At 54.5% G+C, this 57,671-nt stretch carries 57 protein-coding genes, 4 tRNA genes and 1 pseudogene (2 of these 62 cut by a window edge); 9 read left to right on the top strand and 53 right to left on the bottom strand.

What is annotated here, in order from left to right:
- Both CVU69_01330 and CVU69_01325 read right to left on the bottom strand, forming a co-directional pair.
- Nucleotides 1-1,099 carry the start of a phosphohydrolase gene (locus CVU69_01330; GenBank protein PKN13837.1) on the bottom strand. It extends 1,250 nt beyond the left edge of the window, so 1,099 of the gene's 2,349 nt are visible here — the first part of the coding sequence; its start codon is at nt 1,097-1,099; its stop codon lies off the left edge, out of view.
- Complete coding sequence (locus tag CVU69_01325) at nt 1,096-2,118, bottom strand: phosphate starvation-inducible protein PhoH (GenBank protein ID PKN13836.1); 1,023 nt, start codon at nt 2,116-2,118, stop codon at nt 1,096-1,098. The genes CVU69_01330 and CVU69_01325 overlap by 4 nt, the downstream gene beginning before the upstream one ends.
- A gap of 111 nt (nt 2,119-2,229) precedes the next feature.
- Between CVU69_01325 and CVU69_01320 the strand changes: the two genes are divergently transcribed.
- Complete coding sequence (locus CVU69_01320; protein PKN13835.1) at nt 2,230-3,420, top strand: aminopeptidase P family protein; 1,191 nt, start codon at nt 2,230-2,232, stop codon at nt 3,418-3,420.
- Between the two features lie 20 nt (nt 3,421-3,440).
- On the top strand, nt 3,441-4,118 hold the full coding sequence (locus CVU69_01315; protein PKN13834.1) for an amidotransferase: 678 nt from the start codon (nt 3,441-3,443) through the stop codon (nt 4,116-4,118).
- A 63-nt stretch (nt 4,119-4,181) separates the two neighbouring features.
- On the opposite strand, the gene CVU69_01310 is transcribed toward CVU69_01315, so the two are convergent.
- From CVU69_01310 to CVU69_01275, 8 genes are all read right to left on the bottom strand, one after another.
- A tRNA-Gly gene (locus tag CVU69_01310) sits at nt 4,182-4,256 on the bottom strand.
- Nucleotides 4,257-4,315: 59 nt separating this feature from the next.
- Nucleotides 4,316-5,629, bottom strand: coding sequence for a hypothetical protein (locus tag CVU69_01305; protein ID PKN13833.1), 1,314 nt, complete (start codon nt 5,627-5,629; stop codon nt 4,316-4,318).
- Between the two features lie 115 nt (nt 5,630-5,744).
- Nucleotides 5,745-6,833, bottom strand: a complete 1,089-nt coding sequence (locus CVU69_01300) for an MCE family protein (GenBank protein ID PKN13832.1) — start codon at nt 6,831-6,833, stop codon at nt 5,745-5,747.
- A 4-nt stretch (nt 6,834-6,837) separates the two neighbouring features.
- Nucleotides 6,838-7,710, bottom strand: a complete 873-nt coding sequence (locus tag CVU69_01295; GenBank protein PKN13831.1) for an ABC transporter ATP-binding protein — start codon at nt 7,708-7,710, stop codon at nt 6,838-6,840.
- A gap of 41 nt (nt 7,711-7,751) precedes the next feature.
- Complete coding sequence (locus CVU69_01290) at nt 7,752-8,519, bottom strand: hypothetical protein (protein PKN13830.1); 768 nt, start codon at nt 8,517-8,519, stop codon at nt 7,752-7,754.
- A complete protein-coding gene (locus CVU69_01285) occupies nt 8,519-10,003 on the bottom strand; it encodes a hypothetical protein (protein PKN13829.1) in 1,485 nt (494 codons plus the stop codon). The genes CVU69_01290 and CVU69_01285 overlap by 1 nt, the downstream gene beginning before the upstream one ends.
- 97 nt (nt 10,004-10,100) lie before the next feature.
- Entirely contained in the window at nt 10,101-11,051 is a 951-nt protein-coding gene (locus CVU69_01280; GenBank protein PKN13828.1) for a hypothetical protein, read from the bottom strand.
- 210 nt (nt 11,052-11,261) lie between these two features.
- Nucleotides 11,262-12,548, bottom strand: a complete 1,287-nt coding sequence (locus tag CVU69_01275) for an O-acetylhomoserine aminocarboxypropyltransferase (protein PKN13827.1) — start codon at nt 12,546-12,548, stop codon at nt 11,262-11,264.
- A gap of 203 nt (nt 12,549-12,751) precedes the next feature.
- Between CVU69_01275 and CVU69_01270 the strand changes: the two genes are divergently transcribed.
- From CVU69_01270 to CVU69_01255, 4 genes are all read left to right on the top strand, one after another.
- Nucleotides 12,752-12,838: transfer RNA gene (locus CVU69_01270), tRNA-Leu, on the top strand.
- Between the two features lie 18 nt (nt 12,839-12,856).
- A tRNA-Cys gene (locus tag CVU69_01265) sits at nt 12,857-12,930 on the top strand.
- A 90-nt stretch (nt 12,931-13,020) separates the two neighbouring features.
- A complete protein-coding gene (locus tag CVU69_01260) occupies nt 13,021-13,836 on the top strand; it encodes a hypothetical protein (GenBank protein ID PKN13826.1) in 816 nt (271 codons plus the stop codon).
- 26 nt (nt 13,837-13,862) lie between these two features.
- Complete coding sequence (locus CVU69_01255; GenBank protein PKN13825.1) at nt 13,863-15,260, top strand: glutamate--tRNA ligase; 1,398 nt, start codon at nt 13,863-13,865, stop codon at nt 15,258-15,260.
- A gap of 13 nt (nt 15,261-15,273) precedes the next feature.
- On the opposite strand, the gene CVU69_01250 is transcribed toward CVU69_01255, so the two are convergent.
- The 29 genes and pseudogenes from CVU69_01250 to rpsB all read right to left on the bottom strand — a co-directional run bounded on the left by CVU69_01250 (nt 15,274) and on the right by rpsB (nt 42,726).
- Entirely contained in the window at nt 15,274-15,957 is a 684-nt protein-coding gene (locus CVU69_01250) for a spermidine synthase (GenBank protein ID PKN13824.1), read from the bottom strand.
- A 124-nt stretch (nt 15,958-16,081) separates the two neighbouring features.
- Nucleotides 16,082-17,008, bottom strand: coding sequence for a ribosome small subunit-dependent GTPase A (gene rsgA, locus CVU69_01245; GenBank protein PKN13823.1), 927 nt, complete (start codon nt 17,006-17,008; stop codon nt 16,082-16,084).
- 78 nt (nt 17,009-17,086) lie between these two features.
- Nucleotides 17,087-17,617 (bottom strand): 3-isopropylmalate dehydratase small subunit, encoded by a 531-nt coding sequence (leuD, locus tag CVU69_01240; protein ID PKN13822.1) that lies wholly within the window; start codon nt 17,615-17,617, stop codon nt 17,087-17,089.
- Nucleotides 17,618-17,645: 28 nt separating this feature from the next.
- A complete protein-coding gene (locus CVU69_01235) occupies nt 17,646-18,926 on the bottom strand; it encodes a 3-isopropylmalate dehydratase (GenBank protein PKN13821.1) in 1,281 nt (426 codons plus the stop codon).
- 104 nt (nt 18,927-19,030) lie between these two features.
- The gene (locus CVU69_01230; protein PKN13820.1) at nt 19,031-20,269 is read right to left on the bottom strand and encodes a hydrogenase; all 1,239 of its coding nucleotides are present in this window, start codon (nt 20,267-20,269) and stop codon (nt 19,031-19,033) included.
- Nucleotides 20,253-20,999 (bottom strand): NADH:ubiquinone oxidoreductase, encoded by a 747-nt coding sequence (locus tag CVU69_01225; protein PKN13819.1) that lies wholly within the window; start codon nt 20,997-20,999, stop codon nt 20,253-20,255. Before CVU69_01225 ends, CVU69_01230 begins: the two co-directional genes overlap by 17 nt.
- Before the next feature lies 1 nt (nt 21,000).
- A complete protein-coding gene (locus CVU69_01220) occupies nt 21,001-21,114 on the bottom strand; it encodes a hypothetical protein (GenBank protein PKN13862.1) in 114 nt (37 codons plus the stop codon).
- Nucleotides 21,115-21,177: 63 nt separating this feature from the next.
- A pseudogene (locus CVU69_01215) lies at nt 21,178-21,951 on the bottom strand (hypothetical protein).
- The gene (locus CVU69_01210; protein ID PKN13818.1) at nt 21,822-22,772 is read right to left on the bottom strand and encodes a 4Fe-4S ferredoxin; all 951 of its coding nucleotides are present in this window, start codon (nt 22,770-22,772) and stop codon (nt 21,822-21,824) included. Before CVU69_01210 ends, CVU69_01215 begins: the two are co-directional and overlap by 130 nt.
- Nucleotides 22,773-22,840: 68 nt before the next feature.
- Entirely contained in the window at nt 22,841-23,491 is a 651-nt protein-coding gene (locus CVU69_01205) for a hypothetical protein (GenBank protein ID PKN13817.1), read from the bottom strand.
- Nucleotides 23,492-23,524: 33 nt separating this feature from the next.
- The gene (locus CVU69_01200; protein ID PKN13816.1) at nt 23,525-25,285 is read right to left on the bottom strand and encodes a hypothetical protein; all 1,761 of its coding nucleotides are present in this window, start codon (nt 25,283-25,285) and stop codon (nt 23,525-23,527) included.
- A 110-nt stretch (nt 25,286-25,395) separates the two neighbouring features.
- Nucleotides 25,396-26,934, bottom strand: a complete 1,539-nt coding sequence (locus tag CVU69_01195; GenBank protein PKN13815.1) for a 2-isopropylmalate synthase — start codon at nt 26,932-26,934, stop codon at nt 25,396-25,398.
- A gap of 429 nt (nt 26,935-27,363) precedes the next feature.
- Nucleotides 27,364-28,116, bottom strand: a complete 753-nt coding sequence (gene pssA / locus CVU69_01190; protein ID PKN13814.1) for a CDP-diacylglycerol--serine O-phosphatidyltransferase — start codon at nt 28,114-28,116, stop codon at nt 27,364-27,366.
- Entirely contained in the window at nt 28,113-28,757 is a 645-nt protein-coding gene (locus tag CVU69_01185; protein PKN13813.1) for a phosphatidylserine decarboxylase family protein, read from the bottom strand. Before CVU69_01185 ends, pssA begins: the two co-directional genes overlap by 4 nt.
- Nucleotides 28,758-28,823: 66 nt before the next feature.
- Nucleotides 28,824-29,840, bottom strand: coding sequence for a ketol-acid reductoisomerase (locus CVU69_01180; GenBank protein PKN13812.1), 1,017 nt, complete (start codon nt 29,838-29,840; stop codon nt 28,824-28,826).
- A gap of 148 nt (nt 29,841-29,988) precedes the next feature.
- A complete protein-coding gene (locus CVU69_01175; protein PKN13811.1) occupies nt 29,989-30,486 on the bottom strand; it encodes an acetolactate synthase small subunit in 498 nt (165 codons plus the stop codon).
- A 37-nt stretch (nt 30,487-30,523) separates the two neighbouring features.
- Nucleotides 30,524-32,221, bottom strand: coding sequence for an acetolactate synthase, large subunit, biosynthetic type (ilvB, locus tag CVU69_01170; protein ID PKN13810.1), 1,698 nt, complete (start codon nt 32,219-32,221; stop codon nt 30,524-30,526).
- A 45-nt stretch (nt 32,222-32,266) separates the two neighbouring features.
- Complete coding sequence (ilvD, locus tag CVU69_01165) at nt 32,267-33,934, bottom strand: dihydroxy-acid dehydratase (GenBank protein ID PKN13809.1); 1,668 nt, start codon at nt 33,932-33,934, stop codon at nt 32,267-32,269.
- 143 nt (nt 33,935-34,077) lie between these two features.
- Entirely contained in the window at nt 34,078-34,299 is a 222-nt protein-coding gene (locus tag CVU69_01160) for a DUF465 domain-containing protein (protein PKN13808.1), read from the bottom strand.
- A 105-nt stretch (nt 34,300-34,404) separates the two neighbouring features.
- Nucleotides 34,405-35,133: a tRNA (adenosine(37)-N6)-threonylcarbamoyltransferase complex dimerization subunit type 1 TsaB gene (gene tsaB, locus CVU69_01155; GenBank protein PKN13807.1), complete on the bottom strand. Its 729-nt coding sequence runs from the start codon at nt 35,131-35,133 to the stop codon at nt 34,405-34,407.
- Nucleotides 35,099-36,415, bottom strand: coding sequence for an RIP metalloprotease RseP (gene rseP / locus CVU69_01150; GenBank protein ID PKN13806.1), 1,317 nt, complete (start codon nt 36,413-36,415; stop codon nt 35,099-35,101). The genes tsaB and rseP overlap by 35 nt, the downstream gene beginning before the upstream one ends.
- On the bottom strand, nt 36,409-37,584 hold the full coding sequence (locus CVU69_01145; GenBank protein ID PKN13805.1) for a 1-deoxy-D-xylulose-5-phosphate reductoisomerase: 1,176 nt from the start codon (nt 37,582-37,584) through the stop codon (nt 36,409-36,411). Before CVU69_01145 ends, rseP begins: the two co-directional genes overlap by 7 nt.
- Nucleotides 37,581-38,372 (bottom strand): phosphatidate cytidylyltransferase, encoded by a 792-nt coding sequence (locus CVU69_01140; protein ID PKN13804.1) that lies wholly within the window; start codon nt 38,370-38,372, stop codon nt 37,581-37,583. Before CVU69_01140 ends, CVU69_01145 begins: the two co-directional genes overlap by 4 nt.
- Before the next feature lie 11 nt (nt 38,373-38,383).
- The gene (locus CVU69_01135; GenBank protein ID PKN13803.1) at nt 38,384-39,118 is read right to left on the bottom strand and encodes a hypothetical protein; all 735 of its coding nucleotides are present in this window, start codon (nt 39,116-39,118) and stop codon (nt 38,384-38,386) included.
- A 134-nt stretch (nt 39,119-39,252) separates the two neighbouring features.
- Entirely contained in the window at nt 39,253-39,417 is a 165-nt protein-coding gene (locus CVU69_01130) for a 4Fe-4S ferredoxin (protein ID PKN13802.1), read from the bottom strand.
- 39 nt (nt 39,418-39,456) lie between these two features.
- Nucleotides 39,457-40,014 (bottom strand): ribosome recycling factor, encoded by a 558-nt coding sequence (locus CVU69_01125; protein ID PKN13801.1) that lies wholly within the window; start codon nt 40,012-40,014, stop codon nt 39,457-39,459.
- A gap of 3 nt (nt 40,015-40,017) precedes the next feature.
- Nucleotides 40,018-40,743 carry a UMP kinase gene (locus CVU69_01120; GenBank protein ID PKN13800.1) on the bottom strand — a complete coding sequence of 242 codons (726 nt, stop codon included), beginning with the start codon at nt 40,741-40,743 and terminating at the stop codon, nt 40,018-40,020.
- 104 nt (nt 40,744-40,847) lie between these two features.
- A complete protein-coding gene (locus CVU69_01115) occupies nt 40,848-41,762 on the bottom strand; it encodes an elongation factor Ts (GenBank protein PKN13799.1) in 915 nt (304 codons plus the stop codon).
- A gap of 142 nt (nt 41,763-41,904) precedes the next feature.
- Nucleotides 41,905-42,726, bottom strand: a complete 822-nt coding sequence (rpsB, locus tag CVU69_01110; GenBank protein ID PKN13798.1) for a 30S ribosomal protein S2 — start codon at nt 42,724-42,726, stop codon at nt 41,905-41,907.
- 212 nt (nt 42,727-42,938) lie between these two features.
- Between rpsB and lptF the strand changes: the two genes are divergently transcribed.
- The 3 genes from lptF to CVU69_01095 all read left to right on the top strand — a co-directional run bounded on the left by lptF (nt 42,939) and on the right by CVU69_01095 (nt 45,693).
- On the top strand, nt 42,939-44,084 hold the full coding sequence (gene lptF, locus CVU69_01105) for an LPS export ABC transporter permease LptF (protein PKN13797.1): 1,146 nt from the start codon (nt 42,939-42,941) through the stop codon (nt 44,082-44,084).
- Nucleotides 44,085-44,095: 11 nt separating this feature from the next.
- The gene (gene lptG, locus CVU69_01100) at nt 44,096-45,172 is read left to right on the top strand and encodes an LPS export ABC transporter permease LptG (protein ID PKN13796.1); all 1,077 of its coding nucleotides are present in this window, start codon (nt 44,096-44,098) and stop codon (nt 45,170-45,172) included.
- A 290-nt stretch (nt 45,173-45,462) separates the two neighbouring features.
- Complete coding sequence (locus CVU69_01095; protein PKN13795.1) at nt 45,463-45,693, top strand: hypothetical protein; 231 nt, start codon at nt 45,463-45,465, stop codon at nt 45,691-45,693.
- A gap of 89 nt (nt 45,694-45,782) precedes the next feature.
- On the opposite strand, the gene CVU69_01090 is transcribed toward CVU69_01095, so the two are convergent.
- The 14 genes from CVU69_01090 to lpxD form a co-directional block, all read right to left on the bottom strand.
- A tRNA-Leu gene (locus CVU69_01090) sits at nt 45,783-45,869 on the bottom strand.
- 98 nt (nt 45,870-45,967) lie between these two features.
- Complete coding sequence (locus tag CVU69_01085) at nt 45,968-47,416, bottom strand: adenosylhomocysteinase (GenBank protein PKN13794.1); 1,449 nt, start codon at nt 47,414-47,416, stop codon at nt 45,968-45,970.
- A 55-nt stretch (nt 47,417-47,471) separates the two neighbouring features.
- Entirely contained in the window at nt 47,472-48,020 is a 549-nt protein-coding gene (locus CVU69_01080; GenBank protein ID PKN13861.1) for a D-glycero-beta-D-manno-heptose-1,7-bisphosphate 7-phosphatase, read from the bottom strand.
- A gap of 26 nt (nt 48,021-48,046) precedes the next feature.
- Nucleotides 48,047-49,528 carry a bifunctional heptose 7-phosphate kinase/heptose 1-phosphate adenyltransferase gene (locus tag CVU69_01075; GenBank protein ID PKN13793.1) on the bottom strand — a complete coding sequence of 494 codons (1,482 nt, stop codon included), beginning with the start codon at nt 49,526-49,528 and terminating at the stop codon, nt 48,047-48,049.
- The gene (gmhA, locus tag CVU69_01070) at nt 49,525-50,118 is read right to left on the bottom strand and encodes a phosphoheptose isomerase (GenBank protein ID PKN13792.1); all 594 of its coding nucleotides are present in this window, start codon (nt 50,116-50,118) and stop codon (nt 49,525-49,527) included. Before gmhA ends, CVU69_01075 begins: the two co-directional genes overlap by 4 nt.
- A 10-nt stretch (nt 50,119-50,128) precedes the next feature.
- Complete coding sequence (locus CVU69_01065) at nt 50,129-50,308, bottom strand: hypothetical protein (GenBank protein ID PKN13791.1); 180 nt, start codon at nt 50,306-50,308, stop codon at nt 50,129-50,131.
- Nucleotides 50,305-51,378 (bottom strand): tetraacyldisaccharide 4'-kinase, encoded by a 1,074-nt coding sequence (gene lpxK, locus CVU69_01060; protein ID PKN13790.1) that lies wholly within the window; start codon nt 51,376-51,378, stop codon nt 50,305-50,307. Before lpxK ends, CVU69_01065 begins: the two co-directional genes overlap by 4 nt.
- Before the next feature lie 3 nt (nt 51,379-51,381).
- Nucleotides 51,382-52,707, bottom strand: coding sequence for a 3-deoxy-D-manno-octulosonic acid transferase (locus tag CVU69_01055; protein ID PKN13789.1), 1,326 nt, complete (start codon nt 52,705-52,707; stop codon nt 51,382-51,384).
- Nucleotides 52,649-53,323, bottom strand: coding sequence for a hypothetical protein (locus CVU69_01050; protein ID PKN13788.1), 675 nt, complete (start codon nt 53,321-53,323; stop codon nt 52,649-52,651). Before CVU69_01050 ends, CVU69_01055 begins: the two co-directional genes overlap by 59 nt.
- Complete coding sequence (locus tag CVU69_01045; GenBank protein ID PKN13787.1) at nt 53,323-55,062, bottom strand: ABC transporter permease; 1,740 nt, start codon at nt 55,060-55,062, stop codon at nt 53,323-53,325. The genes CVU69_01050 and CVU69_01045 overlap by 1 nt, the downstream gene beginning before the upstream one ends.
- Nucleotides 55,056-56,216: a lipid-A-disaccharide synthase gene (locus CVU69_01040; GenBank protein PKN13860.1), complete on the bottom strand. Its 1,161-nt coding sequence runs from the start codon at nt 56,214-56,216 to the stop codon at nt 55,056-55,058. Before CVU69_01040 ends, CVU69_01045 begins: the two co-directional genes overlap by 7 nt.
- 139 nt (nt 56,217-56,355) lie before the next feature.
- Nucleotides 56,356-57,126, bottom strand: coding sequence for an acyl-[acyl-carrier-protein]--UDP-N-acetylglucosamine O-acyltransferase (locus CVU69_01035; GenBank protein PKN13786.1), 771 nt, complete (start codon nt 57,124-57,126; stop codon nt 56,356-56,358).
- Between the two features lie 12 nt (nt 57,127-57,138).
- Nucleotides 57,139-57,579 carry a 3-hydroxyacyl-[acyl-carrier-protein] dehydratase FabZ gene (gene fabZ, locus CVU69_01030; protein PKN13859.1) on the bottom strand — a complete coding sequence of 147 codons (441 nt, stop codon included), beginning with the start codon at nt 57,577-57,579 and terminating at the stop codon, nt 57,139-57,141.
- A gap of 11 nt (nt 57,580-57,590) precedes the next feature.
- On the bottom strand, nt 57,591-57,671 hold the final stretch of the coding sequence (gene lpxD, locus CVU69_01025) for a UDP-3-O-(3-hydroxymyristoyl)glucosamine N-acyltransferase (GenBank protein ID PKN13785.1). Its footprint extends 957 nt past the window's final position; 81 of the gene's 1,038 nt are visible here — the last part of the coding sequence; its start codon lies beyond the right edge, outside the window; its stop codon occupies nt 57,591-57,593.

The raw sequence follows: 57,671 nt of genomic DNA, 5'->3' as shown, positions 1-57,671 counted from the left end.
CGGCATCCAGGGTGGAGGAGACGACCAGAGCAATCTTGACCAGCAGAAAGAAGACCACAAAAAAGATCGAAAGGAAGAGAAGATCGCGATTGTTCGGGCGATACTTGCGAATATTAAGCTTGCCAAAGCGATGCACGGCAAAGAGGAGGAGGATGGTCAAGAGCATCAAACCGATGGTCGTGCGCACGGATGCGGCATAATCGCCGGAGTGCGAGGCAATCGCCTTGAGTTTGCGAAGTTGCTCCTCGGAGATACGCTCTCCGACCCGCACGATCATCTCGCCGCGTTTGATCTGAAAGAGGGCGGGATTGACGGCATCGACCGCTGCCTTGCGGCGCAGTTCGGTCTCACCACGATTAAAGGTGAGATTGGGGCGAAGCATCTTTTCGACCATCGCGCTGAGCAACCGCCGCTGTTTCAGGGGAATCGTCCGCAGCTCTGCCAGCCGCCCCTTGATCTCGCCGCGCAACTCCTGCAGATCAATTACCAGGCGATTGCCGAGTTTCGATTCCGGGATATTGCCCTGAAGATCGCGCAGCACCACCCCCTTGGCACGGTCGCTTTGAAAAGCCGGGAGATTTTCAACGACCAGGGCATTGTAAGGGACGACAACCGCCCGATGCACTGCCGCCCGCCAGGCTTCATTGTCGGCAAACTGCTGCAACAGCGCCAGCTCCTCTTTACTCGCGACAAAACCGAGAATATTCTCGTGCTCTGTGGCGGGCGCCTTCTCTTTGTCTTGAAGCTCCAGACTTAAGCCGACCTGAACCAATCGCCCCACCAGGTCTTCACCGAAATGACTGTCAAAGTCGTAATAAAATTCGACCTGATCATAAGCTTCGCTGCGCTTCTGTTCGGTCAGAAAGCGATCTTCCAAAAGCAGGTCGCGTGAAGCCTTGTAGTTGTGGGTGGCGATATCCCCCGGGTAAAAATCCGAAGGGATGCGGGCCGGGTGCGGAAGGATGATCAGCGTTAAGAGGAGGGCTAAAAGGACGAGCATCCCGTAGCGGACAGCGCTTGCACGACTCAGAACGGGAATCGGGGTCGTCCAGCTGATTACCGGACGGTGGGTTTCGGGAACTTCCGGAGGATTTTTCATGGCTCTGAAGTCATCGCGGCACGATCATAAGCCTGAACGATCGCCTGCACGATCGGATGGCGGACGACATCGCGATCCGTAAAGGTATTAAAACTGATCCCCTTCACCCCGGCAAGAACTTTTTGCGCCTGAATCAACCCCGAGAGACGACTGGTCGGCAAATCGATCTGGGTGACGTCGCCGGTAATGACGGCACGGCTGCCAAAACCGAGACGGGTGAGAAACATCTTCATCTGCTCGGCCGTGGTGTTCTGCGCTTCATCGAGGATGACAAAAGCGTCGTTCAACGTCCGACCGCGCATAAAGGCCAGGGGCGCGACTTCGATAGTGCCACGCTCAATCAGGGCCTGGCCCTTTTCAAAGTCGAGCATGTCGTAAAGGGCATCAAAGAGCGGCCGCAGATAAGGATTGACCTTTTCGGCGAGATCGCCGGGTAGGAAGCCGAGCTTCTCGCCCGCTTCAACCGCCGGACGGACCAGCACGATGCGACTGACCTCTTTCTTGAGCAGATAAGAGACGGCCATGGCCATGGCAAGATAGGTCTTGCCGGTTCCGGCAGGGCCGACGCCAAAGACGACAGGATGCTGCCGAATCGCGTCGATATACTCTTTTTGCGCCAGGCTCTTCGGGGAGATAATTTTTTTACGGGAGGAGACAAAGACAGTGTCGAGAAAGATGGTACGCAGCGCGGCATTGAAATCGGCGCTGAGGATGCGGATGGCGTAATCGATATCGCTGGGATAGATCTGATATCCCCCTTCCATGACCGACTGCAACTCTTCGAGAGTGCGACGGGTCAAAGCGGCGGCCAGGGGTTCGCCTTCAATCAAAACCTCACTGCCGCGCGAGGTAAGCCGCACAGCCAGCGCCTGCTCGATCTGTTTCAGATGGGCATTCTGCTGACCGAACAATCGACTCGCCAGGTGTTGATCATGGGCGGCGAATCTTTCAAGTTCTTGTACTTCGCTCAATCGTTTCTCTTTTGTCGTCAAGGATAAATTACTTTGAGAAAATAACATCCTCCACAAATGAAATCAACGGTCTTCGCAGAAGGGGCTGGACGACCAATAAAAAGTTGCGTAAACTCCCGAAAAAATCCGAACCGTTATCACCTCTTCTAGGAGATCGACATGCGTATTACTCCTGCTCAGGAACTCCGTTCCCGCTGCACCCGCTTACAGGATCTCATGCAAAAAGAGGGCTTCGACGCTATCATCATGGTGCAGAATGCCGATCTCTTTTACTTTACCGGCACAATTCAACAAGGGATTCTTTATGTCCCGGCCACGAGTGATCCCCTCTACTTTGTCCGTAAGGATTTCGGCCGGGCGAGAATGGAATCGGGACTCAAGGAGATCCTGCCGCTCAAAAGCCCCAAGGACCTCCCCGGCCTCATTCAAGGGTACGGGCTGACAGCGCCGCAAAAGCTCGGTATGGAGTTTGACGTCCTCTCTGTCGACCTTTTCCAGCGCATCAGCAAAGTCTTCCCGCAAGCGACGACGAGCAATGCCACCGATCTGATCCGCCGCGTGCGCGCCATCAAATCCCCTTACGAAATTGCCATCATTAAAGATTGCGCCCTGCAGATCGACCGTGTGCATCAACGCGCCAAAGAGGTCATCAAGGTCGGCATGACCGAACTCGAACTCGCCGCTGAACTCGAATACTGCGCACGCCGTGAAGGCCATCCCGGCGTCATTCGCATGCGCTCTTATAATGGTGAACTCTTTTACGGGCAGATCACCTCCGGCACCGACAGTGCCGCCCCGGCCTACTGCGACACCCCGCTGGGGGGGATGGGACTGACCCCCGCGGTCGGCCAGGGGGCGAGCTATCGGAGTCTCCGCGCCAATGAACCGATCATCGTCGATTTTTGCGGTGCCTTTGACGGCTATCTCGCTGACCAGACCCGGGTCTTCTGCATCGGCGGGTTGCCAGAGAAGCTGCATCGCGCTTATGACGACATGATCCGCATCGAAAACCGTCTGAAAGAGATCGCTAAACCCGGCGTCAGCTGGGGGACGATTTACGACAACTGCCACCAATACGCCTGTGAACTCGGTTATCAGGAAAGCTTCATGGGGAATCCCGGTGCTCAGGTCTCCTTTATCGGCCACGGCGTCGGCATCGAGATTGACGAGTATCCCTTTATCGCTCGCGGCTTCCATGATCGTGTCCTTGAAACCGGCATGGTCTTCGCCTTCGAACCGAAAGCGGTCTTTGCCGGACTCGGTGCCGTCGGCATCGAAAACACCTTCCGCGTCACCGACGACGGCATCAAGCACATTACCTTTTCCAGCGAAGAGCTCGTTATCCTTTAAGTCAACTGAAGGAGCAGCAGATGCACGCCGTTATCCTCCAACATCATCCGATCGAAGGGCCGGGAAGCCTTGCTCCCTGGCTCGACCGTCACGCCAAGACGAATCAGATCGTCCGACTCTACGACGGAGAAGAGTGCCCGGCCCCGGACGCTGTCGATCTCCTGATCATCCTCGGCGGACCGATGAGCGTCAACGACGAAGGGGAATTCCCCTGGCTGGTCGCCGAAAAAGTTTTCATCCGCCAGGTCATCGACCGCCAGCGCCCGGTCCTCGGTATCTGCCTCGGCTCGCAGCTCATCGCCAGCGCGCTTGGCGCCGGGGTCAGAACCAATCGGCACAAGGAGATCGGCTGGCTGCCGATTGAAGGGCTGACAACAAACACAGCAATTACCCTCCCCTCAACCACCGTTTTTCAGTGGCATGGCGACACCTTCGACCTCCCTGCCGGTGCCACCCTTCTTGCCCGCTCCGCAGCTTGCGCCCATCAAGCCTTTTTGTACAAAAACAAGGTACTTGCACTGCAATTTCACCTTGAGGCCACTCCGGAACTCGTTCAATGCTTTATCGAGACCGGCAGTGACGAGCTCGTCGATGCCCCGTACGTTCAGAGCCCGCAAGCAATCCTTGCTACCCCTGCGGATTTTTATCACGCCGGCAACCAATTGCTCGAAGAGCTGCTCAGCCGAATCATCCAATAATACAGATGCAAAAAGCTCAAAAAAAGGACTTAACCGAATCGGCTAAGTCCTTTGATTTTTCTATGGAGCGGGAAACGAGATTCGAACTCGCGACCTCAACCTTGGGAAGGTTGCACTCTACCACTGAGTTATTCCCGCAATGTGTTCGCGGATAATAGAGAAGAAGAACGATGTTGTCAATCCTCTTTTAATCCGTTTTATCCTTTGGCAGCCAGTTCCCGCGTCGCTTTGGCGATGATGTCAAAGAGTTCGGGAATGTCTTGCGCCGCAATGCAAGAGAAGGCGATGCGCAGATCGGTCTTGTTGGTGGAAATCGTCCCGACCCCGTATTTATCAAGGAGGTAAAGGCGCAGCGGTTCGGCTTCGACCCCTTTGAGCTTGAGACACATGAAGTAACCGGAATTGAAGGGGTAGTACGTCCAAACATCGTCAAATTTACCACTGTTCAGAACTTCTTTGACCGCTAAAGAACGCCCTTTCATAATCTCGAACTTTTCCTGTTTCTGGGCGATGAAGTTCGGCGAGCGGAGAGCTTCAATGACAAAGGTCTGGGAAGGATGCGGACAGTTGGAGATCTTGGCGCGGATGATCCCCATCGCCTTCTTTTCCAAGGCATTCAGAACCATGGTCTTTTCGCCGCTGTGTCCTTCAGCAAAGGTGATGAAGCCGGTACGGAAGCCCCAGACAAACTCTTCTTTAGTGGCACCGTCGAGTTTAATGGCAAGGATTCGCGGATGCAGGTTGGCGAGTTTACCAAAGAGCGACTCCTGCATGGAATCTTCGTAAAAGAGACCGAAATAAGCATCGTCGGTGACCACGACAACATTGCAGCCGCTGTTCGCGACATCAAGAATGGCCGCAACAATCGCGTCTCCTTCCGGGGCCGTCGGGGTGTAGCCGCTCGGGTTATTGGGGAAGTTAAGAATTACAACCGCCTTCCCCTTTTCGACCGCCGTTGCCATGAGAGTTGTACGGAAGGCGTCAACATCGTAACCCCCGGCCGGGGTGAAGGTGTTGTGTTTTTTGATAATGCCGCCGTTACAGGTCCCAAAAGTGAGATTGTAGTTCCCCCAGAACATGTCAGGGAGGACAATATGATCGCCAACACCGACAAACATATCACCGACAATCGACAGGCCATGGGTTAATGCATTGGTGACGATCGGTGTGCTGAAGTGCTTCCCCTGCTGACTGGGATTTTCCCGCAGCATCTTTTCGCGCCACAAGGCCCGCAGCTCCGGCTTGCCGGCCGGGGGAGCGTAAGGATAAATATCCTTCGGGTCGAAATTGCCAAGTTTGTCCTGAATACATTGCAAATACATCGGGCCGCCATTCTCGGTGGCTATCCCGATGGTCGCATTAAACTTATGCGCCTTTTCTTTGGCTTCGGCCGATTGCGTCAGAATCCCTTTGGGAAAAAAGAGATTCTTTCCCAAATCCGAAAGCATCGCCAAAACATGGGGGTTTTGTTCAAGGATGTGATCATTCAGTTCTTTTGCGAGGGGATTCATGAGATGGTTTCCTTTGAGAGTTGGAAAGTGATGTTAATTCCCTGAGAGCGCGCTTATTTAAGCAAAAGCGGCAAGAATAGTCAACGACTCAGAATATTAAGTAAACCGCAAAAAACTAAAAAAATGTCCCGATCACCGTACCAAGAGCCGACATAGGACCGGTATCGCTCATACCACTAACGGCCCGATCGACTTTATTCAGCGTCGCTTCCGACTGACGGTAAAGACCATCCTCATTCACCAAACGGCCCAGCGTCCCCTGCCCTTCATCCACTTTGGTCAAAATATTGTTGGCTCGCCGCGCTGTCCCGGCAACTTGATCATACAACGCCGGATCATTCACCAGTTTCCCAAGACTCCCCTCGCCTTGATTGACTTTGGCAACAATTTGACGGATATCGGCAAGGGCGTCGGAGAGTTCATTATAAACTGTATCATTATTGACGAGTTTGCCAATCGTCCCTTCACCGGCATTGATCTTTTCCGCAATTTTTTTCAACTGATCGGCAGTCGCGTTGGCATTGTCATAAAGACCGGGGTCAACAACCAACTTGCCGAGGGTCCCGTTCCCTTCTTTGACGCTCGTGACGATTTGCCGCAATTGGCTCATGGTCTGATTAAGCTCGACATAGATCTCATCTTCGTTGACCAATCGGCCGATCGTCCCCTGACCGCTATCGACCTTGCTGACGACCGATTCAAGCCGCTGCAGAAGAGTCACAAAGGGCTCACGGCTGTCACGCAGAATATCCTGAACCATGGCAAAGGTTTCATCCTGATTGCGATTGAAGCTGTCGAGGAGGTCAGCGATCGAGACTCCGTCACGACTGACAACGACACTGCCAGGGGGAATCACTTTGGCGTTTTTAGTCCCGAAATCGACACCGAGGAAGGTCCCGCCGAGCAAACTGGTCTGACCGATCGCCGCGACAGAATCTTCTTTGATCACTGTATCGAGCAACACTTCGAAGTCAGTGCGGACCCGTCCGTCATCGATGCGGATGGCGGTCACCTTGCCGACATTGACGCCGGCGACCATCACCGGATCGCCGACTTTGAGACCGACCACCGCTTTAAAATAAGTGGTGTAACCAACTCTGCGCTCGAAGGGATTCCAGTCCTGCACCAGCTCAATCATCACTCCCAGAGTAATCAGGGAAAGGAGAAAGAAGATACCGACCTTCTTTTCTATTGTCATTGTCATATCGCTATTCTCCCTTAAGCCCTTTGGTGGTGGTGTAAATAAAATTACGCACCAAAGGATTCTGGCTTGCTTTAATTTGTTCCGGGGTCCCGACTTCAACAATCCCTTCAGGATTAATCATGGCGACCCGATCAGAAAGATAAAGGGCAAAGTTCAAATCATGCGTGACGATCACTGTGGTCAACTTTAACTTCGACTTGAGATCGGTAATCACCCGCGCCAGTTCGTCGGATGTCACCGGGTCGAGCTCCGCCGTCGGCTCATCGTAAAGGATCAGATCAGGATTCATCGCCAGCGAACGGGCAATCGCGACGCGTTTTTTCATCCCGCCGGAGAGCTCGGAAGTCAACATTTCCTCCTTGCCGGCAAGGTTGACGAGGGCGAGCTTTTCCCTGATGATCTGGCGTATCCGGGCCTCAGGACAGATCCGGTTCTCGCGCAGCCACAGACCGACATTTTCGCCAACGGTCAGAGAATTAAAGAGAGCTGAGGACTGAAAGACCATGCTATAGCGGTAATCACGACTCTCCCCCTCGGCAAGAGGGGCGTTGATATCCTGACCATCAACAAAAATCTGACCGGAATCAGGCTGGAGCAGGCGGACAATATGCTTGAGCAAAACACTTTTACCAGTCCCTGACGGACCGATAATCGAGAAGGTTTCCCCCGGGGAAATTTCGAGATTGATTCCACGCAGAACCGGCTGACCAGCGAAAGATTTATGAAGATCAACGATCTTGATCCCCACCCCGCGGGACTCGTTATAGTTTACAGCCGTATGGGAATTCCCTTCCTGAAAGATCGGTGCACTGAAGCCGTGGACAAGACGGCTGAAGAATCCTTCGGAGACTGCCTCATCTTTCTTCTCATCTGCCATGAATCGACTCACACTTCCCGGTTAACTGTACCGTATCCATTCTACATCATCATCCGCGTCAAAAAGTAGTTGGCAACAAAGATCAGGAGAAAAGACATAACCACCGAGCGGGTCGTCGAGCGACCGATGCCGCGAGCGCCGCCGGAAGTCTTGAAGCCGACATAACAACTGACCAGACCGATGATGCCACCGAAGACCAGTGCCTTGGTCAATCCCTTGACAATATCCATCGCCTCCATCGAAGTGACGATGCCATCATAGTAGGTGTTGATCGGCACTGAAATCTGGGGATTAATCGCACAGATGACTCCTCCCCCTAAAATGCCGATAAAGACGACAAAGACGACTAATGCCGGGACGGCGGCCAGGCAGGCGATCAGGCGCGGCATAGCCAGATAGCGGACCGGATTGATCTCCAGGGTCTTGAGCGCGTCGATCTCTTCATAAATCTCCATGGCACCGATCTCCGCGGCCATCGCCGAACCGACACGCCCGGCAACGAGGAGGCTGGTCATCACCGGGCCGAGCTCTTTGACCATGGAGAGACCGACGATCGAGCCAATAACATTCTGGGAGCCATAAAGAACAAGAGCCGAACCGGTTTGCAGAGCGAGGACCATGCCGATAAAGAGGGCGGCGAGGGCAACAATCGGCAAGGTGTTTACGCCAATCTCCGCAAGTTGGCGAAAGATTGCCGGGAGATTACGGGGGGCTTCCTTAAAAAAATAGACCGTAGCAAAGAAGAGCTTAAGCATCTCTCCGGTCGTCTGACTAATATTCAGGAGTGTGCGGCCGACGTATTGAAACATTAAGGCAACTCCTTCGGTGGCGCTTTATCGGCTAACGGATGGCACCAACCCCACGGCAGATAAAAAAGAAAAGTACACGACTGTTCAGATCCTTTCGTGTAGCGATAAAGCCCTTTGAGCAGCGACAGTTCAAAGCGTTGCAGACTCTCCTCATCACGATAGTAAAGCAAGGGGAAGAGTTCGAAAAGAAGGTCGTCCCCGCGCCGCTCTTTCCAGTACAGATTCCACAGGAAGGTCGAAGCGTTATTCCCGGCGCTGTCCCAGCGGCGCTGGTAAATGCGCCACAGCGGTGACCAGTTCCGTTCAATCTGCTCGTTGTCGGGGAAAAAAGGTTCGAGCAGCGCCAGTGTGCTGAAGTGCGACAGACCGTCCTTCTCTTCAAAAGTTAAGAGCGGCCAGAGATCGATTCTATGCCGGTATGCTCTTTCTTCCCCGGCAAAGTGCTCCGTTGTATTGGAATAAAGCCAGTACAAAACCCGCTGTCTTTGCGACGAGTAGTTCGGGGTTGCTTGCTCTTCTTCCTTGTAAACAGGCCATAACAGCCAGCGGCTGTGCAATTTTTCAGTGCGGTCATCGCTGTAAAAGGGGAGGAGACGAAGCATCTGCCGATCTTTGCCGTCAATGATGCGAAAGATCGGCCAGGGGAAGTTCCACTCCTCGAGATCTTTACGGTCATCTTCAATATGGCGAAAGAAGGGCCAGAGATAAGTATGATCCAAACGGGTCGTTGAATCGGCAAAGTAAAAGAACGGAAAGAAGGCCCGTGTCCGCAAGGGCTCTGAAGTATCGAGTCGTTCATCGCTACGAAAGAAGAAGGGCCAGAGCATGAACTGGCGATGATATACCCCTTTTTTTTCGGCGGTTCCGTACAAAGGCCAAAAAGCCCAGCCGCGCTCATCCTCCCCGCGGGTCAGCGAAAAGAAGGGCCACAGGAGGTTGGTCGTCTCCGTCCCCTTGCGCTCGGTCTTGCTATAAAGAGGAAAGAGGGCAAACTGGATTCGATCGCGGCCGAAACGGTTCAAAATCTTGCCGCCAACAGGAAAGAAGGCGAAATAGCCTTCTCCCTGCGGAGGATTGCGATAAAAGAGGAAGGGAAAGAGCATGAAATCGCTCCCGTCCTCGGTACTGACATCAGAGGTCAAGAGATGAAAAAATTGAAAAGAACGCTCATCCTGATTCGAACGATAGGTCATCAAAGGATACAGGAGATCACTCTCAATCCCCCCTTTTTCATCTGTTTCGCGATAATAGAGGGGACGCAGACCGAAACGCGTCCTCGTATCATGCCGTTCATAACGCAGCAGCGGACCGGCAAGACCGAGGCTGGCGAAGTTATGCTGCGGGGAAGAACGATAATCGATAATCGGCCAGAGCGTAAAGATTGATCCAGCGCTCGTAGCAAAACTTGTTGCCGGCAAAAGAAGACAGACAGCAAGCAGAAGGGAAGCGGCCCAGACCTTCGACCATGCGGCAAGGGAATTCACCCTTTTCTCCCCCGATTGGCAAAATAGACGATCAAGGCCGTGCCGATTGTTACCACAGCGGTAAAGATGAAATCTCCGAGGGTGAAGTTGTCAAACATCAGGATTCTCCCTGGCTGAGCCGGTCGAAACCGGCTTGGGCGAGTGAAAACTCCGGATCGATTTCAAGGGCCTGGATGTAAGCCACCAGCGCCTGGCCAGAATCGGTGCACTTTTCACGACAATGACCGAGGAGATAGTAAAACTCCGGAGTCGGCAATTCCGCCATAATCCGCCCCTGTTCCTGCAAGCGCTCAAGAATTTCTAACGCCTGAGCAAACTCCCCGGCCCCGATCAACAGCAGCGTCGCACCGAGAGCTTCAAGCTCATCGATCAAGGGACTTTCTGAAGATGTGGCCTGCGTCTCTGCCGCCCGTTGCAGCAAAGCCGAACGCGTCGGCTCGCCAACCAGCGTTGCTGCCTGCTGCCAGAGACGACATGCTGCTGCATTCATCCCGAACCAGGCTTCGATCTGGGCCAGGAGATTGAGGGTTGCCGGATCATCGGCTTCAAGTTGCAGCGCCCGTTGCAGATATTCCCGCGCCGCCAGCAGATGAATTCGACAGTGTGGTAATTCTGTAAACATGGTGGCAAATTCAAAGTAACTGCGGCCGAGTTGATAGTAGAGCTGCGACCGCGCTTCAAGGAGGGCGAGAATCTTCAAACCGGTAATTTTCCGCCGCAGAAAAGGGGCATCGACCTCCTTCTCTTCGATCATAATCACCTGCGCCGCAATATCCATCAGGTAATGGGAATAAGCATTTCGCAACAGATCGGCAAGGTCATAGCCCCCATCGCAGTCCGGATAACGGCGCAGATATTCGTAGATACCAGCACCAAGGGCATCGTCGTCAGGACGTCTGCCATCCTGAATCGCATGAGCAAAGACAGGGAGGGGTCGCTGCGGCAAAGGAACAGCGCGCTGCTCCGGTCCGACCAGAACTACGTCGTCAGCTTCGGGAGTCCAAAATAAAAAGTCGCCATCATTGCCGTTAAAAATTTTTGCCTGCACAGCTTTGACCCCTGTCGTTTCTGGAATCAGGAACTAAATAAACACTGCCGCCGCAGCCATTACTAATAGTCTCCGAGATTGAGAGTTTTACACCGGCACGGGAATAAAGGTCAACTACTTAGCTTTACAGCTACCTTGCCCATTTACACAAACGGCCCGCCGTAAAAGAACCGACGAGCCGTATTTACGCGAAGATGTCAACGCTTATCCCTACTGACTGGCCTGCAGTGCCTGTTCAAAGTCAGCAACGATATCGAGAATATCCTCAATACCGACCGAGACACGAATATAATCGGCAGAGACGCCGGCCGCCGTCTGTTCCGCGGCCGACAACTGTTGATGAGTCGTCGTCGCCGGATGAATGACCAGGGTCTTGGCATCACCGACATTAGCAAGATGACTGGCAAGTTTGACGTTGTCGATGAAGCGGACTCCGGCGCTTGCGCCCCCCTTGATCCCAAAACCGAGGATGGCTCCCTGACCGGCGGGGAGATAGTGTTGCGCCCGGAGATGATCGGGATGCGAAGCAAGGCCGGGATAGTTTACCCAGGAGACGAGGGGATGGCTTTCCAGATACTGCGCCAGCTTCAGGGCATTTTCACAGTGGCGGGGCATGCGCACATGCAGCGTCTCCAGTCCCTGCAGCAGTTGAAAACTGTTAAAGGGTGAGAGACATGGTCCGAGGTCGCGCAGGAGGGTAATGCGCATCTTGAGGATATAAGCAAGGTTGCCGAGGGCGGCATGATAAACCAGACCGTGGTAGCTCGGATCCGGGGTGGTGAATTCCGGGAAGCGCCCGCTCGACCAGTCAAAGCGCCCGGCATCGACGACGGCGCCGCCGATGCTGGTGCCGTGCCCGCCGATGAATTTGGTCAGGGAGTAGCAAACGATATCCGCTCCGTGTTCGATGGGGCGAAAGAGAGCCGGGGTGGCAACGGTATTATCGACGATCAGCGGCAGACCGGCCGTATGCGCAATCTTCGCCAGGGCTTCGAAATCATCGACATTATTCTTGGGGTTGCCGATGGTCTCGGTAAAGATCGCTTTGGTACTTTCATCGATCGCTGCCGCTACCGCGTCGAGATCTGAAGTGGCGACAAATTTGACAAAGATCCCCATTCGCCCAAGGGTATGATGGAAAAGGTTATAAGTGCCGCCATACAGGGCTTGCGAAGCCACGATATTGTCGCCACAGCGGCAGATATTGAGGATGGCGAGAAAGATCGCTGATGAACCGGAGGCAAGGGCCAAGGCGCCGACGCCGCCATCGAGAGCGGCAAGACGCTGTTCCAGTACGTCGGTGGTCGGATTCATCAGCCGCGTATAGATATTCCCCATCTCCTTCAGAGCGAAGAGATTCGCGGCATGCTCCGAGGATTGAAAGGCATAAGAAGTAGTCTGATAGATCGGTACAGCCCGCGACCCGGTTGTCGGGTCGGGTTTCTGACCGGCATGCAGGGCGAGAGTGCCAAGGTGCGGTATTGTCGAGTCGACCATATTTTGTTCCCTTTCGCTAAAGATTAAAGAAGGACAAACGATAAGTTGACAAAGTTAATTTGTCAAGAATTGAAACATAAGACAAAATCTCAAAATTCCAGTAAAACTTACCATAAAAAACAGACTGTAACAGCTGAGTGTTAAATAAGCATTTTTTCTCCTTGCATCAGTGCAAGCTATTTGCTATAAACCCAGCACTTCATGCCGAAGTGGTGGAATTGGTAGACACGCTAGGTTCAGGGTCTAGTGGCTGTAGGGTCGTGCGAGTTCGAGTCTCGCCTTCGGCACCAAAAAAAAGACGTGTTCAGGGCTCCGTCGCCAAGTGGTAAGGCAGAGGTCTGCAAAACCTCCATCATCAGTTCGAATCTGATCGGAGCCTCCAGCGTATAAAAGACAAAAGGCCAGGGTCTCCCCCTGGCCTTTTGCTGTAAGTGGAAAATTCCTCAAATCACCCCCTATCCGGTGAATTGTCATGTTTACAGCCCCGGCCCTTATCCTCTTTTTACTCCTCGGCGCCTTGGCCGGCGTTCTGGCCGGCCTCTTCGGTATCGGTGGCGGCATCATCCTCATCCCCTGCTTTTTATGGGCCTTTCCTTTAGCTCATTTCTCTCCGGAGATTATCGTCCACACCGCCTTCGGCACCAGCCTGGCGATCATCATCCCGACCGCCATCAGCAGCGCCTGGGGACATCGTAAGCGCGGTAATGTCGATTTTCATGCCGCCGGCCGCCTCGCTATCGGCAGCATTGTCGGTGTTATTCTCGGCTCGACCCTGGCGGCAGGACTCTCCGGCGAGCTTCTCAAAGGTTTAATGGGGATGATGCAGATCGGCATCGGCTTGCGGATGTTCTTTCAACCCCCCCCGCCGGAAGGTCGGCAACACTGCGACGCTCTCCCCCCTGCCCTGCTCATCGGACTAATCGTCGGTACCTTCTCCGCTTTTTTTGGTGTCGGCGGCGGAATTATTGCCGTTCCACTCATGGTCTATTTTCTCGGACAGTCGATGCACCAGGCTGTCGGCACCTCAAGTGCGCTAATGGTGATCTCTGCCCTCTTTGGCACCGCCTCTTATATCTATCACGGCTGGGGTCATCCCGGCCTGCCGGCTTACTCTCTTGGCTACGTCAACTTCCTGGTCGCCCTGTTAATCGCCCCGCTGACCGTCCTCTTTGCCCGCGTCGGCGTTAAAATTGCTTCGCATACCACTCACAAAGGTCTCTTTAAGGCCTTTGCCCTCTTTATCGTCTTTATCGGTCTCAATATGGTGGTGAAAAATCTGCTACTCTAAACTTCATTTTCTGGAGGTTTCTGCTTATGTCACAGCTTCGTGTCCGTTTTGCTCCCAGCCCCACCGGTTATCTGCATATTGGCGGGGCCCGCACTGCCCTCTTTAATTTTCTCCTCGCCCGCAAGGAGCAGGGAACTTTTATTCTCCGCATTGAAGATACCGATGTCGCTCGCAGCACCCAGACCTCCGTCGATGCCATCCTGCAGGCCATGGATTGGCTGGGACTCAACTATGACGAAGGGCCGATTTACCAATCCGATCGTTTCGACCTGTACCGGAACAAGGTGCAGGAATTGATCGCGGCCGGCAAGGCCTATCGTTGTTACTGCACGCCGGAAGAGTTGGAGCAGCGCCGCGAAGCGGCAATGAAGAGTGGCGGCAAGCCGAAATACGATCGCACCTGCCTGCATCGCCATGATCAACCCGATGATCGTCCTTATGCCATCCGCTTTCTCGTCCCCGATGGCGAGACTGCCTTTGTCGATCGCATTAAAGGGACCATCTCCTTCCAGAACGAAGAACTCGACGATCTCATCATCCAGCGCTCCGACAACACCCCGACCTATAATTTTGTCGTCGTTGTCGACGATGCCGAGATGGGGATGACTCTGGTACTGCGTGGCGACGATCACGTCAACAATACGCCGCGGCAGATCCTCCTCTACCAAGCCCTCGGCTATGCGGTTCCGGAATTTGCTCATGTACCGATGATCCTCGGCGCTGACAAGACCCGGCTCTCAAAGCGCCACGGCGCCACTTCGGTGATGGAGTATCGCGTCATGGGCTTTTTGCCGGAAGCGCTGGTGAACTATCTGGCACGCCTCGGCTGGTCCTGCGGCGATGAAGAGATCTTTTCGATGGAGGAGTTGATCGCCAAGTTCGACCTCAATCATGTCGGCCGTTCCGCCGGAGTCTTCAATCCCGAAAAGCTGCTGTGGCTCAATGCCCACTACATCAAGACCGGTGATCGCCAGCGTTTGGCGGCACTGCTTAAAGAATATCTCGGAGAAAGAGGGATTGAAACCGAAGGCGGACCGGATCTGGTGGGTGTTGTCAAGTCGCTGCAAGAGCGCTCTCATACCATGGTCGAGATGGCAGAGGGTGCGGCCTTTTACTTTGCCGATAAGGTGGACTATCTCCCCGAGGCGGTTAGCAAGTGTTGTACGCCCGAAGCCAAGGCCGGCTATCAAATTGTCCTCAAACACCTCAGTGCTCTCGAAGACTTCAGCCATGACGCCATTGCCGCCGCCTTCAATCAGGCGATGTCCGAGACCGGACTCAAACTCGGCAAGCTCGCACCACCGGTCCGGGTCGCCTTGAACGGCACCACCACCAGCCCTTCGGTGTATGAAGTTCTCGAAGTTCTCGGCAAAGAACGGAGTCTGTCCCGTCTGCGCCAAGGGGAGGCGCTCTTTGCGACTTGAGGATCTCTCCTTATCAACGCCCTCGTAGTGCCACAAAGACCGCATGACGCAGCCCCCCTTTACCGGGGCGCTGCACCGTCACCGTAAAACCAGCTTTGCGCAGTCGCTGCTCAAAACGCTCGTCATAATTCTCTCCCCAGACCGCCAATACCCCGCCCGGTTTGAGCGCCAAACGAGTGACTTGAATCGCCTTGTTGCCGTAAAGGGGATCATTCTCGGCGTCGGCGTAAAAGTGCGGGCCGCGATAAAGGTCGAGAACGATGGCATCAAAACCTGCTTCTCCGGCAGCAATAACAGAACGTTTGATCAGGGCCGCGACATCGCCGATCTCGACGATCACACGCGGATCGTTGACCGCGCCATCGGTCAATATCGCCAACGGCCCCTGACACCACTGCACCACGACCGGATTCAACTCCGCCACCACCACCTGCGCGCTAGCAGGGAGATGATCCAGGACACTGCGCAGGGTAAAGCCCATCCCCAGCCCACCCACCAGAATCCGCGGACAGGGATGTTGCCGCAGTTGCTCACAGGCAAGCTGGCCGAGGGCAACTTCCGAGCGGTGTGCCGAACTGTTCATCAAGACTTGCGTGCCGATGGTGATCAGGAAATCCTTGGCGCCGCGTTGCCGGAGTTGCAGGTTTCCCTCGTCTTCCGTAGCAACACTGTCGATGATCTTCCAGGGGAGAGCCATAAAGTTAACCTTTTAGATTTGGGAATGAAACCTCACCACCCCCAGCCCCTCCTTAACAAAGGAGGGGAGCATAAAGCTTATAGTCCCCCTCCTTATTCAAGGAGGGGTTAGGGGTGGTCGACTATCAATCCTTCCAGCTGCGCTGGCGGTCATCAACTTCACTCGCTTCGACTTCGTCCAGAAGTTCCAGATAGGTGTGGTAGCGCTCGGCCGCAACCTCCCCTTGCTCGACGCGGGCGATGACTGCACAACGCGGCTCGCTACGATGCCGGCAATTGCGGAAACGGCAGGTGTTGACGCCGTTCTCTTCAAAACCGGGAAAGTAAGCAGCCAGTTCCTGCGCCGAGATCGCCACCATGCCAAAGTCCTGAAAACCGGGGGTGTCGACAAGCTCACCGCCATCGGGAAGGAGATGCAGCGTCGAAACGGTCGTAGTATGACACCCCTTGTCATTGTAATCATTGAGCTCACCGACACGGAGATCGATGGCTGGACATAGCGCATTGAGCAGCGAGCTCTTGCCGACGCCGGTGGTGCCGACAAAGGCACCGCGATGGCCAGAACTGAAAAAAGCCCGCAGTGGCTCAAGTCCGACGCCGCTGGCGGCACTCAAGGGGAAGATGGGGAGAGACGCGGTATAGGTGGTACGCAAAGCAGCAAGGAGCGCCTCGCTGTCGAGATCGACTTTATTGACGACAAGAAAAGGGGTGAGGTCGGCAGCGCGGGCGGCGACGATGGCGCGATCCAGGAAATTGGGGGGAGAGATCGGCAAGGGGGCAACGACGATACCGAGGAGATCGAGATTGGCGGCGAGAAGGTGGATATGTCCGGTAGCATCACGCCGGCGCAGTTCGGTGCGCCGTGGTAAACGCCGCAGCACTTCGCCCTTGATGACGACTTCGTCACCAATCACATGCCCGGAGCGGCGCTTGACCCGTACTGCACAGCGTTCGCCATCGGCAAAAGCCACTTCAACAGCGACCCCATAATGGGCGACGATGACGCCATGGCGATCAGACGGGTCGGCTGCACTGTTCATCCGCGCCGTCATTGCCGGCTCACTACAACACAGAAAACCGAAGAGGCCGGAAAGATCCCGACCTCTTCAGCAACGCTATTCAGAAGAACCTTAATAACGGGCGTCGGCAAAATCGACCCAACCTCCGGCGGCGACCAGCGCTTTATCAAAGGGACTGAGCTCAAATGGAATGGCGATGCACTGCTGCCCGGCGGCAGCGGTAATGACCTGTTTGTCAAGATCAACGGCAATCTCCACCGCCCCTTGGGCCTTCAGGATAAAGAGGCGCTCAATCTCTTCCTTGGGAAGTTCGATGGCAAGCATGCCGCCGTTGAACATATTCTGCCGGAAGATGCGGGCATAACTCTCGGCAATGATGGTGTGAATGTCGTTGACTTCAAAGACCCAGGGGGCATGCTCGCGCGATGAACCACAGCCAAAGTTGGCGCGGGTGATGACCACCTTGGCATTCTTTAACGTCGCCCCGTTCGGGTCAAACCCTTCAAGCTTGAGATCTTCGAGGATATACGGTTTCAGGGCGTCCTTGGTCACCTCGGTCAGATATTTGGCCGGGATGATTTCATCGGTGTTGATATCGGAACGGTCGAGAAAGATTGCCGGTCCAGTAAAGTGCTTTTTCATAGAAGTGGCTCCCGGTAGCAGAGTGACATCAAATCGTGCGAGGGTCGGTCAGAACCCCGGTAAGGGCCGTAGCGGCGGCGGTAGCGGGACTCATCAAATGGACCATCCCCCCCTTCCCCATCCGTCCGTTAAAGTTGCGATTGCTGGTCGAAGCACAGACTTCGCCCTCGGCGAGAACACCGTTGCTCATCCCCAGACAAGCACCGCAGGTCGGATTGGTGACACAGAAACCGGCGCTCATGAAGATCTCGATAATCCCTTCTTGCATCGCCTGCTGAAAAATCTTCGGCGTGGCCGGCGAAACAATCCCGCGCACATTGGCAGAGATCGTTCTCCCTTTGAGAATGGCGGCGGCTTCGCGCAGATCTTCGATGCGGCCATTGGTACAGGTGCCGATGTAGATCTGATCGACCGGCGCCCCGGCCATCTCCCGCACCGGTTTGACGCAATCCGGCTTGAAGCCGAAAGTCACCATCGGTTCGAGGGTGGAGATGTCGAAATCGAGGGTCTTTTCATACACGGCATCATCATCCGACCACCACTGCTTGTAATCAGCAAGAGCGGCTTCGCGACTGGCAAATTCGCCGAAGATAAAGGGCCAGAGGTAATCGACGGTCGTCATGTCGGGCAGACAGATGCCGCTGGTGCCGCCGGCTTCGATCGCCATGTTGCATAGAGTCATGCGCGACTCCATGCTCATCGCCTCGATGACCGGACCGCGGAATTCGATGACGCGATCGGTGGCACCATTGACGCCGAGCTGGCCGATGACAAAGAGGATGACATCCTTGGCATAGACTTTCGGTTGCAAGGTCCCGATCAGATTAATACGAATCGTAGCCGGCTCGCGAAAGGCGCAGACGCCCTTAAGGATGCCGACTTCAAGGTCGGTCGTCCCGACCCCGGCGGCAAAGGCGCCGAACGCGCCGTGCGTGCAGGTATGAGAATCGCCCATAATCACCGTAAAACCGGGGCGGATATAGCCCTTTTCCGGGAAGATGGCGTGGCAGACGCCATTATGACCGACATCGAAGAAATCAGTAATTTCGTGCCGGCGCGCCCAATCCCGCAGCATCTTGGCTTGCAGGGCGGTCTTGCTATCCTTGGCCGGGGTGACGTGATCGATCACCGCCTTGATCTTGGTACGATCGAAGACGCGGTCCTTGCCCCGCGCCTCAAGGTCGGCAATCGCTACCGGAGTGGTTATTTCGTGACAAAGTACGCGATCGAGACTGAGAACTTTCGCCCCCGGAAACGGTTCATCGCGCAGATGTGCAGCAAAGATCTTTTCCGCAATGGTCTTTCCCATGAATCAAAGTATCCTTTCCTTAGCTGATAACTTGCCGTTCGTTATATACAAAAAAAACGGTGAAATCAACCGTTTAATACTCGCCAAACCCCGGTCCGCCGCCGTCAAACTTTGAGGATATGCACCGCGCAGGAGATACAGGGATCGAAGGCGCGGACAATACGCTGGGCCGATTCATTAAGATCAGCTTCCGGGGTGTCTTTTAGGTCCGCAAGGAGTTGCGCTTCGATGCCCCTTTGATTAATGGCGGTGGGGGTGACGATGTCGGCCGTCACGATTTTTCCGCGATCGTCCACCACATAGTGATGGATCAAAATACCGCGCGGCGCTTCGATCACTGCGGTTCCGGTTCCGGCTCTCATAGGGACAGGTACGCTGCCGGTTTCAGCTCCGCTCATTGCCAGTAAATCAAGGATCAGAGTCCGACTGCGTTCCAGGGCCCAAATGAGCTCATCGGCCTGGGCGACGTTGTTGGCATGGATCCCCGCCACCCCCGGCGCATATTCTCGCCCTTGCAGCTTATGATGAGCTTCTTGCCGGGCGAGCGCACCGGTGAAGAAGATCTCCGTGGACGGACTCTTGGCATTCGACCAAGGGAGCGATCTCTCCTTAAGTAAACCTGGATAAGCGTCAGCGGGGAGAATCCGACCATCCGGGAGGGAGAGCGAATCCCCTTGCAGAGTAAACTGAGCACTGACCGCAACCGTCAGGCGCGGAGCAATGACCGGCGCAGCGGGCGGATAACATCCCACTCTGAAAGGTTGCAACATCCCATCCAGCTGCCCCTGCATCGCTTCGATCTCGGCAAGGAGGGCTTGCAGGGCCGGGGGATGTGGAGCTGCGACAATTCCGCCGACTTCAATATTGACCGGATGAATCGCCCTCCCACCGGCGACTTCCTGTATCCGGTTGCCGAGGCGTTTGAGTTCGAGTCCGGCCTTGAGGCTCGGTTCACCCTGGGCGAGCAGGGTTAGAATACTTTCTGCTGCGCGCAAATCAGGGTAAATCAGGCAAAAGAGGTGTAAGGCATGGCTTTCAATGTGGCCACCGAGAAGGAGTAACTCACGAATCTTCACGGCCAACGGTGGGATAGTCAGCTGCAATGCATTTTCAAGGGCCGTCGCCGCGGCAATACGATGTACCGCGGAACATATAGAACAGATGCGGCAGACTAGGGCGGGAATCTCTTGCAAAGAGCGATTGCGCACCAAACCTTCAAAGAGGCGTGGCGCTTCGAGCAGGGCGAGCTGCACCCGTTGCAAACGACCATCCTGCACATGCAGATCGACACGCCCGTGCCCTTCAACGCGAGTGAGCGGTTCGATACTAATAACCTTCATCATTCCTCCAGAAAAAGCGCTGCAAGCGCCCGCGCACCTCTGTGGCGGTTAAACCGGTTTGAAGCAGCAGCTGAAAGTGCTCAGCAAAATTCGCTTCCGGGACCTCGCCACGGCAGCCTTCGCAGATGGCACCATAAGAGGGGCAGCGCGCCAGACAACCGCCGCGGGTCACAGGCCCGAGACAGGGCTGCTTGCCATCGATGAGCAGGCAGCGATTTTCCCGCAAACGACATTCCATACAGACCGGCACGGCATATTCAGCGGGGAGTCCCCCCTGCTGGAGAACCCCGAGTAATCGGAGATAATCGCTCCCCTCCGGCGGGCAACCGGGAATTTCTCCATCCACCCGGACAAAATTGGCAATCGGCTGCGCCGGGAAGGTCTCCGATGATAAAGTTTCTCCACCATAGATATCCGCAAGGAGTATTTCCCGACCTTCGGCTAGGGCATTGACGCCACCACTGAGGGCACAAGCACCGACCGCGATCAAAACCCTGGCACGACGCCGCAGCGTCAGCAGTCGTTGCAACGCCTCCAGCGAGGTAATCGAGCCTTCTGCAAAAGCAACATCAAGGGAGCAATCGCTATCGTTGCTCGAACTGAGCATCGGAAACTCGTCAATGTTAAAAAACTTTTCGACAAGTGGTAACTCCCGTTCGCAATTGAGAAGGGTCAGTTGACAGCCACCGCAGGAAGTATAGCGCTGGTAAGCGATGTGCAATTTCTCTCTCATCTCAGATCGCCTCCGGCATCATGCGCAATTCTTCCAGAGAAAAGACCGGCCCCTGACAACAGATATAGACCCCGGCAATGACACAGTGGCAACACTGGCCGACTCCACACTTCATTCTTCTCTCAAGGGTGGCATAGATGCGATCCGGCAGGACACCGGCGGCGGCCAGCCTTTCGAGAACATGTGCATAAAGGACCGGTGGTCCGCACACCGCCGCAACGGTTGTCGACGGATTGAAATCGATATCAGCCAAGAGGTCGCCGACCACGCCGAAGCGACAGGGAATGGCTCCTGCGCCACGCGGGTCTTCACCGGGAGCATCGACGGAGAAGGCCAGACGAATTGTCCCGGCCGCCGCCAAGGCCTCCAACTCGCGACGAAAGAGGAGTCGCGCGGCATCATAACTCCCATATAGAACTGTCAGCTCGCCTATTTCTCCCCGATGGGCAAGGAGCCAGTGCAGCAGTGTCCGCAGCGGCACAATCCCCAACCCGCCGGCGATCAAAAGAACATCCTTCCCCGGAAAGTTTTCTACGGGAAAGCCGCGACCAAAGGGGCCACGAATGCCGAGAGTAGCACCGACCGGTAAGCGATAAAGGGCTGAGGTGACCCGCCCGGCACGACGAATACAGAGCGGCAACAGGTCATTGGTCGGCCAGGTTGCTCCCGAAACCGGAAAGGCCCCAATCCCCGGTAACGACAGTTCGACGAATTGACCGGGGGCGATGGCCAGCGGTTGCGGCAGGCGGAAGAAGAAGAGATGGTTGTCGGGGACATCGGGCTCAATAGCTTCAAGGCGCGCCGTCTGTGGAATAAAATCGATCACTCTTCCTCCTCTAACGGCAACTGGTCGAGAATCTGCGCCAGATCGATCCCGACCGGACAGATCTGCTGACAACGCCCGCAGCCGACACAGGAAATAATGCCACGCTGTTCTCCAAAGCCAAGATATTTGTGTTCAAAACGGAAACGCAAGCGGGCAGTACGATCTGGACGGAAGTTATGGCCCCCTGCCACCAATCCGTGATCGCGAAAGAAACAGTTGTCCCAGACCCGTTGCCGCCGGATCACGCCACTCAGAGCCACTTCATCGACAATATCGTAGCAGGCACAAGTCGGGCAGACAGCGGAACAGGCGCCACAGGACAAACAGCGACTTGCCACCTCTGCCCAGACAGGATTATCGACACTCTGCAAAAATCGCGCGGCAATCTTTGTCGGCAGCGTTTTCTGTCCCGCCCAATACGTCTCGGGTAAAACTTTTGACGTCACAGCACCACTAAAATCCTGGAGAACTTTTTCACCCTGTTCAGAACCGCTCCAGATATCATTATCGGCAAAGAAGAGATCAAAGGGAGGGGGAGCGGCATGGGGAGGGCACTGGCAAGAGGACGAAGGGGAACAGGCGCGACCGATCACCAAAAGGTTGCGGCGACGTTGCTGGTAAAAAGAGTCCTCGGCATATGCCTGATCGAGATAGTCCAGGGCATAAAGGTCACAAGGAGCAACATCGATAAGGGCAATATTGGCAGGAGAGAACGAAACGGGTGAACCATCCTCCGATTGTTTCCAGAGCAGCTCTTTAGGGGGGAGAAGGATTTTCTTCAGGGGGATTAACGGCAGGCAGGAGCAAGAACCGTCGGCGCCATCACTCAATTCTTGCAGGCGACAGACTCCATCTGCAGCGACGACAGGGCGAATAACGGTCCATGCCGGTTGTAAACTTTTGACAAAACGTACGTAAAATGATTTTACGTCAGAAAACCCATCCATCAGTAAGCCTCCACAGCCGGAAAACAATAATTCTAACCGAAGAAGTGGTTACTTCAAGGGGACAGTCGCTAAAAACTCAAACGCAACCCGATCAAGGCGCTGTGACTCAAATATTCCATCCTGAATTCTTCGCCGTTGGCTTCCTCTAACTTCGCTTTTGCGGTCCTGAAGAGTCGATAACCAAGATCGAGAGTCAGCGAGTCAGTTATTGCGATATCTGCCCCGACTCCGAACTGATAAGCAAAGACCAGGGCGTCGTCATCGCTCAGGGGTTGGCCGGTCACATTCAAATCCGCAGAAGTGATCCGAGCGATACCGAGACCGGCCCCCAGATAGGGCGTCCAGACACTCTTGCTGCGATAGACACCAAAGGCATTAACAAGGAGGCTGTCGGCGATGACATCACCATCAGCGGCAACCTTACCGTCGCCAAACTCAGCCTGATCAAGACGATTGCTGCGCCGCGTATATTCGAGTTCAACCCGCCCTTCACCGATATCGCTTCCCGGCTCCAACTCCCAGCCAAGGACGATGCTGCCGCTCGGCGCCGGCCGGTATTCAAGATTAAAGGTGCCAAGGTTATCAGAGTTATCCGACGGTGCCAAGAACTGCCCACCGACAAAGACACCAAGATAAGGACCGGGGTTTTGTGCCCAGAGTGGGGAGGACAAAGCAAAAAAGAAGAAACAGCAAAGAAAAAATTGGCAGTTTTTTTTCATATGAATTCTATCCTATCAATGATGAGCACGAAGTTACTGACTGACTGTAAGAGTTTCAGTGTCTGATATATTACCGATTTTCGCCGTCAAAATGGCTACCCCGGCATCGACCGCTACCACCAGACCCGGGTCAAACTGATCGGAAAATCTGGCAACGTTCGAATCGTTTATCGACCACGCCACATTCTCAGTGACATCCTGACGAACGCCGTCTGTATAAAGTGCTTCCACTTTGAACTTTTTTTCGGTGCCGGCAAGAATCGCCGACGGCGTCGTGACCGCCGAAATGGTCAGACTTTGCAGGGTCCGTGCAACCACGGTTACGCTGGTCGTCACTGTTTGACCGCCGTAAGTCGAAGTGATATCCACTGTTCCTGGACTCAGCGCATGGACGCGCCCTTTTTCCAGGCCGTCATTATCGACAGCCGCAATCGCTGGATTCGCAGAGGTCCACGCGGCGGTGGGGGTCAGATCCTGATTGCTGGAGGAAAAAATCCCTGTCAATGAAAGTCGTCCGCTCGTAGCATTGGCGAGAGTCAGATTCGTTGGTGAAATCGCAATACTACTCAACAGCGGCTCCGTGACCGTCAGTAAAATCTCCCCCGTGGTCACGGTCGAATCATATGTTGCGAAAATTTTCGCCGGGTCACCAGCCGGGGTAACGCCAGTCGCCTGCACCCAGGCAAGACCCCCGCTGTCAGGGGTGACATTTACATTGACGCTGTTATCTGTCAAGACCACAGCCTCGGTAATATCGCGGGAAGCATTATTGCTGAAAGTGCCGCGAGCGGTGACACGGCTCACTGTATCCCTGATCAAGACGTTATTATTGGCTTGAGCAAGGGTCAAGGCAATGCTCTGCAGACTCCCGCCGGTGACTCTGAGATTTGACGTACCAATTCTTGTACCGAGGGTAGCTTTGATGGTGCTTACTCCCGGCGTCAGGGCCTTGACAATATTGCCAGTCGCAAGCGTCGCAACAGTTGGAGCAGTCGACTCCCAACTTACTTCCGTGGTGATGTCGCGAGTCGTTTTGTCCGAATAAGTGCCTTGCGCAGAGAAAACCTGAGTCGACAAACTCAAGATGGAAGGATTGGATGGTGTCACTGCGATCGTACTTAGCGTCGCGGCAGTGACGGTGAGAGTCGTGCTCGCAGTAGCAGTAGGACCGATATCAAACAACGCCGAGATTTCTGTCGAACCAATCTGAAGTGCGGTTGCCTCGCCCTTACTGGCAAATAGGTCGCTGACAGTTGCCACCGCCTCGTTAGACGAAAACCATGTGACATCTTTACTAAGGTCGAGTGTTATCCCACCTGTGAAGACTCCCTGGGCAGTAAATGCCTGGGACAACCCCAGCGGGAGAGATGGCAGTAGTGGCGCTACCGTCAAGGCCGTGATGACAGCGTCATTGACTGTCAGAATAATGCCGTCTGACACCACACCGTCCAGGACGGCAGTCACTATTGCAGTTCCGGGAACAAAAGCCTGAATGCGTCCGAAAGGGAGATCCGGGGGGAAATCAGCTGTGAGCTGTTGAGCGCTACTCCATTCAACTTGATTGGTAATATCGCGGGTAAAAAGTCCGGAAAAATTCCCTGTGGCAGTCAGTTGAGTTGAGACTCCTGAAGGCAAATCAACCACTGCGGAGGTAATGACAATCGACGTTAGCGGTGTGAACGTATTGAACCGCGTAGGCGTTTCAGTGCCACAGCCTGGTAATACCATTAAAAAAGCGACAATAATGCCAAGCCATTTCCCCATGCCATCCTCCATCATTTTTGACTCTATCATTCCGAAAACATTGAGATGTCAAGGCGGGACCAAAACTTTACATCACTGAAAAAAAAGCCGTCTCAGATTTTCGGAGACGGCCTTAAATATAACACAAATTTTACAACTGATTAAAGATTCTCAAGTTTCCGGATCGGTTTCTGCTCCAGGCGATTCAGGGCATTGATGAAAGCCCGCGCGCTGGCAACGATGATGTCGGAATGAGACCCCTGACCAAGAACCTCCCGGCCGTCTTCTTCCAGGCGTACGGTACATTCCCCCTGCGCATCGGTACCGCCGGTGATCGCTCCGACCGTGAAACTGACCAAAGTCGCCTTGCTCTTGGTCAGACTCTTGATCGCCTTGAAAGTCGCATCGACCGGGCCGTCGCCCATCACCGCAATCTTCTTGCTCTTGCCGGCAATCTCCATCTGCACCGTCGCCGTCGGCACGACAAACGATCCACTCGAAACATTCATCTGGATAAGCTTATAGCGTTCCTGAATGCGGACGATCTCATCGGCGACAATGGCGTCCAAGTCTTCATCAAAGATATCCTTCTTTTTGTCTGCGAGATTTTTAAAGCGGACAAAAGCCTTTTCGATATCTTCTTTGCCGAGCTCATAACCGAGATCTTTCAGCCGCTGTATAAAGGCATGACGGCCGGAATGTTTGCCAAGAACCAGCTTATTGGTATTCAAGCCGATCGATTCCGGAGTCATAATCTCATAAGTCGATTTCTCCATCATCACCCCGTGTTGATGGATTCCGGCTTCGTGAGCAAAGGCGTTGGCTCCGACAATCGCTTTATTCGGCTGCACCGCGATACCGGTAATCGTCGAAAGGAGTCGACTGGTCGGATAAAGGTGTTCGGTGGCAATCGCTGTGGAGAAGGGGAGGATATCCTGACGGGTGCGCAGGGTCATGACCACCTCTTCGAGAGAACAGTTACCGGCCCGCTCCCCTATCCCGTTGATCGTGCACTCCACCTGCCCGGCTCCGGCCTGGACTGCGGCAATGGAGTTGGCGACCGAGAGACCAAGATCGTTATGACAGTGCACGGAGATGACCGCCCGGTCGATATTCGGAACGTTCTCCTTGAGGTAACGGATAATGTTGAAATATTCATTGGGAATGGTGTAGCCGACCGTATCGGGAATATTGACGGTAGTCGCGCCGGCGTTAATGACCGCCTCGACAACCTTGGCCAAAAAGGGGAGACGAGTGCGAACCGCATCTTCTGCAGAAAATTCGACATTCGGTGTATAACCGGCTGCTCGCTGCACCGCCTTGATGGCGTTTTCAATGACCTGCTCTTCGCTCATCTTGAGTTTGTACTTCATATGAATATCGCTGGTAGCGATGAAGGTATGAATCCTCCCCCGCTCGCCGGCATATTTCAAAGCTTCCCAGGCGCGATCGATATCCATAAAGCTGGAACGACACAATCCGGCAATCTGCGGACCCTTGATCATCTGCGCGATCTTTTTGACCGCTTCGAAATCCCCTTCGGAAGCAATCGGGAAACCGGCTTCAATGACATCAACATTGAGTTTTTCGAGTTGCGTGGCAATCCGTAACTTCTCGTCGATATTCATACTGCAACCCGGGGCCTGCTCGCCGTCGCGCAAGGTCGTATCAAAAATCTTGATCATTTTGCTCTGACTCATGGTGTGCTCCTTTTGTAAGGGGTCGTTATAAAAACGCCGCTAACCTCCTGAAATACAGATTGTCTCATGGAATTTTTTAAGGGTCCAAAAAATAAAAAACTCCCGCCCTTTGACTACAGGGGCGAGAGCTTGAATGCTTCGCGGTACCACCCTGATTCAGCTCCCCGGAAGGAGCCCTCTTGATGCCGTTAACGGGGCCACCGGCGGAGACTAGATTCCCTTGCGGGGAAGATTCGCATCCGCAGCTCCAAGGCGAGTTCAGTCTCTTCTGTACCGGCTTGCAGCGACCGCCGGCTCTCTGGGGACAGAAGGGCAGACCTACTACTCCTCTTCATTGCTTTTGAAGTAAAATTTAAACGGTATTTAGCTGTTGCTGTCAAGTCATTTTCAACAAAATTTAAAATCTAGTCTAAACATCCCTCTTCAATATCAGGAAGAACGCCGCGGCCGGCGTGAAAATGAATACAGGTAACTGATCGGACCGGAGAGCATGTACGCAAACGCCAGAGTGAAAAGGCTGATTTGCGGCTTGGCAACAATGACGATAATCAAAAAAATCAATATCACCAGAACCCAGAAAGGCTGCCGTTTGAAAAGTTCCGGATCCTTAAAGGAATAGTAACGAAAATTACTGACCATCAGCATCGCCAGAACATATATCAGAACCAGGACTGAAATCTTTTTGATCTCCCCGGAACCACCGAGTTCGTAAAAGATCAGGACACAGGAAGCAACCATTCCCGCCGCCGCCGGCGTCGGCAGACCGACAAAGCGTTTGGACTCGACCGTCGCAACCTGCACATTGAAACGAGCCAGACGCAGGGCACAACAGACCACATACAGGAAGGCCGCCAGCCAACCAAGCTTACCAAAGGGTTTCAGTGCCCAGGCAAACATGAGGAGGCCGGGGGAGACCCCGAAAGCGACAAGATCTGCCAGAGAATCATACTCGACGCCAAACTTGCTGGTAGTGCCGGTGAGACGCGCGACCTTGCCGTCAAGACCGTCAAAGATCGCTGCAACCAGTATAAACCAGGCAGCGGCAAGGTATTCTCCGCCCATGGTCGAGACAATGCCGTAAAAGCCGGCAAAGAGACAACCGGTGGTAAAGAGATTCGGAAGAATGTACACACCCTTACGAAGACTTTCTCGGGGATCGTATCCTGGAACGTCCTTGCTCATTTCAAGTAACCCAAGATCGTTTCACCGGAGGTCGTGTTGTCGCCTAAGCGGACGAGAACGTTTGTATCCTGTGGCAGATAAACATCGACTCTGGAACCGAAGCGAATCAGACCGTAACGTTCACCGCGCTCTAGAAAATCCCCGACTTTCGGATAGGTAATAATCCGGCGGGCAATGAGACCGGCAATTTGGATAAAGAGGACCTTGCTTCCCGTGCTCGTCTGCATCAGCAGGCCACTCTGCTCATTCGTATGGCTCGCCTTATCGAGCGCCGCATTTAGAAAGTCGCCGGGATTGTAAAACTTATTGACGATTGTACCGCTGCACGGCGCCCGATTGACGTGGACATTAAAGACCGACATGAAGATACTGACCTTGTAGGTCGGCTCAGGGCCATACCGTTCATCAATCACTTCGCCGCAGAAGACAATCCGACCGTCGGCAGGGGCAACGACAGCATGTTCATCCTCGGGAATGCAGCGTTCGGGATCGCGGAAAAAGTAAACGGTGAAGAGAGTTAAAAGGAGGAAGGGGAGCGCAAAAATTCCCCATTTAAGTAAAGCGAAGATCAAGGTGACAAAAGCAAAGAGGGCGATGAAGGGATAGCCTTCGACCGCTATTGGTGAACGCTGATTAGCCATAATTCTCAATTATCCTTGACATGAAACCACCGGGGACGAGGATTCGTCCCCGGTGCGCGAAATGTCTTAGTTTTTTGCTTTATCGACGATCTTGTTCCGGCCGATCCACGGCATCATGCTGCGCAACTCGCCACCGACAACTTCAATGGGATGAGCGGCATTGAGACGGCGACGGGCCGTCATCTCCGGATAGTTGGTCTGTCCTTCAAGGATGAAGCGCTTGGCATACTCGCCATTCTGGATATTGGCCAGACACTCGCGCATCGCCTGCCGACTCTCGGCGTTGATAACTTTCGGGCCGGTGACGTATTCACCATATTCAGCGTTGTTGGAGATCGAGTAGTTCATGTTGGCAATACCACCTTCAAACATGAGGTCAACGATCAGCTTCAACTCGTGCAAGCACTCAAAATAGGCCATTTCCGGCTCGTAACCGGCCTCTACCAGAGTTTCAAAACCCGCCTTGACAAGCTCGACGGCACCGCCACAAAGAACGGCCTGCTCACCAAAGAGGTCCGTCTCGGTTTCATCTTTGAAGGAGGTTTCAATAATGCCGGTCCGGCCACCACCAATCGCGCTGGCGTAAGAAAGGGCGACATTCTTGGCATTTCCAGAGCTATCCTGAAAAATCGCGATGAGATCAGGGATGCCACCGCCACGGACAAACTCGGAACGGACGGTGTGACCGGGAGCTTTCGGAGCGATCATGATGACATCAAGATCAGCACGGGGAACGACCTGGTTGTAATGGATGCTGAAACCGTGGGCAAAGGCCAGAGTCGCGCCCTGTTTCAGGTTGGGGGCGAGTTCATCACGATAAAGCTGAAACTGGAACTCATCAGGAGTCAGGACCATCACCAAATCCGCCTCCGCAACGGCAGCGGCAACGCTCTTGACTTTCAATCCGGAATTCTCCGCCTTGATTGCAGAAGCAGAGCCTGCCCGCAGAGCAACGGTGACATCAACACCTGAATCTTTCAGGTTATTGGCGTGGGCATGTCCTTGCGAACCATAGCCGACAATGGCAACTTTCATCCCTTGAATCAGAGAGAGATCCGCGTCTTTATCGTAATAAAGTTTCATTCCTCAACTTCTCCTTAAATTTTGAAGTGATTTGATAATTTATTTAAAACTCGCCACACCTGCGCTCACGCACGAACGTAATTTTGGCTGCAAACTATAGCATGCAGCGCTGTTTACTGACAAACAAATTTAGTCGCATTAAAGTGAATTAGTCAGCGCTTCGCCACCCTTTGGAACCTCGGCCGACAACAACCGGACCGGAACGCACCAATTCCTTGATCCCGATCGGTCGAAGAATTTCGATCAATGCATCGATCTTTTGCGGTGAACCGGTTGCCTCGATTGTATAAGATCGCGGAGTAACATCGACAATTTTCGCTCGAAAGATATCTGCAATTCTCAATGCTTCGGCACGGGAAGAATCCTCGGCCGAAACTTTAACTAATGCCATCTCCCGCTCGACATAATCTTCTCCGGTGAAATCGATGACTTTAATAGTGTCGATCAATTTGTGAAGCTGTTTGGTAATCTGTTCGATCACCTGATCGTCGCCACTGGTGACAATCGTCATCCGTGAAGTCGTCGGATCGAGGGTCGGGGCAACAGAAAGGCTCTCGATATTAAAACCGCGTCCGGAAAAGAGACCGGAAATGCGGCTCAATACTCCGAATTCATTCTCTACCAAAACCGATATTGTATGTCTCATAATTATTTTCTCCTAAAACGAAGGCGGCAACGCGCGATCAACTGGCCAGAACCATTTCATTGAGTCCTTTGCCGGCGGGGACCATCGGCATGACGTTCTCCTCCCGGCTCACCTTGAATTCCATAATGACCGGACCCGGGGTCTCCAGACCTTTTCGCAACACCGCCTCTACCTCAGCAGGATCGGAAGTACTCAGACCGGTGGCACCATAGGCTTCGGCGAGCTTGACAAAATCGATCGGCAACTCCATGCAGGTCTGGCTGTAACGTTGATCGAAGAAGAGCTGCTGCCATTGCCGTACCATGCCGAGAAAATTATTATTGAGAATGACGATCTTCACCGGCAGACGATACTGCACCAGAGTCGCCAGTTCCTGAGAATTCATCTGGAACGAACCATCGCCGGAGACGTCGATAACCTGCCGCTGCGGCCAGGCCGCCTGCGCCCCCAAGGCCGAGGGGAGGCCAAAACCCATAGTCCCGAGTCCACCGGAAGTGAGAAAGGTGCGGGGCTGGCTGAAGTCGAAAAACTGTGCGGTCCACATCTGATGCTGGCCAACCTCGGTAGTAATGATGGCATCGTCATCCGTTACCTTGCGCAAGGTCTCGATGACGAATTGCGGCTTGATCTCCGTGGTTGAGGCAACGTAAGACATCGGCTGGGCCTGGCGCCAATTTGTGATCTGCTCCCGCCAAGGGGCGAGATCGTCAGCCAAATTCTTCACCTCGTGCGGCGTCAGCTTTAATTCAGCGATCAACTTCTGTAGCACGTCGCGGAGATCACCGACGATCGGCAGATCGACACGCACATTCTTCTTGATCGAAGTCGGATCGATATCGACATGGATAATTTTGGCGTGGGGCGCGAAAGTCGAGAGTTTACCAGTGACCCGGTCGTCAAAACGGGCTCCGATCGCAATCAGCAAATCCGATTCCATCACCGCCATATTGGCATAATAGGTGCCGTGCATGCCGAGCATCCCCAGCGATAGGGGGTGTTTTTTCGGAAAGGACGCCATCGCCATCAGGGTTGTCGTCACCGGCGCTTTGATCAATTCAGCAAAACCGAGGAGTTCCTGAGAGGTGTCGGAGAGAGTGACGCCGCCACCGACATAGATGACCGGTCGTTTGGCAGCGAGAATCATCTTGACGGCTTTCTCTATCTGTCGTGGATTCCCCTGGCTGTTCGGCTTGTAGCCGCGAATTTCCACTTTGTCAGGATACTCAAACTTGGCTGTCGCTACCTGCACGTCTTTAGGGAGATCGACGAGAACCGGTCCCGGACGACCGGTGCGGGCGATATAGAAGGCCTGCTTAATAATACGCGGCAGGTCGTGGATATCCCGGACCAGGTAACTGTGTTTGGTGACCGGACGGGTAATGCCGATGATATCGACTTCCTGAAAGGCGTCGTTGCCGATCAGGGCGGTTGGCACCTGACCGGTAATCACTACCATCGGGATCGAATCCATATAAGCATTGGCGATGCCGGTAATGGTATTGGTCGCACCGGGTCCACTTGTCGCCAGCGCTACGCCGACGCGGCCAGTGGCACGGGCATAACCGTCGGCAGCATGAACGGCAGCCTGTTCGTGCCGGGTCAAAATATGGTGGATCGGGTAGTCGATCAAATCATTATAGATATTGATCACCGTGCCACCGGGGTAGCCGAATATGGTCTCAACCCCTTCCTGCACCAAACATTCAAGAAGGATTTGCGATCCTGTCTTCTTCATAGAATAAATCTCCTTTATCTCTTTCGTCTAAACGATGAGGAATGATTATGCTTTGCAAATCGCGCCGGTATTGGCTGAGGTCACCACCGCTGCGTAACGGGCCAGCCAGCCGGTCTTGATCTTGGCTTCCGGGCGCTGCCAACGGGATTTCCGCTCAGCAAGGATTTCGGCATCGACCAAAAGTTCGAGACAACGCTGCGGAATATCAAGACGAATCCGATCGCCGTCTTCTACCAGGGCAATCGCTCCCCCTACCGCCGCTTCCGGTGAAACATGACCGATACAGGGGCCACGAGTACCGCCGGAAAAGCGGCCATCGGTGATCAGGGCAACAGAGTCGCCCAATCCCAAACCCATCAACGCGGCCGTCGGGGCGAGCATCTCCCGCATTCCCGGCCCGCCTTTCGGGCCTTCGTAACGGATGACCACGACTTCACCACCGGTGATCTCTCCCCCCATCAGCGCCGCCATGGCCCCTTCTTCCGAATCAAAACAGCGGGCCGTCCCTTCAAAGACCATCATCTTCTCGGAAACACCGGATTGCTTGACGACCGCGCCATCCGGAGCAAGATTACCGGTCAAAATAGCGATCCCGCCTTCGGCGCGGATCGGTGAGGTCATGGGATGGATGACCTCTTCATCGATCTCTTTGACGCAACTCACAATCTCCGAGATCGACAGTCCGCTGACCGTCGGATTGTCCTCAATCAGCGCCCCGAGTTGCTTCAAGACCGCTGGCACGCCGCCCCCTGCATCAAGATCCTCCATGAAATACTTGCCGCCGGGATTCATCGATGACAGCTGCGGGGTGGTCCGGCTCAACTTGTCAAAGGCGTCCAGAGGCAGGTCAATTCCCGCCTCGCTGGCGATGGAGAGGAGATGGAGAACCGTATTACTCGAACCACCAAGGGCAAGATCGACGCGAATCGCGTTACTGAAAGCCTCAGCGGTGAGGATCTGCCGGGGCGTCACCCCGTCGCGTACCAATTCGACAATCCGCTCACCGGAAGCAAATGCAATGCGTCTTTTCAACGAGGAGACCGCCGGTGCGGTGCCGCAACCGACCAGACTCATCCCCATCGTTTCAGTGAGGATGGCCATGGTGTTGGCGGTAAAGAGGCCTTGACAGGAGCCGGCTGTCGGACAGGCCTTCTCTTCGCAGACAAGCAACTCCTCGGCACTCAATGTTCCCCCTTTGTAGCGAGCCATGGCTTCGAAGGTATCGGTGACAAAAGAATATTGTCGACCTTCACGGCCGCGCCCGGCCAACATCGGTCCGGCGGTGACGACAATACAGGGAATATCAAGGCGTGCCGCCGCCATGAGCATTCCCGGTGTAATTTTATCGCAATTGGTCAGCAAAACCAGGCCGTCAAGACGGTGTGCTTCGGCGACAGATTCGACCATGTCAGCAATAAGCTCCCGGGTCGGGAGACTGTAATGCATACCGCGATGACCCATGGCAATACCATCGCAGACACCGGGAATACCGAAGAAGAAAGCATGCCCACCGCCGCTATGCACACCCTTTTCAATAAAGCGTTCCAAATCACGCATACCGACATGACCGGGAATCAGGTCGGTGAAAGAAGTGGCGATACCGATAAAGGAGCGCCCCATAGCATTACGTGGCAGGCCGGTGCCCATCAACAGGGCACGATGGGGGGTGCGTTCGAGACCTTCGGTAATAGTAGAACTGCGCTTGTTTGGCATGCACATCTTCCTTTGATGAAAAAGATTTTCAGATTTAGGCCGATTTATTTAATCATATTAAAATTACTATGGATTAAATATGGGAAAAGGGTTCAGGTCGATGTCGACCGAACCCTTTCCTGGATTCCTGTTGTCCGTTTTTTCTATTGAGTCTTTTGTCTATAGATCGATTCCATCTCGTCTTTTCCCGCCAGTTTCAATTTTTGCACCCGTTTTTTTTCCAACTCATCCTCAGTACTGAGATAATCTTTCGCGGTTAATCGCTCAAGGTCTCTTTCAAGAATCTGATGTTCTTCGTAAAGCCTGCGGAACCGGGGATTCTCTTCAAATAACTGCTGTACCAACGACTCGTCGTACTGCTGCATCGGACGCCTCCTGGCTCAAAAAGGGGGAAAGAAAAAAATGCAACGGGTTTTTACAATATCGAAAGGATTTCATCCTGTCAACAGCCAATCAGGGCTTTGCCCATGTCATTTTTGTTGAGCAATTTCCGCATCAGAGGGGCGGATATAGCGGGGAAGCAAAAGCCCGGGATCCCCGCTCTCCCCGGACTGAAATCTCTGCAGAACCAGAGGTGCGGTTGAAGAGGCCCGGGGGGTATGGAGCGGCCCGGGAGCAAAGATCGCGAGGGGACCAAAGCGCTCAACGATCAGATCACGATAAAGAACGGCGCCACTGCCAACAAAGAGGGCAGGAACCGGCATCGCCGCGAGAAATTGCTGCGGAGGGAGGACACAAGGTCCATCAAGGAGACAGGGAGAACCAGTCGCCGTTGAAAAGGTAGCAGCATAGATCTCCTTTTTACGGGCGTCGAGAAAAGCGCAGACCGGCAAGGTCACATAAGGGAGGGCCGAGGCTAAAAGGTGCAGGGACGAGATCCCGAAAAGGGGGCGATGACAGGCCCGAGCCAGCCCCTTGGCAGCGGTGACGCCGACGCGCAAGCCAGTAAAGGAACCGGGTCCATCTATCACCGCAAAGGCTGCAACTTCGGCAAGGGTGCACTGCTGTTCCGTGAGAAGCTGCTGCACATGCAGCAACAACTGATCACTGTGATTGGCGAGAGAATCGACAACGATCTCTGCCAGCAGGTGCTCGCCGCGACACAGCGCCACACTGCCGGCCGTCGTCGAGGTATCGAGGATCAACAGCAATTCACTTGTCACCCTACCCTCCCATGACCAGACGGGTGATATCGTTATAAAATGCTAAAAGCATCAACAGGAGGAGGAGGGCCAGTCCGACCTGCTGTGCAATCTCGCGGATCCTCAGAGAGAGCGGCCGGCGGATGATAACTTCGATGAGATTAAAGAAGAGATGACCGCCATCAAGAATCGGGATCGGCAAAAGGTTGAGAATCCCCAGTTGAATACTGAGAAAAGCGAGAATAAGGAAGATACTGGCAACATCGGTCTGTGCCGCCTGGCCGGCGATCTGCACCACCGAGATCGGACCGCCGATATTATCGCTGGAGACATGGCCGGTAAAGAGTTTACCGATAAAGAGATAAGTGAGTTCAATCAATTCGTTGGCGCGATTCCAGCCGGCGCCGATTGCGGCTAAAGGGGCGTAGCGTTTTTCGATCGTTTTCATCTGCGGGGAGATGCCGATGATGTATTCGCCATCCTTCGCCTGTGCGGTCATCGTCAGCGTGGTCAAGGTTCCGTCCGCACGTTGCACCTTAAAACTCTGCCCGCTCCCCGCTCCCGTCCGGATCAAATCTTTGAGATCGTACCACGATTTGACGCTCTGGCCATCGATGGCAAGGATGCGGTCACCGACCTTGAGGCCGGCCGCATCTGCGGGCATTCCTGCAGCCAGAGTTCCGACCACCGCTTCTTGCGGCGGCAGGAGACCGACCGCCATCAATCCGTCGATCCCCCCATCGGACAGCGACAGCACCAATTGCTCCTGCGCCCGTTGGACCTCAATCTCAAGTGTGGTTCCGGCATGGGATAGGAGGATATTATTAACACTCTCCCAAGTTGTTACCGGCGAATTATTAATGGCAACGATACGATCATTCGCCTGAAATCCGGCGGCGGCCGCCGGGGAACCGGCGACGACATAACCAGTGGTCGCCGGCTGCTCAATATAAGCCGGGACACTGACGCCGAGCATAAATGCTAAAGGAAGGATAAGAAAAGGGAGGACAAGATTGGTCAGCGGTCCGGCAGCGATAATCAGCGAACGGATGCCGACCGGCTTGGCGGCAAAGGAACGGGATGCATCTTCTGGAGTCTCGACCTCACCATCCCCTTCGATCGTCCCGCCCTCACCAAGCATGAGGACATAGCCGCCGAGGGGGATGACGCAGATCATATACTCGGTCTCCCCCCACTGCCGCGAAAGGAGACGGGGACCGAATCCAATGGAGAACTTCAGGACTTTAACGCCGGCAAGCTTGGCAACGGTAAAATGACCAAGTTCATGAACAAAGACGAGAAAGCCGAGAATGGCTATCCCCGCAAGGATTGTCAGCATATTTTACCTCCGGTCCAACCGGCAGAAATCAGGCGCCGCGTTTCAGCCCGCGCAAAACGGTCTGCGTGTAATATATCGTCCAGATAAACAGGGACCTGCGGATCATGACGATCCAGGACCGCTTCGATAATCTCCGCAATCGCCAGAAAGGAGATTTTCCCGGCAAGGAATGCTTCGACAGCAATTTCATTGGCAGCATTCAGGACTGCCGGAGCAACACCGCCGGCCGTAATGGCTGCGTAAGCGAGCTTCAGACAGGGAAAGCGCTGCAGATCAGGCTCTTCAAAGGTGAGGGAACCGATCGAGCAGAGATCGAGGGGGGGGAGTTTGAGAGGAATCCGCTCAGGGTAGGAAAGAGCGTAGGCAATCGGTGTCTTCATGTCCGGAACCCCAAGTTGAGCAATCACCGCACCATCACAATATTCCACCATAGAGTGAACGATACTCTGGGGGTGAATCTGGACATTAATGCGATCGACCGGCACGGCAAAGAGCCAATGCGCCTCGATAACTTCCAGCCCCTTGTTCATCATTGTTGCCGAGTCTATGGAGATCTTCCTCCCCATACTCCAATTGGGATGCGCCAGAGCATGTGCCGGGGTAACACTCTGCATCTGCGCTAATGACCAGGTGCGGAAAGGACCACCGGAAGCCGTGAGAATAAGCCGCCGGACATCCCGACTGCGATGCCCTTCAAGGGATTGAAAGAGGGCGGAATGTTCACTGTCGACCGGGTACAGACGCACCCCTTTGCGGGCAACCGCTTCCATGACCAGCGCTCCGGCCGTCACCAGCGTCTCCTTGTTGGCCAAAGCGACATCCTTGCCCGCTTCGATGGCAGCTAAAGTCGGGACGAGACCAGCGGCACCGACAATCGCCGAAAGGGTCATCTGCGTATCGGCATGAGCCGCACAAATTATCAACCCTTCGATCCCGGAAAGAATTTCGGTGCTACTGCCCTTGACCATCTCCCGCAGGGTCACTGCATCCGCCTCATGGAGAACGGCAGCAACCTGGGGTCGAAAGCGATGAATCTGGGCAGCAAGGAGGTTGAGATTATTGGCGCCGGTCAGAGCCACAATTTCAAAACGCTCGGGAAAATCAGCGACAACTTCCAGGCAACTGACACCGATCGATCCGGTCGATCCTAGCAGCGAAAGACGCTTCATTGCAGCCACAAAACCAGATAGTAGGCGGGGGGGAAAGCAAAGATCAACGAGTCGAGGCGATCTAGGAGTCCGCCATGACCGGGAATGATCCGGCCGGAATCCTTCACCCCGTAACTGCGCTTGAGCATCGATTCAAAGAGGTCGCCAATCTGTCCACACGGGCCGAGGACGAAACCGATTCCACCGACCAGCAGCCAGGAGAGCGCCGGAAACCAGAAAAATTTTGCTAAGAGAGCGCCGGCAATCCCACCGATCAAACCACCGATCGCCCCCTCGACACTCTTCTTCGGGCTGATCGCCGGGTAAAGACGGTGTTTACCGATGGCTGAACCGACAAAATAGGCGGCAGTATCGCTCAACATCACGATCAAAAAGATCGTAAAAATCCATTCCCTTCCCTGCGGAAGGGTGCGCAACAGAACGAGATGGCCGAGAAGGAGGGGGAGATAAAGAAAGCCGAAGAGAACCGTGGCGCAATCACGGGCAACCGTCTCGATTGTACGGTAATGAAAAAGGAAAAGCGTGGCAACGACGAGTGTAGCGGCAACAAATGCCCCGGTCGGCAAGCCGTTTTGCAGGTAAAGACTGGGGACCAGTCCAGCACCAAGAAGCGCTGCAAGGGTGCGCTCGAAGCGCCGGTCGGACGGGAGCGCAATACGATAAAGTTCATCGAGGGCGATAAAGACAACAATCGTGACAGCTGCACAGAAGAAGGCTGGTGTGGCACGCCACACCAGCAGAAGCAGCAGGGGAAGAAGGATAACCCCGGTAATAATGCGCTGTTTAATAATTAAACTCCTTAGCTGTCCGGATTTTCATGGCGCAACTGTTCACCGGTGAGACCGAAACGACGCTGCCGACGGGCATATTCGGTCAAGGCCAACTGCAATTGTGCAGCATCAAAGTCCGGCCAATAGGTTTCACAAAAATATAGCTCTGCATAAGCGATCTGCCACAAGAGAAAATTACTGATGCGCATCTCGCCGCTGGTCCGGATCAACAAATCCGGATCGGGGATGCCGCTGGTCTCCAGACAGGCGGAAAAATCTTCATCGCTGATCGCCTCCGCTACGATCTCTCCAGCGAGAGCCTTGACTGCGAGTTGGCGCGCCGCCTGGACCAACTCAGCACGTCCCCCGTAGGAAAGAGCCAGAACCAGGGTCATAGCGCGATTATCAGCGGTCTTTGCTACTGCTTCCTGTAGAATAACACGAACATTAGCCGGTAAACGCGAGGTATCGCCGATCACTTGCAGACGGATATCCTGTTGTTGCATCGCCTTGAGTTCACTCGACAGGTAGTGTCCTAACAGCCCCATGAGGGCGCCGACCTCCTCATCCGGACGCTGCCAGTTCTCGGAACTGAAAGCATAAAGAGTGAGGAAGGGAATCTGCTCTTCCCGGGCGGCTGTAACAATCTTGCGCACCGTCTCCACTCCGCGGCGATGACCCAAAATCCGGGGGAGATGGCGCTGTTCAGCCCAGCGGCCGTTTCCATCCATGATAATTGCAATATGTCGGGGCCGGGTTGTCATAGCAGGTCTTTCGTGCCAGAAATGGAATGACAAACTAACACGGGTTGAGAATGGACGGCAAGTGGAAGAGACGAGGGGAAAGATTTTACCGGGTGCAGCGAACCGCACCCGGTAACAGGAGAAAAAAACAAGAATCAGTCAACAATCGCACTGACCGGGCAACAGTCGACACAAGCGCGACATTCGGTGCAGTCAGCACTAATCGCATACTTGTCGCCAACTGCGGCAATGGCGCTGACCGGGCAGGTATCGACACAGGTACCACAGGCAATACAATTTTCTGTAATCTTCAGAGCCATCTTGCTCTCCTTACTACGGGATTAATAAAATGAAGATTATTAAATCTCCATGATTTCCTTGTCCTTAACAACTACAACCTCATCAACTTTCTTCACAAATGCATCGGTGGCGTCCTGCACATCCTTTTCCGCACGCTTCAGTTGATCTTCGGTAATCAACTTGTCCTTCTCCATTTTTTTCAAGGTATCGTTGGCATCGCGACGTAAATTGCGAATCGCAACTTTCGCCTCCTCACCAAGCTTTTTAACCGTCTTTACCATCTCCTTACGCCGGTCTTCGGTCAAGGCAGGAAAGATCAAACGGATGGCGGAGCCATCGGAATTAGGATTGAGTCCAAGATCCGACTTGAGGATAGCCTTCTCGATATCGGGCAGAAGTTTCTTTTCCCAAGGCTGAATGACAATCATGCGCGGCTCCGGAACCGTCATACTCGCCACCGCACTCAACGGAGTCGGTGTACCGTAATAATCGACGCGGATCTCGTCAAGCAGGGTGATCGAAGCCCGACCGGTCCGCACCCGGGTAAAATCCTTGCGCAGTGAATCGATCGATTTCTCCATCGATGCCTTTACCTTGTCGATAACGTCCTGGTTCATCGTTTATACTCCCTTGACGATAGTCCCGATTGCTTCGCCGGTGACCACCCGCTCTATGTTCCCCGGGCAGGTCAGATCAAAGACGATAATCGGCAGGTTATTATCCATACAGAGGGATGTTGCTGTCGCATCCATGACTTGGAGACCACGCTGCAGCACCTCGATATAGGTCAACGATTGGTACTTGACAGCATCCTTGTCTTTATGGGGATCGGCACTGTAGATGCCATCGACCTTGGTCGCTTTAAGGATGACTTCGGCATTGATCTCCATCGCCCGCAGGCTCGCCGCAGTATCAGTGGTAAAGTAAGGATTTCCCGTCCCGGCACCAAAGATGACAACCCGTCCCTTCTCAAGGTGGCGCATGGCGCGACGCCGGATATACGGTTCTGCCACAGCCTGCATATCGATCGCCGATAAAACCCGCGTCGTTACCCCGATCTTTTCCAAAGCATCCTGCATGGCAAGGCTGTTCATAACCGTCGCCAGCATCCCCATATAATCGGCGCTGGCACGGTCCATCCCCTTGGTGGCACCGGCAACGCCACGAAAGATATTCCCGCCACCGATCACCACGGCAACTTCCACTCCGAGAGCGACTACGCCTTTTATCTCGGCGGCTATCGCTGAGATGACAAGGGGATCGATGCCGTAACCCTGATTCCCTGCCAATGCTTCGCCACTTAGCTTCAGAAGGATCCGCCGGTATTTAGGAGTCGCACTGCTCATCTTATTCCTGCCCTTCGTCGTTTTTAAGCCGAGAGTTCCTGCCAAGCCGCAAAAAGCAACGGTGGGGACAAATAAATGAACCCACCGTTGCCTGCATGGCTTGCTTATTTACTCATTGCCGCAACTTCCGCGGCAAAATCATCCTGCTTCTTTTCTATGCCTTCACCCAACTGATAACGGGCAAACGCTGAAAGCGTCACCTCGGCCCCGATCTCTTTGCCGAGGGACTCAACAACCTTGGAAATCTTCTGATCCGGGTCGATGACATAAGCCTGCTCAAGAAGACAGACTTCACCGTAGAACTTGTTGATCTGCCCGTCGACAATCTTGTCGATGATATTGGCCGGCTTGCCGCTTTCCAGAGCTTTTGAGCTGGCAATATCCTTTTCGCGGTCAACAACAGCGGCCGGAACCTCGGAACGCATCAGATACTGCGGACTGGCTGCGGCAACATGCATGGCAATCTGGCGAGCAACTGCGGCAACGCGGGGATCATCCCCTTTGCTGCTACTCAGTTGCACGAGGACGCCGATTTTGCCACCGGCGTGGATATAGGAAGCAACGATCCCTTCAGCAACCGAAAAACGCTCGAAGCGGCGAATCGCGAGATTCTCGCCGATCGTTGCAATCTGCAGAGTCAACTCTTCGCCAACGGTGCGTCCCAAAGTCGGGAGAGGAACATTTTTCAATGCTTCAACATCGGCTGGCGCCACGGTGAGAACCGTTTCCGCAACAGTCTTGGCAAAATTCTGAAAATCGACGTTCTTGGCAACAAAGTCAGTCTCGGAGTTGACCTCGACCAGCGCACAACAGTTTCCTTCGCCAGCGGCAACGATCATCCCTTCGGCGGCGATGCGGCCGGCCTTCTTGGCTGCGGCAGAAAGGCCCTTTTTACGAAGAATATCGATCGCGGCTTCCATGTCGCCGTTTGCTTCAGTCAGGGCTTTTTTGCAATCCATCATCCCTGCGCCTGTTTTGGTCCGGAGTTCGGAAACCATACCTGCTGTAATATCTGCCACGTGAACCTCCTGAAATGAAGACAGAGCAACGCCATCTTCCGGGAATTGTTACGATTGATAAATCGGAAAAATGGCGGCCGTTACAGGAGCGGCCGCCATTGATATCCATACGACTCAAAAAGTCGCAGAATGTTACTAAAAATTACTCAGCAACAGGCGCTTCTGTGGCCACAGCGACTTTAACAACCTCCTCAACGACCTCTGGGATCACAACAACTTCAGCCGCCAGAGCTTCATCGAGGGGAGCGCCGACTTCGTCGCCGGAACGCAGGGAGTTCTCACGCAGCAGGACGCCGTCAGCACAGGCTTCAGCCATCTTCGAAGTGAAAAGGCGGATGGCGCGGATGGCGTCGTCGTTGCCGGGGATAATGTAATCAATTTCGTCCGGGTCGCAGTTGGTATCGACAACGGCAACAACCGTCATTCCCAGTTTGCGGGCTTCCTTGATGGCGATCGTCTCTTTCTTAGGATCGATGACAAAGATCACGCTCGGGATTTTATTCATCCCTTTGATGCCGCCTAGAGTCTTTTCGAGCTTTTCACGCTCGCGCTCCAGTTCCAGACCTTCCTTCTTGGTCAAAAGCTGGTAGGTACCGTCCTGTGACATCAATTCGATTTTTTTGAGGCGATCGATACTCCCCTTGATCGTCTGGAAATTGGTGAGCATGCCACCCAGCCAGCGATTATTGACGTAGTACTGACCCGCGCGCAACGCTTCTTCGGCAATAGCATCCTGCGCCTGCTTCTTGGTGCCGACAAAGAGGATCTTTTCGCCACGACTGACCGCGTCGCGGATAAAATTGTAAGCCACCTTGAAGTGGCGGACGGTCTTCTGCAGATCGATAATGTAGATACCGTTACGTGCGCCGAAGATATACGGCTTCATTTTCGGGTTCCAGCGCTTGGTCTGGTGACCGAAATGAACGCCGGCTTCAAGAAGTTGCTTCATGGTAATCTGGGACATTGTTTCTCTTCTCCTGTTGTTCGGTTAAGGGCCTCCGCCTGGGCCTTAATTGCCGCAATTCCGCACCAAAAGCAGAACACCAAGCGGACAGGCTGAACAGGCGTGTGAATTTTTACAGCGCATTTCTATAGCACGCAGACCTGCTGAGCGCAAGAGAAAAAAGCTCTCATTCTGGTTTACAACAGCCTCCGCCTATATTACTATGCGCGCTTATGATTGCCTTTCGTATCCAACGTTATCTCCTCCGCGAAATTGCCGCGCCGATGTTCATGGCCCTGGTGATCTTCACCTTTGTCCTGATGATGGGGCGCAGCCAGAAGCTCATGGAGATGGTCATTGACAAGGGTGTGCCCGTTGGACAGATCCTCCGCCTCCTTGCCAATCTTTTACCGGCATTTCTGGTCCTCACCATCCCGGTAGCCCTGCTCATCGGCGTCCTCCTTGCCTTCGGGCGCCTCTCGGCCGAGAGTGAACTCGTCGCCATGAAAGCCAGCGGCATCCATCTCTCCCTGTTGATGCGGCCGGTTCTCGCCCTTGCCCTTCTTGCCAGCCTGCTAACGGCCGCCCTCACCCTTTATATCGAACCGGCCGCCAACGCCGCCTTTCGCCGCCAGGCCTTTGCCATTGCCAGCAGCATTGCCACCATCGGCATTCAGCCGATGACTTTCAATGATGAGTTTAGCGGTTTGGTCCTCTACGCCGCCGATGTCGACGATAAAAACGGCCAGATGAGTAATATTTTTATTGCCGACGAAAGGCCTGGCACCCTCCCTGCCACAATCTTTGCCAGTACCGGTGGAGTTCAAATCGATCAAGACGACCAGTCCCTGAATCTGCGCCTTAAAGATGGGGCGATTCATCGCCTCGACGGCAATAACGAAGCATATCAAATTATTCAGTTCGACACTTATGGCTTACGGGTCAACCTCAATCATGGCGACGACAAGGGGCAGGTGCTCAACCGCAAGGAGAGTGAACTCAGTCTCCCCGACCTCCTCAGCGCCCGCCAAAACCCGCAAGACCCCAAAGAAGCCCGGGTTCTCGCAGCCGGACTGCAAAGACGCTTTGTCATGGCCTCGACGCCACTGATCTTTATCCTCATCGGTGTCCCCCTCGGCATCCGCTCGCAGCGTTCCGGGCGCGGCGCCAACTTTGCGCTCTCCCTCTTTATCTTCCTCCTCTTTTATATCCTCTTCACCCTGGCCAAAACCCTGGTCATTGATGTCGGTCTATCGGCTCTCTTTCTGTGGCTGCCCGTTGTCATCTTCACCATTGCCGGCGTCTTTCTCCTCAGAGCGGCCGCCAATGAGCGAGAAATCCACTTCAGCTTGAGCACCTACTTCAAAAAGAAGGATTAAAGGGTATTTACATGCTATTAACCCGATATACCCTGGCATTCTTTTATCGTTTCTTCTTCCTCTCTCTCGGTTCCTTTGCCGGTCTCTATCTGCTTATTGAATTTTTCGAAAAAGTCGATAACCTTGCCCGCAAGAATGCCGTCCTTGCGCAATACCTCATCTACTTCCTCGGCAAAATCCCCATGATAGTCACTCAGGTCGTTCCCCTTGCCGTACTGATGGGGGTCTTCATGACTATCGGCACTCTCTCCCACAGCAACGAATTGACCGCCATGCGGACCGGCGGCATGAGCTTGCCCCGCATCACCCTGCCGCTGTTAGTGATGGGACTGATCATCTCTCTCACCGTTTTAGCCGCCAATGAATGGCTCGTCCCCATCACCAGCAGAGAAGCAAATCGCGTCTATCGCTTCGATCTCGAAAAGCAGCAGCAACTGACCATTACTCGTGACAAAGTGTGGCTTAAAGACGGCCAGGCTCTCGTCAATATTCGCATGGTTATCCCTGCCCAGAATCTTTTGCAAGGGATCAGCATTCAGGAACTTTACCCAAACGGCAGGCCTTCCACCCGCATCGATGCAGAACGGGCGACCTACAGCGCCGGTACCTGGCTTGGTGAAAAGGTCACCACCACCCGTTTTTCGGCAACGAGTGGTGAAGTCGTCGATGTCGTCAAGAGTGCGGCCAGCGCCCTGCCCTTAACAAAAAGCCCCATAGACTTCAGTGCCATCAGCGAACGCAACGACGAAATGACCATCTCCGACCTCGCTTATATGGCACAAAGGGTCAAGAAGGAAGGCTACGACTCAACCCGTTACCGTGTCGACCTGCATGGTCGTTTAGCGACGCCCTTTGCCAGTCTGATCATGGCCTTTCTCGGCATCCCTTTTGCCTTGCAGCGCGGTCGCGGCTCCAGCCTTGCCGTCGGCATTGCCATCAGCATCTTTATCGGTATCTCCTACCACCTTTTTCAAGGGATGATGCTCGCTCTCGGCTACTCCGGCACCGTTCCCATCCTCCTTGCCGTATGGTCTCCCAACGTCCTCTTCGGTCTTCTTGGCATCACCCTGCTTGTTACCAAACGCTAAAAATTGCACGACACGATAGTGAGCAACATCCAGCAAAAGTCAGTCATTAATTCGTGTTTATAATGACTTAAGCGCTCTGCCAAAATATGTTCACGGCATGTCAACACCCCCTGTGGATAACCTTGAGGAAAACCCCATCCCTACAGCTAAAAAGGTCAAGAAAATGGGGGGTACTAGGATTTTGCCTAATAATTATGCAAAAGACAACTAGCTGTTTTTTAAGTCTTTTACCTCGAAAGCTCATATATAAAACTGCATATAAGGGATAAGCCCCTGTTTTCGCACTAAAGTTGAATCTTTTCAAAATGGCTGTTGAAAAACCCTCCATTTTGTTGGCAAAAAAGCTCTACAATGGCATCAAAAAAAACATCTTAAATCGAAAAAACCCTTGCATCGATGACGGAAATGCGCGGTCAAAAACCCTTGGGGGTAAAGTGGGAGCGGTTGATTTCCAGACAAGTGTACTGTTGAAAGTCTTGGTGAACCCAAAACTGCGGGAGGAGAATAACGTTCTTGCATGAGTACAAAAAAACAGCCCGGTTCCTTTTCCTGTGTCCCGGCTTGGGGCCACACAAAGAGACTGGGCTGATTCTGACTTTAAAAAAATGAATGGTGGGGGTGGTCGGAATCGAACCGACATGGGCTTGCGCCCGCTGGATTTTGAGTCCAGTGCGTCTACCTATTTCACCACACCCCCTGAAAACGTTTCACAGTAATCGCCACTGACGATGAATGCGGGCGGAATATAATCCATTCCGCAGCGCAGGTCAAGATCAAAGACAAGGAAGCTTAATCCTAATAACGGTAACGATCGCTCTTGTATGGCCCTGCTACCGGCAGACCGAGATAATCCGCCTGCTTCTGGGTCAGGGTGGTCAGACGCACGCCAAGTTTACCGAGATGGAGGCGGGCGACCTTCTCGTCGAGTTGTTTGGGCAAGACATAAACTTCATTTTTATAGCGTTCCGGGTGACAGAAGATCTCGATCTGGGCGATGACCTGGTTGCTGAAGCTGTTCGACATGACAAAGGAGGGATGACCAGTGGCGCAGCCGAGATTGAGCAGGCGCCCTTCGGCGAGAACGATGATGGCGTGGCCATCGGGGAAGAGCCACTGATCGACCTGGTTGCCATGTTCCCGGGGATTTTTGACGTTGATCTTCTGGATTCCCGGCACTTTGGCGAGCGCTGCCATATCGATCTCGTTATCAAAGTGGCCGATGTTGCCGACGATAGCACTGTTCTTCATCTGCGACATGTGCTCGGCGGTAATGACGTTAAAGTTGCCAGTAGCGGTGACAAAGAGATCGGCGGTGGCAACGACCTCTTCAAGGGTACTCACCTGGTATCCTTCCATGGCTGCCTGCAGCGCGCAGATCGGATCGATCTCGGTCACAATAACTCGGGCTCCCTGGCCGCGCAGCGACTGCGCGCAGCCTTTGCCGACATCGCCGTAGCCGCAGACAACCACGACCTTGCCGGAGAGCATGACATCGGTGGCGCGCATGATGCCGTCAACCAGCGAATGGCGGCAGCCGTAGACATTGTCGAACTTGCTCTTGGTCACCGAATCGTTGACATTCATCGCCGGGAAGGGGAGCTTTCCTTCCTCCTGCAACTGATAGAGACGGTGGACGCCGGTCGTTGTCTCTTCCGTCACCCCTTTGATGCTGTTACGCATCGCCACCCAGTCAAGACGTTTGGCAGCAATCGATGTTTGCAGACAGTTGACGAACTCCATCCAGTCTTCAGGATCGTCAGCACAAAGGGCAGGCACGCCCTTTTCCTGCCATTCCGCGCCCTTGAGGACCATCATCGTTGCATCGCCGCCATCATCGAGGATCATATTCGGCAGTTTTTCGTCTGGCCAGGCCAGCGCCTGCTCGGTGCACCACCAGTACTCGTTGAGGGTCTCGCCCTTCCAGGCAAAGACCGGAATCCCCTGTGGATTCTCCGGGGTGCCGTTCTTGCCGACAACTATCGCCGCTGCCGCCTGATCCTGGGTCGAGAAGATATTGCACGATGCCCAGCGCACTTCGGCGCCGAGGGTAACGAGGGTTTCGATAAGCACCGCCGTCTGAATGGTCATATGCAGGGAACCGGTAATCCTTGCCCCCTTTAGGGGTTGAGTCGCGCCGAATTCAGCCCGCAGGGCCATTAACCCCGGCATTTCCACTTCGGCGAGATCCATCTCTTTACGGCCGAGTTTGGCAAGGACGAGATCTTTAACTTTAAATGCGAACATGCTTATTTACCTTTCAGGAAGAGGATCGATGCACCAGCATTATCGACGGAATCGATTATTTTTTTGCAATTATCAGCTCGATTGCCTCAGTTAGCGAATCGACAACCAAGGCAGACGGCGGCAGCCCCTGCCCTTCCTGCACCCCATAACCGGTGCGCACCAGGATCGAACGGCAGCCGGCATTGAGCCCGGCCTCGACATCGGAACTTTTGTCGCCGATCATCCAGGAGGCAGCGAGATCGATGTGATGTTCTTGCGCCGCCTGCAACAACATCCCCGGCTCCCCCTTACGACAGTTACAGGGACCGTCGCCATGTTCCGGATGGTGCGGACAAAGGTAGAAGGCATCGATGCGCACGCCGAAAGAAAACAACTCCCTTTGCAGATGATCGTGCAGCTCCTCAACAGCGCTGGCGGAAAAGTAACCGCGCGCTACTCCTGACTGATTCGTGACAACGATGAGGAGAAAGCCGGCTTCTTGACCGCGACGCAGGGCCTCCCCGACTCCGGGGAGAAGCACAAGATCCGCCGGAGCAATAAGATAGTCCTTTTCAACATTGATCGTACCGTCTCGATCAAGGAAAATGGCACGGTTAAGGGTGATCCCCGCAGGCAAATTCCCCTGCCCGCTCAAGCTGTATCCCGGTAAGCTTCGAGGATCTTTTCGATAGTCGAGGTCGTTGATTTACCGTCGACAAAGTTTATCAGCTCAACTCGTCCCCCCCACCCTTCGACAAGATCACGGCCAACCACTCCTTCAACAGTGTAATCCCCCCCTTTGACGAGGATGTCGGGACGGAGGAGCTGGATCAGCTCATAAGGAGTCTCTTCGTCAAAGAGGACAACGTAGTCGATACAAGAGAGTGCGGCGAGAATATGGGCGCGCTCTTCTTCGTCAATGAGCGGGCGTTTCGGCCCTTTGAGACGGCGAATGGAGGCGTCGGTATTGAGGCCGAGGACAAGGAGATCTCCAAGGCGCCGCGCCTGCTGCAAATATTTGACGTGGCCGACATGAAGGAGATCGAAACAGCCATTGGTGAAGACGATCTTCTTGCCCCGTTCCCGTTCGGCACTCAGGAAGCGGGCGACAATGGTGCGATCATGAATCTTGCTCTGCGGTTCATCTTCCTGACTCATTGCCGCGCGTAGCAGTTCATCCGTCGTCACGGTCGAGGTGCCGAGCTTGGCCACGACGATCCCGGCACCAAGGTTGGCGATCTGCGCGGCCTGGGCAACATCAAGACCGGCAGCAAGCCCGACCCCCATCAGGGCAAGGACGGTATCGCCGGCGCCGGAGACGTCGAAGACTTCCCGCGCCACCGTCGGCAGGGGGAGATGGCGACCGTCGGGATAAAAGATACTCATCCCTTCTTCGCTGCGGGTAATGAGGAGGGCATTGAGGGCCAAAGAGGCACAAAGTGCCTTGCCGGCCGCTTCGAGAGAAGTGATATCCGTAATCGCAATGCCGGTTGCCAGTTGTGCTTCTTTGCGGTTGGGAGTCAACAAGGTGGCGCCGCGATATTTGCGATAGCTCTCCCCCTTGGGATCGACAACCACCGGCACCCGTAACTGATTGGCCATGGCAATCAAGGCCATCGTCATCCGATCCGTGAGGACACCCTTGCGATAATCGGAAAGCAGGAGGAGGTCGCAGTTAGCAAGAGCAGCACAGGCAGAGGTCAGGAGCTGATCTTCACTGGCCGTGCTGATCGATGCCCGGATCTCCCGGTCGATCCGCAGCACCTGCTGATGGCCGGCAAGGATTCGGGTCTTGCGCGTGGTTAAGCGGCCGGGCTCAAAGATGATGCCGGAACTGGCAATCCCTTTGGCTGCAAGGCAATCTGCAAGTTTATGGCCATCTCTGTCATCACCGACTACGCTGAGGACGGCAACCTGACAACCGAGCGTAGCGAGATTGTTGATGACATTGCCGGCACCGCCAAGACGCAGATCATCGCGGGAAACATCGACAATCGCCACCGGCGCTTCCGGAGAGATCCGCTCCGTCTTTCCCCACAAATACTCATCGAGCATTAAATCGCCAACGACCAGGGTGCGCAGCTTCGGGAGACGAAGAAGAAAACGTTCGAGCAGCAGCCGGTCAATCTTCATGAAGTGGCTCCCGGCTGGTCAAAGAGTTGCTCTTCGATCAGTTTGCAGAGAAGGTGAATAATAGTGACATGCATCTCCTGAATATGCGGCGTTTCAGCGCAAGTAACGATCAGGGGGAGATCGACGCGCGCAGCAATGGCACCCCCGTCACGACCAAGGAGGCCAATGGTGGTGCAGCCGCACTGCTTGGCGGCCGCGAGGCCAGCAAGGATATTAGCCGAATTGCCGCTGGTAGAGATGCCGATGACCACATCTCCGGGATTGGCCAACGCTTCGACCTGGCGGGAAAAGATCTGTTCAAAACCGTAATCGTTGGCTACGGCGGTGAGGATCGAGCTATCGGTGGTCAAGGCAATCGCCGGCAGACCGCGACGTTCGAGCAGAAAACGACCGACCAGTTCAGCGGCAAAATGCTGCGCGTCGGCGGCGGAACCGCCATTGCCGGCGATCAGGATCTTTCTGCCATCGGCCAAAGAGTTCGCCAGGAGCTGCGCACAACGACGAATTTGCGGCGTCAGTTCAGGGACAGTGCTCGCGAATACCTGGGCATGGCGGGCAAAGTAAGCAGAAATCTGCGTATCGATTGACATAAGGACCGTTTCAGGGCTGCGCCGTGAGAGGCGTAGCTTCATCAATAAGAAGAACGGGAATCTCGTCGCGTACCGGATAGGACAAGGCACATTGATGGCAAAGGAGAGCATCGCTGGCGGTGGAGAGGAGCAGCGGCCCTTTGCATTTAGGACAGGCAATAATTTCAAGAAGTTGGGAGGTCAGATTCATAACATTCTCGTTCGCGTTAAAAGGGTGTCGACAATCTCTTCCAGCTTGCCCACCGGAGCAAACTCCAGTTCGAGAAGGGCCTGAAAACAAGGGAGAGGTAAATCCGAAGAGCGAAGTTTAACACCGTCTTTCTCTGTCGTCACGAAAAAATCGGCATTTAAAGATGCTTGATCAAGCTTCTTCAAGGTTTCAGCACTAAAGTCCGCATGGTCATTCAGCGCGATGGTGTCAATGATTTCCAACCCGAGCGCCTTTAGTGCCAGGAAAAAATTCGTCGGGTTGGCGATGCCGGCAAAAGCCACACCGCGCTGTCCGCTAAAGTCTTTAATTCTCTGTACGGTGCCGTCAAGAGAAACAAACTCCCCGGCCAGGCGATGGCGGCAGCGCAGGGTTGACAGCGTGGCAAAGGGAGACGGAGCGGCGAGCCCTTCGTCGCGGGTCAGGAGGCAGAGCCCGGCACGATGGTGGGCAGCCGCTGGCTCGCGCAGCAGACCGGCAGGAAGAACACTGCCATTGCCCAGAGGACGTCCCGCATCAAGGAGGAGGATATCAAGATCGCGCTGCACCGCCAGATGCTGAAAGCCGTCGTCGAGGAGAATGATCGTCGCGCCACAATCGCGAAGGGCCGCTTTTACCCCCGCGCTGCGCTGCGGTGCCACGATCACGACCGCCCGGGGGTTACGGCGCGCCAGGAGAAATGGCTCATCACCACAGAACAAAGACGGCAGGAGTGGGCCCTGCCCGTCACCACGGCTGACGACCGCCACACCGCGACGAAACTTTCCGCCGTAGCCGCGACTGATAACAGCCGGACGCTCACCGCGTTGCACCAGATGGCGGACAATAGCATCGACGACCGGCGTCTTGCCGGTACCGCCGACCGTGAGATTGCCGACCGAGATCACCGGCTGCGGCGCGCGGTAGGAGCGTAAGACGCCGGAGCGGTAAAGACAGGCACGGAGACGCTGCCCTGCCCCGTAAACTAAACTGAAAGGGAGGAGAAAGAGCCACAGCAAAAAGGTCGCCGCATGCAGCGGCTCTTCAGCAAAACGGCGCCAGCGCTGCTTCATGGCCTACACCAGAGTCCGCAACAGAGCCACCGTCCGGGCCGTGGCGCCAGCATGGGCAGCAATGAGCTGGTGGCCGGCCGCACCCTGTTGTTGCCGTAATGAGAAATCGTGCAGATAGCGTGCAATCAGAGCCGGCAATTCCGCTTCAGACTGCACCTGACTTCCCGCTCCGGCGCTTAGGATCAATTGCGAGATATCGCGAAAGTTGTGCATATGCGGACCAAAGATGACCGGACGGCTGACCAGCGCCGCCTCCAGGAGGTTGTGGCCGCCGACGGGGACAAGACTGCCGCCGACAAAGACCAGATCACTCGCGGCATAGAGCGGGAGGAGTTCACCCAGGGTATCGACGAGGAGGACCTCCCCTGATGCGAGGAGCGAATCTGTTGCCTTTAACTGGCTGCGCCGACGATAAGAAAAGTTCCGGTCGGTCAAGAGGTCACAAACTGCCGGCACGCGGGGCGGATGGCGAGGAGCGAGGATCAGGACAAGCTCTTCTCCCTGCGCCAGGAGAGTGCGGTAACTTTGCAGCAACGCGGCTTCTTCGCCTTCATGAGTGCTGCCGCAGATCCAGATGGGGAGATGATCTGGTAGATGATAGCGCAAGCGCAACAGCGCCGGATCGGCTTCAACCAGATTCATCGGCATGTCGAATTTAAGATTGCCGCTGCTGACAACGTTCTCGGGTCCGGCGCCGAGGGCAATAATCCGCTCGCAATCTATAGTCGATTGCATACTAAACAGGGTGACCTGTTGCAAAAGCGGGGCAAGAATTCTTTGGAATCGCCGGTAGCGGGGATAAGAACGATCCGAGATGCGACCGTTGACCAGAGCAATGGGGACGTGGCGCACCGCAGCGGTACGGATCAGATTTGGCCAGATCTCGGTTTCGACAATAACGATCAGGGTGGGCTTGAGCCGGGCAAGGACGCGACGGATAACAAAAGAAAGGTCGAGGGGGAAGAAGAGGCAGAGATCAAGCTCGGCTATCGTCGCCGCAACTTCGTGACCAGTCTCGGTGACATTGGTGAGAACCAGGGCATGATCAGGCCACGCCTGACGCAAGCCCTTGATCAAGGGGATCGCCGCCCGCGTTTCGCCGACGGAAACGGCATGAATCCAGATCACCGGCCGGCCCATGATCGCCGTCAAACGTTGTGGTGCGTAGTAACCGAAGCGTTCACGCAGGCCACTGCGCGAGCGAAAGCCGAAGACACGGCGCAACAGATACCAGGGGATCATCCCGGCGGCAATCAGGAGGAGGATGAGATCATACAGCGCGAAGGCCATAGCTCTCCAATCGGTCGATAGCCCGGGCTTCATTGGCATTCATTGCCGTCTTGAGCCGACCCTTGAAGGATTCACTCTCTTCGCCGGGGAGATAACGGATCGCCTCGCCATAGACATAGACGCCGCGGCCAAAGGGATAAGGGAGCACGAAACGATCCCAGGACGCAAAGCGATGGCCGCGACTGCTGACAAAACACAAAGGGACGACCGGACGACCGGTGATACGCGCCAGCTCGACGATGCCATCCTTGAGTTCACGGCGAGGTCCCGTCGGCCCATCAGGCGTGATAATCAAATCGAGAGGCCCTTTACCGAACTGCACCATCTCACGAAAAGCGGCCCGTCCGCCGCGTCGGGAAGAACCGCGCACCACTCCCAGTCCGAAAAATGTCATCGTCCGGGCAAGCAACTCGCCATCACGGGAGCCACTGACAAGAGCCCGGCCGCCGGGGCCGTGATAACCGAGGACCATCAGAAACAGTTGTTCATGCCAAAAGCTCAGGATCACTCCCCTGCCTTCGCGGCGCAGTGCATCAACTTGATCTTCATCGAGAACTTCGCAACGATTCAAATGATAAACCGACCACATCAGCGCGGCGGCGATAGGGGGTAGCGTCGCCATTATAAAGCGTTCCAGAAAGCCGCCTTTTTTCATTAAGCCTCCCGGAACTGCATGTCGTAGAGACGGCGATAAAGGCCGTTTTCATGTACAAGAAGTTCACCGTGCCGCCCGACCTCGACAATGTGCCCATGTTCGAGCACGACAATCTTGTCAGCATGCATGATGGTGGAGAGGCGATGAGCAATGACAAACGTTGTACGGTTGTGCATGAGATTAACGAGCGCCTGCTGCACCATCGCTTCACTCTCGGTATCAAGGGCACTGGTCGCTTCGTCAAGGATCAGAATCGGCGCATTACGCAGCAGCGCCCGGGCAATACAGATCCGCTGGCGCTGGCCGCCGGAGAGACGCAATCCGCGATCACCGATGCGTGTTTGATACCCTTCCGGCAGGACGGCAATAAATTCATCGGCATAAGCCTGCTTCGCGGCCGCTATGACCTCGGCATCCGTTGCCTGCGGCTTGCTCAAACGGATATTGTCGGCAATCGTTTCGTTGAAAAGGAAGGATTCCTGATCGACCATCGCCAGATTCTGCTTGAGACTGGCCAGGGTAATTTCTGTGATATTGTGACCGTCGATAGTGATGACACCGGAAGTTGCATCATAAAAACGACACAACAGGGCAGAAATCGTTGTCTTTCCCGCACCGCTCGGCCCAACCAGCGCAACGACTTCGCCCGGATTAACGACAAGAGAGAGATTCGAAAGGACCGGCTGATCGTCATCATAAGCAAAAGAGACATCGTCAAAGACAACAGCCCCGTTGGCCGCGCCAAGATCAATGGCCTTTTCCTGATCGCGAATTTCCAGCGGTTCGTCGAGCACCGCAAAGACCCGCTCCGCCGCCCCCATCGCTATCTGCAGATAATTATTAAACTTGGTCAGACGTTTGAACGGTGCGTACATCAACATGATAGCACCGCAGATCGAGAAGAGCTGCCCAACGGTCATGACCTCATTCTGCACCTGCTCCATGCCGTAGCGGATAATCGCAAACATGCCGATACCGGTGACGATCTCGATAAAGGGGGAGGAGCCGGCATCGTACTTGAAAACCTTACTCAATGTCCGGTAATACGACAAATTTTCCACTTTAAACCGGGAAGAGATCTCTGCCTCGGCACCAAAGCCCTTGATCACCTTGATCCCGGAAAAAGACTGTTCGAGGGTCCGCGACAGCTCCCCCATAATCCCCTGCCCTTTGCGCGCATAACTCTTGATGCGTTGACCGATAATACTGATCGGCCAGGCAGCCAGGGGCAAAACGACAAACGCAATCGCTGCCATCTTCCAGTCAGTATAAAAAGCAACACCGATCAGGGCCAACAAGGTGACAAGATCGCGCATGGCTCCGACCAGGACCTCAGCCAGAGAGCTTTGCAGTGACTGGACGTCGTTGAGGTGCTTCGACATGAGGACGCCGGTCGGATTTTTGCCAAAAAATCGCATCGACAGATTCATGACGTGGCTAAAGAGATCGTTGCGAATCGATTGAATCGCCAACTGACCAGCGGTCTTGATAAAGTACTCCTGCAGGTAACGGCCGGTGGCCTTGACCAGTTGCAAACCAAGAATCAGCCAGGGGACAAGAAAAATCATCTCAGCATCCTTGGCGACAATCACCTTGTCGACAAAGGGCTGAATCAGTCGGGCCATCGAGCCATCGGCTCCGGCACAAAGGAGAGAGCCGAACATCGACAAGGCAATGCGGCCGCGATGCGGTTTGATATAGATCCAGAGCCGGCTATAAAGGGAACGCTTGTCTAACATGTCTCTCCTTTACGGCGAATCTGCCCGCGACTCATCTCTACTGCCATCTGCGCCACCCGTTGCGAACACCCGCCCGGCCCGATCTTCTCCCTGACCAGTGCCAGCCCTTGCCGCAACGCAGCAGCGTGCAGCGGGTTAGCGAGGATCATATTGAGTTCAGCGCCAAGGACTTGCGGATCGGCTGCATCCTGAACGAATTCACGAGCAACCTCCTGACCGGCGATGATATTCGGCAAACCGATAAACGGAACCTTGATCAGATGCCGGCCGATGGCATAGGTCATGGGTGCCACCCGGTAAATGAGCAACAGCGGCGTACCGACCAGAGCGACTTGCAAGGTCACCGTCCCCGAGACCGCCAGAACAGCATCAGAAGCATTGGCGACATCGTAGACCGACTCGGCAACGAGAGTCAGGGGCAGATCAGCGCCCCCCGCCTGGGCAATCGCGGTGCTGAGCCGTTCTGTCCCGAGAGTGGCAGCGGCCGGAACAAGGAAATGGACCGACGGATGCTCCTGCATCACGATCCGCGCTGTGGCCAGCAGGGTCGACAGATTGTAGCGCAGCTCCGTACCGCGACTGCCGGGAAAGAGCCCGACGACCGGGGAGACAGAGGGGATACCAAGTCGCCGGAGAAAAGGTTCGCGCTCTTCACTGATCTGCACCTGATCGGTGAGGGGATTGCCGACATATTCGACGTCGATATCGAGTCCGGCATACAGAGGGGGTTCGAAGGGGAGGATGGCAGCAAGACGGTCGACGACTTTGGCAATATGCTTCACCCTCCCCCGCCGCCACGCCCAGACCTGCGGGCTGACATAGTAAAGGACGGGAATGCCGAGTTTTTTGGCGACAGCAGCAAGGCGCAGATTGAAATCCGGGAAGTCGATAAGGATAAGGAGATCGGGTCTTTGCTCCCCCTGCAAAATTTTCTTGAGGTGTTGAAAGGTTTGCCAGATGATCGGGAAATGTCCAATGACTTCGACAATCCCCATAACCGAGATGGTCTTGCCGGGGATGATGATCTCACATCCGGCCGCAGCCATCTGCTCACCGCCGACGCCGAAGAAAGAGAGTTCCGGATCGATCACCTGCGCGGCACGGATCAGGTTGGCTCCGTGCAGATCCCCAGAGGCTTCTCCGGTGACGATCATGGCACGACGTGGACCGGTGCTATTTGGCGGAAAGTAATTTTCAGACAAAGGATCATCCTCATCTTAAGCGACACGAACGCTTACAGGGAGGCCAAATCTACGGCACTCCCTGCTAGTTTAAACACTTTTCATCATACGACTAGCGGGCGATGCCGCGCTGTGTACCGCGGATAAAATCGACGAAAACTTTCACCTCCGGGTAGGCGGCTGCGTCAACTGCCATCTTCTCCAAAGCCTCTTCCTGTTTGAGTCCGGCCCGGAAGAAGGTTTTATAGGAATTTTTCAGGGCTCGCAGGGCTTCGTCGGAGAAACCGCGCCGTTTCAAGCCGATAAGATTTATCCCGACCGGTGCGGCCCGATCCCCTTGGGCGATGGTGTAGGGCGTAATATCCTGATTGACCATCGATCCGCCGCTGATCATGGCGTGGGAACCGATACGGGTAAACTGGTGAATTGCCGAGAGGCCGCCGAGGATGGCGTGATCACCGACCTCAACGTGGCCGGCCAGGGTGGCGGCATTGGCGAGAACAATCTGATTGCCGACCCGGCAGTCATGCGCAACATGAACATAAGCCATGAGGAGATTGTCATTGCCGATGATCGTCGTCCCGCCGCCATCGGCAGTACCGAGATGGACGGTGACGAATTCACGAAAGGTATTGCCATCGCCGATGCTGAGTGTCGTTGCTTCACCGTGGTATTTCAGATCCTGGGGGATGGCGCCGATCGAGGTGAATTGAAAAATACGATTCTTTCGGCCGATGGTGGTGCGCCCTTCGACCACCGCATGCGGCCCGACCCAGCAACCTTCGCCGAGCGTGACGTGCTCACCGATAACCGCGTAAGGGCCGATTTCAACATCAGCCGAAAGCCGGGCACCGGGATGAATGATCGCTGTCGGATGTATCATGATCAATATCCTTTAAATGTTTTTGTCAGCAAAGGTCGCTTTGAGATCGGCTTCGGCCACCAGGGTCGATTCGACATAAGCTTTCGCATTAAAGCAATAAAGACCGCGGCGACAGTTGGTCAAGGTCAACTCAAAGCGTAAAACATCACCGGGGACGACCGGTTTACGGAAGCGAGCATTATCGATACCGGCAAAGTAGGTCACTTTGTCATCGCCGATATTGTCGGTGATCATGGCAAAGATGCCGCCAACCTGCGCCATCGCTTCGATAATCAGAACGCCGGGCATGACTGGATGCCCCGGAAAGTGTCCCTGGAAAAAGGGCTCATTAACCGTGACGTTTTTGATGCCGACAATCTTCTTGCCCGGCTCGATTTCGATAATCCGGTCAATCAGCAGAAACGGGTATCGGTGGGGTAGATACTTCATGATATCAGTGCTGTACATGGGCATTTTCATGACTTTTATTCTCCTTTATCGATGACATTCTTTAAAAGATCAATCTCTCTTTGCATTCGCAACACCTCTTTACGCAAAGAGGGGAG

This window comes from Deltaproteobacteria bacterium HGW-Deltaproteobacteria-4 (genome assembly GCA_002841765.1).
GTDB lineage: Bacteria > Desulfobacterota > Desulfuromonadia > Desulfuromonadales > UBA2197 > UBA2197.
This window is presented reverse-complemented; position numbering and strand designations above follow the sequence as displayed.

Bases quoted from the DNA above. Each gene is read 5' to 3' on its own strand.
- CVU69_01075 (PKN13793.1), bottom strand. From the start codon at position 49,528: ATGAAGATTGACCGGCTGCTGCTCGAACGTTTTCTTCTTCGTCTCCCG.
- CVU69_01300 (PKN13832.1), bottom strand. From the start codon at position 6,833: ATGACAATGACAATAGAAAAGAAGGTCGGTATCTTCTTTCTCCTTTCC.
- CVU69_01230 (PKN13820.1), bottom strand. From the start codon at position 20,269: ATGATGAAGGTTATTAGTATCGAACCGCTCACTCGCGTTGAAGGGCAC.
- fabZ (PKN13859.1), bottom strand. From the start codon at position 57,579: ATGCCCATGTACAGCACTGATATCATGAAGTATCTACCCCACCGATAC.
- CVU69_01235 (PKN13821.1), bottom strand. From the start codon at position 18,926: ATGGGAAAGACCATTGCGGAAAAGATCTTTGCTGCACATCTGCGCGAT.
- CVU69_01085 (PKN13794.1), bottom strand. From the start codon at position 47,416: ATGTTCGCATTTAAAGTTAAAGATCTCGTCCTTGCCAAACTCGGCCGT.
- CVU69_01130 (PKN13802.1), bottom strand. From the start codon at position 39,417: ATGGCTCTGAAGATTACAGAAAATTGTATTGCCTGTGGTACCTGTGTC.
- CVU69_01035 (PKN13786.1), bottom strand. From the start codon at position 57,126: ATGATACATCCGACAGCGATCATTCATCCCGGTGCCCGGCTTTCGGCT.
- CVU69_01050 (PKN13788.1), bottom strand. From the start codon at position 53,323: ATGAAAAAAGGCGGCTTTCTGGAACGCTTTATAATGGCGACGCTACCC.
- CVU69_01275 (PKN13827.1), bottom strand. From the start codon at position 12,548: ATGGTCGACTCGACAATACCGCACCTTGGCACTCTCGCCCTGCATGCC.
- CVU69_01175 (PKN13811.1), bottom strand. From the start codon at position 30,486: ATGAGACATACAATATCGGTTTTGGTAGAGAATGAATTCGGAGTATTG.
- CVU69_01195 (PKN13815.1), bottom strand. From the start codon at position 26,934: ATGAGTCAGAGCAAAATGATCAAGATTTTTGATACGACCTTGCGCGAC.
- CVU69_01260 (PKN13826.1), top strand. From the start codon at position 13,021: ATGTTTACAGCCCCGGCCCTTATCCTCTTTTTACTCCTCGGCGCCTTG.
- CVU69_01205 (PKN13817.1), bottom strand. From the start codon at position 23,491: ATGAAAAAAAACTGCCAATTTTTTCTTTGCTGTTTCTTCTTTTTTGCT.
- CVU69_01225 (PKN13819.1), bottom strand. From the start codon at position 20,999: ATGAGAGAGAAATTGCACATCGCTTACCAGCGCTATACTTCCTGCGGT.
- ilvB (PKN13810.1), bottom strand. From the start codon at position 32,221: ATGAAGAAGACAGGATCGCAAATCCTTCTTGAATGTTTGGTGCAGGAA.
- CVU69_01120 (PKN13800.1), bottom strand. From the start codon at position 40,743: ATGAGCAGTGCGACTCCTAAATACCGGCGGATCCTTCTGAAGCTAAGT.
- lptF (PKN13797.1), top strand. From the start codon at position 42,939: ATGATTGCCTTTCGTATCCAACGTTATCTCCTCCGCGAAATTGCCGCG.
- CVU69_01180 (PKN13812.1), bottom strand. From the start codon at position 29,840: ATGAAACTTTATTACGATAAAGACGCGGATCTCTCTCTGATTCAAGGG.
- CVU69_01320 (PKN13835.1), top strand. From the start codon at position 2,230: ATGCGTATTACTCCTGCTCAGGAACTCCGTTCCCGCTGCACCCGCTTA.
- CVU69_01145 (PKN13805.1), bottom strand. From the start codon at position 37,584: ATGAAGCGTCTTTCGCTGCTAGGATCGACCGGATCGATCGGTGTCAGT.
- CVU69_01045 (PKN13787.1), bottom strand. From the start codon at position 55,062: ATGTTAGACAAGCGTTCCCTTTATAGCCGGCTCTGGATCTATATCAAA.
- CVU69_01160 (PKN13808.1), bottom strand. From the start codon at position 34,299: ATGCAGCAGTACGACGAGTCGTTGGTACAGCAGTTATTTGAAGAGAAT.
- rsgA (PKN13823.1), bottom strand. From the start codon at position 17,008: ATGACGGCGCGGATGAACAGTGCAGCCGACCCGTCTGATCGCCATGGC.
- CVU69_01210 (PKN13818.1), bottom strand. From the start codon at position 22,772: ATGGATGGGTTTTCTGACGTAAAATCATTTTACGTACGTTTTGTCAAA.
- CVU69_01250 (PKN13824.1), bottom strand. From the start codon at position 15,957: ATGGCTCTCCCCTGGAAGATCATCGACAGTGTTGCTACGGAAGACGAG.
- CVU69_01305 (PKN13833.1), bottom strand. From the start codon at position 5,629: ATGAATCCCCTCGCAAAAGAACTGAATGATCACATCCTTGAACAAAAC.
- pssA (PKN13814.1), bottom strand. From the start codon at position 28,116: ATGAGCAAGGACGTTCCAGGATACGATCCCCGAGAAAGTCTTCGTAAG.
- CVU69_01220 (PKN13862.1), bottom strand. From the start codon at position 21,114: ATGAAGTGTGGAGTCGGCCAGTGTTGCCACTGTGTCATTGCCGGGGTC.
- CVU69_01055 (PKN13789.1), bottom strand. From the start codon at position 52,707: ATGCCAATGAAGCCCGGGCTATCGACCGATTGGAGAGCTATGGCCTTC.
- CVU69_01200 (PKN13816.1), bottom strand. From the start codon at position 25,285: ATGATAGAGTCAAAAATGATGGAGGATGGCATGGGGAAATGGCTTGGC.
- CVU69_01185 (PKN13813.1), bottom strand. From the start codon at position 28,757: ATGGCTAATCAGCGTTCACCAATAGCGGTCGAAGGCTATCCCTTCATC.
- ilvD (PKN13809.1), bottom strand. From the start codon at position 33,934: ATGCCAAACAAGCGCAGTTCTACTATTACCGAAGGTCTCGAACGCACC.
- leuD (PKN13822.1), bottom strand. From the start codon at position 17,617: ATGAAAAAGCACTTTACTGGACCGGCAATCTTTCTCGACCGTTCCGAT.
- CVU69_01040 (PKN13860.1), bottom strand. From the start codon at position 56,216: ATGATCGTCACCGGAGAAGCCTCTGGGGATCTGCACGGAGCCAACCTG.
- lptG (PKN13796.1), top strand. From the start codon at position 44,096: ATGCTATTAACCCGATATACCCTGGCATTCTTTTATCGTTTCTTCTTC.
- rseP (PKN13806.1), bottom strand. From the start codon at position 36,415: ATGCTGACAATCCTTGCGGGGATAGCCATTCTCGGCTTTCTCGTCTTT.
- gmhA (PKN13792.1), bottom strand. From the start codon at position 50,118: ATGTCAATCGATACGCAGATTTCTGCTTACTTTGCCCGCCATGCCCAG.
- lpxK (PKN13790.1), bottom strand. From the start codon at position 51,378: ATGAAGCAGCGCTGGCGCCGTTTTGCTGAAGAGCCGCTGCATGCGGCG.
- rpsB (PKN13798.1), bottom strand. From the start codon at position 42,726: ATGTCCCAGATTACCATGAAGCAACTTCTTGAAGCCGGCGTTCATTTC.
- CVU69_01325 (PKN13836.1), bottom strand. From the start codon at position 2,118: ATGTTATTTTCTCAAAGTAATTTATCCTTGACGACAAAAGAGAAACGA.
- CVU69_01295 (PKN13831.1), bottom strand. From the start codon at position 7,710: ATGGCAGATGAGAAGAAAGATGAGGCAGTCTCCGAAGGATTCTTCAGC.
- CVU69_01315 (PKN13834.1), top strand. From the start codon at position 3,441: ATGCACGCCGTTATCCTCCAACATCATCCGATCGAAGGGCCGGGAAGC.
- CVU69_01065 (PKN13791.1), bottom strand. From the start codon at position 50,308: ATGAATCTGACCTCCCAACTTCTTGAAATTATTGCCTGTCCTAAATGC.
- CVU69_01255 (PKN13825.1), top strand. From the start codon at position 13,863: ATGTCACAGCTTCGTGTCCGTTTTGCTCCCAGCCCCACCGGTTATCTG.
- CVU69_01125 (PKN13801.1), bottom strand. From the start codon at position 40,014: ATGAACCAGGACGTTATCGACAAGGTAAAGGCATCGATGGAGAAATCG.
- CVU69_01135 (PKN13803.1), bottom strand. From the start codon at position 39,118: ATGACAACCCGGCCCCGACATATTGCAATTATCATGGATGGAAACGGC.
- CVU69_01290 (PKN13830.1), bottom strand. From the start codon at position 8,519: ATGTTTCAATACGTCGGCCGCACACTCCTGAATATTAGTCAGACGACC.